Consider the following 55294-nt stretch of genomic DNA (forward strand, 5'->3'; position numbering starts at 1 on the left):
GTGAAGGTGCACCAGATCGACGGCCAGCGCATCAGCGTTTTTTATACGTGAAGGAGCGGTCCATGACCACCGATGAAATGGCCGGCGCGCTGGTGCAGGCCGGCCTGAAGGCGACGCCGCCACGGCTGCTGATCTTGCAGCTGTTTCATGAGTCGCATGAAAAGCATCTGACGGCGGAAGACGTGTTCCGGCGCCTGATGACGGGCGAGAAAAACGCCAGCGTGGCCACCATCTACCGCGCGCTGATGCAGTTTGCCGATGCGGGTTTGCTCGAGCGCAGCCACTTCGACAATGGCGCGGCGATCTTTGAACTGGGCAGCGGCGAGCGCCACGGCCACCTGGTCTGCAAGGGCTGCGGCAAGGTGACGGAATTCGTCGACGCCGCCATCGAACAGCAGCAGCGGGTGGTGGCGGCCGAACACGGCTTCGTGCTGTACCGCCAGTCGCCGCTGCTGTATGGCCTGTGCGGCGGCTGCGCCAGCAGCCATGCGGCGCTGGCGGTGCAGCCGGCCGATGTCATACCCTAAAACTTCGTGCGCAAGGTCAGCATGATATTGCGCGGTTCGCCGTAGAAGCCTGTTTCGAACAGGCCCAGGCCCGTCAGGTATTGTTTGTCCAGCAGGTTGTTCACATTCAGGCTGGCCGTGACGTGCTTGCCGATCTCGTAGCGCGCCATCAGGTTGACCAGCGCGTAGCTGCCCTGCGCGATGCGCACATAGTCTGCGGCCGCCGGGTTCCACAGCTTGCCGTAGTAGCTGCTTTGCCAGTTCACACCGCCGCCCACCGTGATTTTTTCCAGGCCGGCCGGCAAGCGCCAGCTGCCCTGCACGCGCAGCAGATGGGCCGGCTGCGTGGTTTGCAGCATGGTGGAAAACACGTCCTCGCCGTCCTTGTCGCGGCTGTGCGTGTAGGTGTAGCCGGCGCTCAGTTTCACGTCCTTTGCCACTTCCCCCGTCACTTCCATTTCCAGGCCGCGGCTGGTGATGCCGTCGATCGCCTCGTACGCTTCCTCGCCGTTGACGGCGCCCACGTAATTGGCCACATTGCCCTGGCGGATCTGGAACAGCGCGGCGCTGGCGTTGACCCTGCCCTGCAGGTATTCGGCTTTGACACCGGCTTCAAAGCCCTTGCCGCGCACGGGCGCCAGGAAGTTGCGGTTGATATCGCGGTTGCTCTGCGGCGCAAAGATGCTGGTGTAACTGCCGAATACGGAGTACGTCCGGTCGAGGTCATATACCACGCCCGCATACGGCGTGACGACATTGTTTTCCTCGATGCGCGCGACGATGGGGGCGGTGGCTGCGTCGATAAAGGTGCGCTGCTGGTCCTGCCGGTAGCGGCTGACGCGCGCGCCAACAATCACCGACAGGGCGTCGGCGGGACGCAGGCGCGCGGCGCCATACAGGCCGCTCTGGCGCGTGCTGTCGTTGTCGTTGCCCAGGCGCGTAAAGGCCGGCTGCGCATACTGGCCGCGCCAGTCAAAGTAGCTGCCCGCGACGGGCGGGTAGACCGATTCATGGACGGGGCCGTGCTGTTTCGCCGTCGAGGACGAATAGCCGAACATCGCCTCATGCTGGCGGCCAAAGGCCGTGAACGGGCCATTGAGGTCGAGGTTGACGGTGCCCTGGCGGCGCTTGCCCGCATACTGTCCCATGAAGAAATAGGCGCCTTCGCCGGTGACGGGGTCGGGATTGCCGCCGCTGGCCGACCCGAGCACGCTGTCATGCTCGCTGCGCAGCATATTGGCGCTGAACTTGAGCTTCCACTCGCTGGCAAAAGTGTGTTCCAGCGCGCTGAACAAGGTGGTATTTTTCATGTCGCGCCGGCTCCAGCCGGTGGCCGGATTCCACGAGGTGGGGAAGTCGGTGCGCGTGCCGTTTGCCAGCAGCACCGGAAAGCCGGTCCAGGTCGAGCCGCGCGGCTTGTAGTCCTGGTGGGTGAAACCGGCCGTGAGCAAGGTGAGGGGCGTGAGGTCCGCTTCGATGACGCCGTAGGCGACCGATTTCCGCTGCTGGTAGCGGTCCAGGTAGGAATGCTTGTGCTGGTACGCGCCGACCAGGCGCGCGCGCACCGTGCGGCTTTCGTTCAGCGCGCCCGATACATCGGCTTCGGCGCGGTAGTTGTCCCACGAGCCGGCGCCCACCGTGGCCGAACCGGTGAAGTCGGCGGTGGGGCGCTTGCGCACCATGTTGACGGTGGCCGACGGGTCGCCCGCGCCGCTCATCAGGCCGGTGGCGCCTTTCAGCACTTCGATGCGGTCGTAGATCGCCATGTCGCTGTTGGTGGTGCCCCAGTCGTACACGCCGTCGTAGATGGCCGACACGCCGTCGTACTGGAAATTGGTGACGGCAAAGCCGCGCGCCCAGAAGCTCCATCGGTCGCTGTCGTAGTTCTGCACATTGACGCCGTTGACGTTTTTCATGACGTCGGACACCGCATTGCTGTTCTGGTCATCCATCTGCTGGCGCGTGACGATGGTCAGCGACTGCGGCGTTTCGCGCTGCGTCAGGGCCAGGCCGGTGGCGCCGCTGGCCGGGCCACCGGAGTAGCTGCCGGTGCCGCCGGTGACGGCGCTGCGTTCCTGCGCCGCCACCACCGTCACGCCGCTCATCACGGCCATGCCACGGCTGTCGGCGCCGGCTGCCGGCGTGCCGGCCGGGATCTTTTGCAGCAGATAGCCGCCATTGGGCTGCGCCACCGCCTGCAGGCCGCTGCCGGCGAGCAGAATACGGAAACCGTCCTGCAGGCTGTGACTGCCCTGCAAACCGGCGCTGCGCAAGCCCTGCGTGGCCTCTCCGGAGAACGACAATAAAATCGCGCTGTCGCTGCCGAAGCGCGTCAGCACGTCGCCCAGCGCCCCGGCGGGAATGCTGTAGCTGCGCAGCTGCTGCGCCTGGGCTTGCGCGTGGGCGGGAAGAACCAGCGCCATGCCGATCTGCGACAGGGCGCAGGCGAGGACGGTGCGGACCAGGAGTGAGCGTGGGGCGTGACGAGATGCTGGAAACATGTAAAACCTTTCGTGGATGCGCAAGATGGAGACTGCCTGTACTCCAGGTCACGCGAACACGCTTGAACAGCTCACTTTATCGAAAATATTTTTCAGCGCGCCGCCAGTTGGACCTTGGCCACCTGCCGTCCCCAGAAGCGGGTGACGGTATCGCGCCGCAATTGCAGGCTGGCGCAGACGGCGTCGAGGATGGCGTCCAGGTCGGCCAGCGGGTAGGAACCGGACACGCGCAGGCCGGCCACCGCCGGCGTACAGGTCAGCGGATGCTCGCTGTAGCGCGACAGCTCGGCCAGGAAGGCGTCGAGGCGCATGTCGCGCGCCACCAGCATGCCGTTGAGCCAGGCGCCGCCATACGGCGTTAGCGCCACGCGGTGCTGGCTCGCCGGCGTGAAGTGGGCCGCTTCACCGGGGCGCAGCACCAGGCGCTGGCCGCCGGCTTCGTCCAGCACGGCCACCGCGCCTTCGAGCACGCCGGCGCTGGCGTACCGGTCGTGCACACGCACCGTAAAGCGCGTGCCCAGCGCCTGCAGAGCGCCATATGGTGTGCTGACAAAAAAGGGGCGCCGGGCCGCATCCCTGGCGGTGGCGATAAAGATTTCGCCGGCCAGCAGCGTGATGCGGCGTTGCGCGCCGCTGTAATCGATATTCACGGCGCTGGCGGTATTGAGCGTGAGCTCGGTGCCGTCGGCCAGCGCGATCGTGCGGCGCTGGCCGATGCCGGTACGGTAGTCAGCGACCCAGCCGCGCCAGGCCGTGCCGCGCTCGATCATGCAGAAGCCGGCGCCACCGGCCAGCAGCAAACATAGCGAGGCCAGGGCCTGGCGGCGCGCCGCGCGCGGCTGGGCGCATGCGCGCAGCAGGGCCGCGCGCATGGCGGGGTCGACGCCGGCGTGCTGCGTTTGCAGCTGCCGCCAGGCCTGCGCCGCAGTGGCCGCGCGCAGCAGATGGCGCTTGACGGTGGCCAGCGAGACGCCGAGCTGGCGCGCGATATCTTCCTGTGGCAGTTCATCGAGCTGGCGCAATAAAAAGGCGCGCTTGACGGCGGGCGGCAGGGCGTCGAGCGCGCGGTCCAGGTCCAGCAGGGTCGCCAGCAGCAGTGTCTGTTCCTCGGGCGAGGGCGCATGCAGGGGAGGCAGTTGGGCCAGCAGGTCCAGGTAAGCGCGTTCCAGCTTTTCGCGGCGGTAGTGGTTGAACAGCACGCGCTGGGCGACGGTGGCGAGAAACGCGCGCGGTTCGCGCGCGGCCACCGCATCGTCGCGGTCCAGCAGGCGCACAAAGGTATCGTGGGCCACGTCCGCCGCGCCGGCCGGGCTGCCCATCTTCTTGCGCAGCCAGCCCTGCAGCCAGCCGTGGTGGTCGGCATACAGTGCCGCGATTTCCTGGCGTTCCAGCGGCTCTGCCAGCGGCATCGCGTTCCCCTTGCAAGACCGATTTAGTTAATAGGAATCATTCTCAACTATTGTAGCAAGCGGGGGAGGGGGTGTAAATGTGGGGTGTGGTTTTTTGGCGCTTCGATCGCGCTGTTTGAACCCTGGAAGCAAGGATTGGGGTCGGACCCTGCAGGGACTCGGCGTCCCCGTCCGACCCCGGCATTTCAAGGGCCTGGGTGCGGGGATACGAATCAATAGTTCATGGGCTCACCGCGAAAACATCTGATCGCCGAATCGACCATGCCCTCGGCGCTGCCCTGCAGGTTGTACTGCTTGCGCAGGTACTGCGCGTCGCTCCATTGCTTGGCCACATCGGACAGGTGTTTCAAGGCCTGCGTGCTGCCCAGCGCTTCACCGTGCGGTTCCATCTTGCGCAGGGTGGTCATGATGTCTTCGCGCAGCGACATGGTCTCGTAGGTCTTCGGGTGCGTGATGGCGCCGTCCAGGCCGAAGCGGCAGGCCTGGAAGCGGTTGTAGTTGTACACCAGGTAATCGTCTTCCACCGGCGGCGTTTCTTTGCGTTCCAGCAGGTAGCGGCACAGCGCCTGCAGGTAGGCAGCCAGCGCGGCCGCGCGTTCCACCGTCAAAGGCGTGTCGCACACGCGCAGTTCGATGGTGCCGAATTCCGGCTTGGGGCGGATGTCCCAGTAAAAATCCTTCATGCTTTTGATGATGCCGGTGTTTTCCATCTTGGCGAAATACTCGTTCGAGAACTGGTCCCAGCTCAAGGTGAACGGCGCGCGTCCGCTCATCGGAAACGCGAACACGGAATTCAGACGGGCCGAATCGAACAGCGTGTCGCGTCCCTGCACATAGGGCGAAGACGCCGACAGGGCAATGAAGTGGGGGATATAGCGGTTCAGCGAGTGCAGCAAAAACATGGCGTCGTCGCCCGAGGCGCAGCCGATATGCACGTGCTGGCCGAAGATGGTGAACTGCTTGGCCAGGTAGCCGTACAGTTCCGAGATCTCCTGGAAGCGCGCCTTGGAAAAGATCTTTTGCGACGACCATTGCTGGAACGGGTGGGTGCCGCCGCCGGCGATGCCGATATTGAGCTTGTCGCCGGCCGTGATCAGGGTGTCGCGGATTTCCTGCAGCTGCGCCAGCAGCGGTTCATGGTGGGTGTGCACGCTCGAATTAATCTCGATCATGCTTTCGGTGATTTCGGGCGTCACATTGCCGGGAAACGGTTTTTTTCCCAGCAAATGCAGCAGGTCGGGGCTGGCCGCCGTCAGGTCGTAATCCGACAGGTTGACCAGTTGCAGTTCGAGTTCGACGCCGAAGGTCAGCGCGGCCGATTGGCCAAAGGGTTCCAGCGGCATTTAGCGCTCCTTGATTTCATGGGTTTCTTTTGCCAGCATCAGCACGCGCTGCACCAGCACGGGGCCGAGCAGTTCGAGCATCAGCGTGATGGCGGCCAGCGCATTCAATTCGTCGCCGAAGTTCACGCCCAGCTGGCGTGCGTGTTCCAGCAGCAGGATGATGAAGACGGAGACGGGTGTCAGCGCCACGCCGGTCAGGATGCCCTTGCGCCACGAGATGCCGCTGACATGCGAGAACGCCGCCACGCCCACCACCTTGGTCAGCAGGCGGCCTGCGATCACGGCGCCGGCCAGCGCCGCGCCGGCCGTCACGCTGGACCATTCCAGGGTCGAGGCGGCGTACACAAACAGCAGCACGGTCAGCAGTTCGCCCAGCGCGCCGAAATTGCGCTGCGCCTGGCTGAAGGCCACGCGGCGGTGGCGCGCCACCAGGCCGAAGGTGAGGGTGGCCAGCAGCGGCGACAGGCTGGTGGTGTAGGTCAGCGCGACCAGCAGCATCACGGACAAGGCAAACGCCACGGTGGCGTCCTGCGCCATATTGCCCAGGCGGCGCAGCATGGCCGGCACCACGATGCCGAACACGGTGCCGGCGGCCACCGAGGCGGCCAGCACGGCGGCGCTGCTGCTGGTCGCCTCGATCAGGTCGGTCGAGCTGTGGAACATCCAGAAGCCGACGATGATATTGAAGGTGAACACGGCCAGCACGCAGTTGAGCGCCGTCAGGTGCACCAGGCGCTCCGTCACCTGGCCCGAGCTGCGTTCTTCATTGATGACGCGCATGATGGTGGCCGGCGAGGTCGACATCGACAGGGACGCCAGCAGCAGCGCCGTCATGCGCGAGGTGTCGAATTCGAGCGCGATGAAATACACAATGGCGAAGGTGCCCAGCGCTTCGACCAGGCCGGCCACGGCGATCCAGGGATTGTTCTTCAGCCAGCGCAAATTGATGCGGTAGCCGACCTCGAACAGGATCAGGCCAAAGGCCACGTCGGCCAGCACCAGCATCGGGCCGGCGTCCGTCTGTGGCAGGATGCCGACCTGCGCCTGGGCCAGGATAAAGCCGATCACGCCATAAAAGCTGATGCGCGGCAGGCCGGTCCAGCGGTGGCCGAATTCGCCGATGACCCAGGCCACCGTGATGGCGAACGGCCAGGACAGGTCGGCGGCGATAGCGAGAAGACTTTGCATGCTGATTCCTTTGTAGTAGCGCCGTCACCGGCCGGCAGCGTCAAGGCTGGCGCGGCAAAAACATGGTGCAGCGGTAGTGCATGTGTTGCGCAGACGTTAATGCGTACTTCCTGATGCGCCGATTCTACCGGAGCAGGAAGCGCGCGCGATGTTCGCAATCGAACGGTGAGGCGGCCATGGCGGCCGCGCACGGGGTGCTGCATGGGGGCGGAAACAGGTCCGCCCGGTGATGTCGTGCAGCAGTGTACGGCATGGCGGCCCGCTACCGCCATGGACTTTTTGTTATACGGCCTTGGTGACTTGTTTATTTGCTGAGCAAACGCATGCCCCGTTCCAGGCCGTCGATCGACAGCGGGAACATGCGGTCGTTCATCAGCTGGCGCATCACGCCGATCGACTGGCGGTACTGCCACAGGCCTTCCTGCTCCGGATTGAGCCAGATGAATTTCGGGAACGCGGCCGTGAATCGCGCCAGCCAGGTGGAACCCGCTTCCTCGTTGTTGTACTCGACCGAGCCGCCCGGGTGCAGGATTTCATAAGGGCTCATGGTGGCGTCGCCGACGAAAATGAGCTTGGTGTCGGCCGGATATTTGCGCAGCACGTCCCAGGTGGGGAAACGCTCGGCGTTGCGGCGCCGGTTGTTCTTCCACAGATAATCGTAGACGCAGTTATGGAAGTAGTAGAACTCCATGTTCTTGAATTCCGTCTTCGCCGCCGAGAACAGTTCCTCGGTGCGCTCGATATGGTCGTCCATGCTGCCGCCCACGTCGAACAGCATCAGCACCTTGATGCGGTTCTTGCGCTCGGCCCGCATGCGGATGTCGAGGTAGCCGGCGTTGTTGGCGGTGGCGGCGATGGTGGCGTCCAGCGCCAGTTCGTCCTGCGCGCCCTCGCGCGCGAACTTGCGCAGGCGCCGCAATGCCACCTTCAGGTTGCGCGTGCCCAGTTCGCGCTCGCCGTCGTAATCCTTGTAGCTGCGCGCCTCCCACACTTTCACCGCCGTGCGGTTGCCGCCCTTGCCGCCGATGCGGATGCCTTCCGGGTTGGTGCCGCCATTGCCGAACGGCGAAGTGCCGCCCGTGCCTATCCATTTGCTGCCGCCTTCATGGCGCTCCTTCTGCTCCTTCAGCAGTTCATTGAGGCGATCCATCAGCTTGTCGTAGCCGAATTTTTCCAGCTGGGCCTTCTGCTCATCCGTCAGCTCGCGCTGCATGCGTTTGAGCAGCCAGTCGAGCGGAATCGCCGCATTCGTCTCGAAGGCCGCGTTGATGCCCTTGAAGTACTGCGCAAAGGCGCGGTCGAACTTGTCGAAATGGGCTTCGTCCTTGACCAGGGTCAGGCGCGCCAGATAATAAAAATCATCCATCGACGCGTCGATCACGTTCTTTTGCAGCGCCTCGAGCAGCGTCAGGAATTCCTTGATCGAGACCGGGATCTTCGCATCCTTGAGGGTGAAAAAGAAGTCGATCAGCACGGCGCCTCTCCCGCGCGGGGCAGGGCCACGATGGGCCGCTGCGCCAGCTTGTAGCGCAGGTGCGCCGCGATTTCCGGCCATTCGCCGCGCGTGATGCTGTACATGACGGTGTCGCGCACGGTGCCGTCGCGGCGCAGCGCATGATGGCGCAGCACGCCGTCCTTTTTCGCGCCCAGGCGTTCGATGGCGGCCTGCGACGCATGGTTGAAGTTGTCGGTGCGCAGGCCCACCAGCGCGCAATCGAGCGTGTCGAAGGCGTGCGTGAGCAGCAGCAGTTTGCAGCTGGTATTGACGTGGCTGCGCTGGCAGCGTTTGGCATACCAGGTGTAGCCGATTTCCGCCCGGCCCACCTCGGGCAGCACGTCGTGGTAGCTGGTGCTGCCCAGTACCTCGCCGCTGGCGATATCGACCACGGCAAAGGCGAAGCGCGAGGGGCGCATTTCGATGGCCTTGAAGATGTACTGCTCGACCTGGTCCGGCTCCGGTACCGAGGTGACGCGCAACTGCCACAGCTGGCCGTCGGCGGCTGCCGCGCGCAAGCCTTCGGCGTGGTGCGGCGCCAGCGGTTCGAGCCGGATGCCGTTCAATTCAAGGCTGACGGGAGCGATATCTTTCACGGCCACTCCTTAGCGGTTGGTGCGCGACATGAACATCAGGCGCTCGAACAGGTTCACGTCCTGCTCGTTTTTCAGCAGCGCGCCATGCAGCGGCGGCACCACGGTTTTCTGGTCGCCACTGCGCAGCGCCTCGGCCGGGATATCTTCGGCCAGCAGCAGCTTGAGCCAGTCGAGGAATTCCGAGGTCGACGGCTTTTTCTTCAGGCCCGGCACGTCGCGCACGGCGTAAAAGGTCTGCAGCGCCTGCGCCAGCAATTCCTGTTTCAGGTTCGGGTAGTGGACGGCGACGATCTGCTCCATCGTGTCCTTGTCCGGGAATTTGATGTAGTGGAAGAAGCAGCGGCGCAAGAAGGCGTCCGGCAGTTCCTTCTCGTTGTTCGAGGTGATGATGACCAGCGGACGGTGGCGCGCGGTGACCATTTCGCGCGTTTCATAGACATAGAATTCCATGCGGTCCAGTTCGCGCAGCAGGTCGTTGGGGAACTCGATATCGGCCTTGTCGATCTCGTCGATCAGCAGCACCACCGGCTCCGGCGCCGTGAAGGCCTGCCACAGCACGCCCTTGACGATGTAGTTCTGGATATCGCGCACGCGCTCGTCGCCCAGCTGCGAGTCGCGCAGGCGCGACACGGCGTCGTATTCGTACAGTCCCTGCTGGGCCTTGGTGGTCGATTTGATATGCCACTGCATCAAGGGCATGTTCAGCGCGGCCGCCACTTCCTCGGCCAGCATGGTCTTGCCGGTGCCAGGCTCGCCCTTGATCAGCAGCGGGCGCTGCAGGGTCAATGCCGCATTCACGGCCAGTTTCAGGTCGGCGGTGGCGACGTAGTTATCGGAGCCTTCGAAGCGGTGGCCTTGCTGTGGGTGCGGTGCTTGCATGAGCGGTTCTGCCGGACGGTTGAAAGGATTCGAGTATAAACAGAACTGTGGCGGACTGCCACGCCGGCGGCCTGTACCCAGGCTGCACACGCGCTGTTTATGTAGGTGGACTTGCAAGATTATCTTGGTTAGAATCGGCAACTACCAGCCGTCAATACATAAAATCAAAAAAAACCAGCCTTCGCGTTTCTCCGATTACCTTTGTTCACTTTGTGCCAATATGAAAAAAATAATTGCACTCCTCTTGCTTGCAGGCATAGCCAATGCCGTCACAGCAGCTGACATCGCAGGAAACGCCAAGGCCGGGACAGCCAAGGTGGAAATGTGTATCGGATGCCACGGCATCCCTGGCTACAAAGCCACTTTTCCTGAAGTCTTCCAGGTGCCGATGATAGGCGGGCAACCCGCCAAATATATCGAAAACGCGCTGAAAGCGTATCAGAAGGGCGACCGCAAGCACCCCACCATGAAGGGCATCGCCGCCAGCCTGTCGGACCAGGATATCGCCGACGTGGCGGCCTATTATTCGCAACAAGCCAAGCCCAACTGAGGACCAGCCAGATGAAAAGACTACTCGCCGCCCTGTTGTGCTCGGTAATATCCTGCGCGGCTGTCGCCGCCGGCAATATCAATACGGGCAAGGCCCTGGCCGAAAAATACAGCTGCGCCACCTGCCACGGCAAGGACTACGCCTCGCCGATCGACCCTTCCTATCCCAAGCTGGCCGGCCAGCACCGCGACTACCTGGAACATGCGCTGACCGCCTACAAGCGCGGCGACGCTCCCAATGGGCGCAACAACGCCATCATGACGGGCCAGGTCAAGCCGCTGAGCAACCAGGATATCAAGGACCTGGCCGCCTACTTCCACAGCCTGCCGAAAAGCCTGGTGCTGCGCCGCTAAGGTTTTATCCCCACTCTGCGCGCCAGCTTGTGCAGATTGCTGGCGTCCAGCCCCAGCTGGCGCGCGCTGGCGGCCCAGTTGCCCTGATGCTGGCGCAAGGCCTGGCGGATTGCCTGGCGCTGGCTCGCTTCCACGATCTGCTGCATGGTGGCCGGCTGGCCGTCTGACGGCTGCGGCGGTGGTGCTTCATCTGCGCCGCCAGGCATCTCCACGCCGTCCAGGTCCAGCATGTCCGGCTCCAGGGTCACGATCTGCCTGCGGTCCGCGCCGCGTATCACCGCTTTCAGCGCGGCGCGGCTGATCACATGTTCCAGCTCCCTGACATTGCCGGGCCAGCGGTAGTGGCGCAGCGTGTCTTCGGCGGCGTTCGACAGCCGCAGGCTGCGCAGGCCCAGGCGCGCGCGGTTCAGTTCCAGGAAGCGCCCGGCCAAGAGCAGCACGTCGTGGCCCCGTTCGCGCAGCGGCGGAATCGGCACCGGATACACCGACAGCCGGTGATACAGGTCGGCGCGAAACGTGCCGTCGCGCACATGGTCGCGCAGGCTGCGGTTGGTGGCGGCGATCACGCGCACGTTCACGCGCCGCGGCTGGTCGGCGCCCAGGCGCTGGATCTCGCCGTTCTGCAGGGTGCGCAGCAGCTTGGCCTGTATCGACAGCGGCAATTCCCCCACTTCATCGAGGAACAAAGTACCGCCTTCGGCCGCCTCGAAACGGCCCGGCCGGTCGCTGACGGCGCCTGAAAACGCGCCACGCGCATGGCCGAACAATTCGCTTTCGGCCAGCGACTCGGGCAGTGCCGCGCAATTGACGTGCACCAGCGGTTTGCCGGCCCGGCGCGACAGCCGGTGCAGCCGGTGCGCGCACAATTCCTTGCCCACGCCCGTCTCGCCCAGCAGCAGCACCGGCAGTTCCGAGTCGGCCACCACTTCCAGTTCATGCAGCAGCTGGATAATGGCCTCGCTCTGGCCCAGGAAATCGCTGTCTTCGCGCGTTGCTCCGGTGCTGGCCTGGGCGGCGGCGCCGGACACGCGCAGGGCGCGGATTTCCGCTTCCAGCCGCGTCACGCGCACGGCGGCCTCGATGGCGCAGGCCAGTTCGCCCAGCTCGCGCTGCGCCTGGCCGTCAAAGGCGCCCACCTGCAGCGCATCGAGGGTCACCACGCCCCAGCGCTCGCTTTCCAGGTGCAGCGCCATGCCCATGCAGTCGTGCACCGGCAGCGGCACACCTGGCCGGTCGGCGATCAGGCCGTCGTAAGGGTCGGGCATGGCGCTGTCGTGATGAAAGCAGGTCACGCCGCGCCGGCGCAAGATGGTCGCCAGGCGCGGATGGTCCTTGACCAGGAAGCGGCGCCCCAGGGTGTCGCTGACCAGGCCGTCCATGGCCACCGGCCGCAAATGCTCGCCGTCCAGTTTCAAGAGGGCCACCGCGCCGCAGCCGAAGTGGGCGCGCAGGCTGACGACCAGGCGCTGCAGGCGCACGGCCACCGGCAGGTCGGCCACCAGGTCGGTCAGCAACAGCAAATGGGTCGTGGTAATGGTCATGATCACCACGCAGGGTACATCCGACCGTTTACCGGCACGGTCATTGCGACCCTGTGTTTTTCAATTCCTTGATTTGAAACGGGTTTTTCCTGGCATGCGAGTTGCGTTATTACAACTGCCAACTCGGCATACAAGACCAAGGATCGTTTCATGAAACCGACTCTCCCCCTTTGCGCCATCGCCGCCGCCCTGTGCCTGCTGTCGCTCGATGCACCGGCGCTGGCCGCCGCAGCCGCCCCCATCGCCAAGGCCGCCGCCAGCGCGCCCGTCACGCGCCGCCATGAACTGCAAACCAATATCGTCGACGGCAAGATGGTGTTTGTCGATGCCAAGGGCCAGGTCAACCCCGTGTTGACGGCCAATACGGGCGACACCATCGAGCTGGTACTGAAAAGCGGCGAGGGCGCCGAGCATGACCTGGTGATCCCCGAACTCAATGTCGCCTCCGCCAAGTTCAGCACCGGCAGCGGCAAGATCACCGTGCGCTTCAAGGTGACCAAAGCTGGCAGCTTTACCTATTACTGCTCGATTCCCGGCCATCGCCAGATCGGCATGGAAGGCAAATTGCAGGTCAGCGGCCCGACCCTGGCCGACGCTGGTGCCGCTGCCGCGCCGGCCACCAGCACCGGCGGCGACGCCAGTTCGGCCGCGCTGGCGCTGTACACGCCGGCGCCGTCGCCGATGCGCGGACCGGACCCCGCGGCCGTCAGCGTGGCGGCCAATCCGGCGCAGGTGCCGGCGGCCATCGGTGCGCGCGCGCCGCAGCTGCTCAAGTACCGCATGGAGACGGTGGAATTGCCCGGCAAGCTCGATGACGGCACCACGTTTACTTATTGGACCTTCAACCGGCAGGTGCCCGGCCCCATGCTGCGCGCCCGCGTCGGCGACACGGTGGAGCTGACCCTGTTCAACGCCAACGACAGCAAGATGATCCACTCGATTGACCTGCACGCGGTGACGGGCGGCCATGGCGGCGGCCAGCACACGCAAGTTGCGCCGGGCCAGGAAAAAAACATCACATTCAAGGCGCTCAATCCGGGCCTGTATGTGTACCACTGCGCGACGCCCTTGGTGCCGCAGCATATCGCGGCCGGCATGTACGGCATGATCCTGGTGGAACCGGAAGGCGGCCTGTCGAAAGTCGACCGCGAGTACTACGTGATGCAGGGCGAGATGTACACGGGCCGCCCGCACGGCGCGCCCGTGCACCAGGAAGCGAACCTGGAAAAAATGGCCAACGAGCTGCCCGATTACTACGTCTTCAATGGCGAAGTGGGCGCGCTCAGCAAGACCCACAAGCTGCAGGCGAAAGTCGGCGAGACCGTGCGCATCTACTTTGGCGTCGGCGGCCCGAACAAGATTTCATCGTTCCACATCATCGGCGAGATCTTCGACAAGGTCTACAGCGAAGGCTCGATCAGCAGTCCGAAACACGACGTGCAGACCACGCTGGTGGCGCCGGGCGGGGCGACCATCGTCGAGTTGAAAGTCCAGCACCCGGGCAGCTACCTGCTGGTCGACCATGCCCTGTCGCGCGCCGGCAAGGGCGCGGTCGGCGTGCTGGAGGTCACCGGCGAACCCGTTCCCGGTGTATTCCACGCCGGCGCCCATCAATAACCTACACTTTCAAGGAGCAATCATGGATTTCATCGACCAGTCCCTGGGCCAGCTGGCCCGCCGCATTCCGGGCGCAACGCGCCTGTTCGACGCCCACCATCTCGATTTTTGCTGCGGCGGCAACAAGACCCTGCGCGCGGCGGCGGCTGCCGCCGGTGTCGACACGCAGCCCATTGTCGACGAACTGCAAGTGCTGCTGGAACGCGGCGACGCGTCCGGCGAAGGCGAATGGCAGGATGCCTCTGCCGCTGAACTGGTGGCGCATGTGCTGGCGCGCTACCACGCCGTGCACCGCGAGCAGCTGCCTGAGCTGATACGGCTGGCGCGCAAGGTCGAGCAGGTGCATGGCGACCGGGCCGACTGTCCGCATGGCCTGGCCGATCAATTGTCAAGCATGGCGCAGGAGCTGGAAAGCCATATGCGCAAGGAAGAAAACGTGCTGTTCCCGATGATCGCCGGTGGCCATGGGGCGATGGCGGGCGGGCCGATCAGCGTGATGCGCATGGAGCACGACGACCATGGCGTGGCCCTGCGCGCGATCGAGCAGCTGACGAACGGCATCGTGGCGCCAGCCGGCGCCTGCACCACCTGGCGCGCGCTGTACACGGGATTGCGGACCTTCCGCGAAGACCTGATGGCGCATATCCACACTGAAAACAATATCCTGTTCGAGCGCTTTGCGCCGGCCATGGTGCATTGACGAAGAAAGACGATGATGGGGCAATATAAAAAACTCTGGTTCACCTTGATCGGCGTGCTGATCGTGACCTTTTCGCTGCTGGGATACTATGGCGCCGAAGTGTACCGGCAGGCGCCGCCGATTCCTGCGCAGGTCACCGCGCCGGGCGGCAAGCTGCTGTTCGACCGCGAAGGCATCCTCGACGGCCAGACGGCCTGGCAATCGGTGGGCGGCATGCAGCTCGGCTCCATCTGGGGCCACGGCGCCTACCAGGCGCCCGACTGGACGGCCGACTGGCTGCACCGCGAACTGATGGCCTGGCTGGAACTGGCCGCGCAGGACCGGCACGGCAAGGCCTACGCGGCGCTGGATGGCCCGGCGCAGGCGGCGCTGCGCGAAGCGCTCAGGCTCGAATACCGCGGCAATGGCGTCGATGCGGCGCAGGAGCTGCATCTGTCGGCGCGCCGGGTCGAGGCGATCCGCGTCACCGCCAGCTACTATGACCAGCTGTTCTCGGACGCGCCCGCGCTGCGCACCAGCCGCGAACACTACGCCATGAAGGAAAACACCCTGCCCAGCGCCGAACGGCGCCAGCAGATGACGCAGTTCTTTTTCTGGACCGCGTGGGCCGCCGCCACCGAGCGCCCCGGCCTTGACGTCACCTATACCAACAACTGGCCGCACGAACCGCTGATCGGCAACCACCCCAGCGGCGAGAACGTGGTGTGGTCGGTCGCCAGCGTGGTGGTGCTGCTGGCCGGCGTCGGCTTCCTGGTATGGGGCTGGGCCTTCTTGCGCGACCATGACGAGCCCTTGCCGGCGCCCGGAGCGCGCGACCCCTTGACGACGTTTGCCCTGACGGCTTCGCAGCGGGGACTGGGCAAATACCTGTTCCTGGTGGTGGCGTTGTTCATCTTCCAGGTATTCATCGGCGGCTTCACGGCCCACTATACGGTGGAGGGACAAACCTTTTATGGCATCGACGTTTCGCGCTGGTTCCCGTACGCGCTGACACGCACCTGGCATATCCAGGCTGCGCTGTTCTGGATCGCCACCGGCTTCCTGGCCGCCGGCCTGTTCCTGGCGCCGCTGATCAATGGCGGCAAGGATCCGGCTTGGCAGCGGCTTGGGGTCGATGTGCTGTTCTGGGCGCTGGTGGTCGTCGTCGTCGGTTCGTTCATTGGCAACTACCTGGCGATCGCGCAGGTGATGCCGCCCGAATGGAATTTCTGGCTGGGCCACCAGGGGTATGAATACGTGGACCTGGGCCGTTTGTGGCAGATCGGCAAATACGTCGGCATCCTGCTGTGGCTGGCCCTGATGCTGCGCGGCGTGGTGCCGGCGCTGCTGGTCAAGGGCGGTGACAAGAACCTGCTGGCGCTGCTGACCGCTTCGGTGGGCGCGATCGGCCTGTTTTATGGCGCCGGCCTGTTCTACGGCGAGCGCACGCATTTGTCGGTGATGGAGTACTGGCGCTGGTGGGTGGTGCACCTGTGGGTCGAGGGTTTCTTCGAAGTGTTCGCCACCACGGCGCTGGCCTTTATCTTTTCCACCCTGGGCCTGGTGTCGGTGCGCATGGCCACGGCGGCCAGCCTGGCCTCGGCCTCGCTGTTCATGCTCGGTGGCATACCGGGTACCTTCCACCACCTGTACTTTGCCGGCACCACCACGCCGGTGATGGCCATCGGCGCCAGCTTCAGTGCGCTCGAAGTGGTGCCGCTGATCGTGCTCGGTCACGAAGCGTGGGAAAACTGGCGCCTCAAGGATCGTGCAGCCTGGATGGAAAACCTGCGCTGGCCATTGATGTGCTTTGTCGCGGTGGCCTTCTGGAACATGCTGGGCGCGGGCGTGTTCGGCTTCATGATCAATCCGCCGATGGCGCTGTACTACATCCAGGGCCTGAACACCACTCCGGTGCACGCCCATGCGGCGCTGTTCGGCGTGTACGGTTTCCTGGCGCTGGGCTTTACCCTGCTGGTGCTGCGCTATCTGCGGCCTGACTATCGCTACAGCAAGGGGCTGATGAGGACGGCCTTCTGGGGCCTGAACGCGGGCCTGGTGCTGATGATCTTTACCAGCCTGCTGCCGATCGGCATCATCCAGTTCCACGCCAGCGTGACCGAAGGCCTGTGGTATGCACGCAGCGAGGCATTCATGCAGCAGCCCTTGCTGCAGAATCTGCGCTGGGTGCGTACGTTTGGCGACGTGGTGTTTATCGTCGGCGCGGTGGCCATGGCGCTGCAGGTGGTGCTGGGGTTGCTGGGCAAGGCGAAGGCGCCCGCGCTGCCGCAGGCGGTAAGGCCAGCTTGACTAGTTATCCATCTGCCGAAGCCACGCTAGCCGTGGCTTTTCTCCTGCAGGGCCAGGAAGACCAGGCCGGCGACCAGAGGAATGTTTTTCGTCAGCGGCCCGAAAGGGTGGATCAAAAATTCCGGCAGGAAGACGGCGATCACCAGCGTATAGCCCGCCACCTGCGCGCACTGCGTCCACCAGAGCCAGGCCCTGGCATGGACCAGCGAGGCGATGCCCATGGCCAGGTCGGCCAGGCAGGAGGCGGCAAACACCTGTTCCGTATGCAGCGTGATGCCGCTGCGGCGCAGCCAAGCGAGCGATTCGGCATGCGGATACAGATACCAGGACACAAACGCCGTCCATAGCCAGATAAAGGCCATGCCGAGGCGCATGGCCCAGTACAGCCGCTGCAGGTGCGCCGGCGTCATGGCGCGGGCTTGGCCACCATCAGCCAGTAGACCAGCATCAGCGCGGCAAATGCCGGCACGCCGAGCCAGAACCAGCAGCGCGCATAGGTCCAGTACAGGCGCGGCAGAGGCGTGCCCGCGTCGTCCGCCAGGCGGGCCAGGTCGCGCATGCGGATCTGCAGCCACACCACGGGCAGCCAGCAGGCGCCGGCCAGCGTATACAGCAGCATCGAGGCGAAGACCCAGCCGGACAGGATGGGATAGCCGGCCAGGTGCGCCAGCGCCAGTCCGGACAGCGGCTGGATGATGACGGCCGGCGTGGTGAACAGCCAGTCGGCCAGCACGGTCTTTTCGGCCGACAGGCGGATCGCCCGCACCTCGCCGCCCCGGTCGTTGATCCACTTGAAGAAAGCGATGCCGATGCCGGTGCCAAACAGGATCGTGGCGCTGAGGATGTGCAGCCATTTGACGAACAGGTACCAGCTCATGCCGGCACCTCGGTCACGTCGTAGCCTTGCAGCGCGGCCAGGTAATTTTCCACCGTGAGCAGGCCGACGCAGGGCATGGCACCGCGCGGCAGCGGCGCATCATCGCTGCCGGCGCCGGCCAGGCGGTTCGCCAGCGCGATCGCCGCGCCGCACGGGATATGCGGGCCGTGGTTTTGCGCCGCCAGCAATTGCCATGTCAGTATCAACGGCAGGCCATCGAGGCCCGTGCCTTGCAGCGTCACGAACATCGCGCCCTTGTCGCTGACCAGCGGCTCCACCCGGTGGCTGATGGCGTGCAGCGGCCTGACCAGCGGCAGCAGGCTGCGCAACAGGCCCAGGCGCACCAGTTGCGCGGCGGCCCAGACAAGCAGATGGCCGGGCGCACCGGCAAAACCGGCGTGAAACGTGACGGTGTCCAGGCCCGGATAGCGTTGCGGGAACAGCGCCAGGTCGGGCACGTCGCAGCTGCCCAGCAAGCGCCGTCCCACGGGCGCGGCAAAGCGGTGGCGGTGCAGGTCGAGCCAGCCGTGCGTGGTCTGCTGGCTGCCGCCAACCAGGCGCTGGAACGGTTTGCCGCAGTACGAGAAGATGCCGGTCATGGTGGCGATGCCCGGTGCGCGGGCGCCCGAGGCGATGCCGTGGCGGATCGATGTGAGCTGGCGAAAGCGTGGCAGGTAGCGGTCGACCACGGCCGAGGACAGGGCCGGCAGCGAGCTGGCGCCGCTGGTGACGAAGACGCCGCGCTGGCGCGCCAGGTCGTCGAGGCTGGCGATGCCGGCGACAAAATCGCGGCCGTCCGCCAGGTCGATATAGTTGGCGCCGGCCTCGATCGCGGCACGGGCGACGCGGTAATCCTGGCCCTGGAACGGGCCGGCGGTATGGATCAGCGTATCGACGCCCAGTGCGGCCAGGCGCCGCGCCAGATCAGGCACAGCGGCATCGAGCGCCAGCGCCTGCTGCTGCGGCAAGCCCAGTTGCGCCGTCAATGCCGTGGCACGGGCCACGTCGCGCCCGGCCACCAGCAGATGGATAGCCTGGTTGCCGGCCAGCGCCGCGCAAATGCGCGTGCCGAAAAAACCGTAACCGCCGAGTACCAGTATGGTGTGATGGGCCAAGATATCCTTCAGTGGATGAGTTTCTTGGCAACATGATACTACCTGGTCAGCGGCGCCGCACGCAGTCGATATACGCGTCCGTATCGGGCGGCAGGCCGGAACGCTGCGAGGCCCAGATCATCTGGCCCAGGCATTCCATCACTTCGTGCTGGGCCGCGTGGGCCGAATCGAGGCGCTGGGCCAGCTGCTGCACGGCCGTGCGGATGCCGCGCGGCTGGTCGACCTGCACCTGTTCCGTGATCGACAAATGCATGGACAGGTGCAGAAACGGATTGGCCTGGCCGCCTTCGACCGAATAGTCGCGCGCCAGCGCCGCTTCGACGTCACTCAATTCGTTTTCATATTCGGGATGCTCGAGGATCCAGTCGATCGCGATCGCTTCCATCGGCGACAGGATTTCACGGGCGCGGTGCTTGCGCAGGGTGTCGCAAAAGAAGCGGCGCACATCGTCGGAAGAGGGATTGAACATCGTTTTGGCTTGAGGCTGAAAAGGGCAGGCGATATTGTACCGCGTACCTGGAATGCCTACTTGCGCCCCTCCTTCATGCCCGGTCGATGCGGCCCGCGTAGCAACCGCGCCTGGCGTTATGCACGTGGAGATAGCGCACAGCCGGATCGTCAAACAGCCGTGCTATCACGGCTTCGATGGCCATTCCCTCCACCACATCGGCGTCGAGCATCATGCCCTGGTCATCATAGGCGCGCAGCGACAGCAGGCGGATGCGCAGCGAGTCCGGCACCTGGTCGATGGCATCGTAGGCCTGCGTCGCCCCTTCGCGGATAAAAATCGCGTGCGAGGCGCGGTAGGGCGTGTCGGCGCTCTGGCAGACGTGATTGAGCAGCAGTACCGTCTGCCCCGGCTCGGCATCCTCCATGGTGATACGGTCGGGAAAGCCAGGCTTTGCATCGACCAGATACCGTATGACACCCAGTTGTTTCAGTTCGGCCTCGGGCAGGCCATACAAGTGTTGAAATGGCAGCGGCGACAGGCCGGAGATGCGGAAATGCATGCTGGACTCCTGTGGGGAAAGCCGCATCAGACCACTTTCCCGGCATGCCGGCCATCCGCTTCTTGCTATGCAATCCGGAAGCCGGCCACGATGCGCGCCGCGTCGCGCGCCGGCGGCAGGCCAAACTCCCGCGCATATTCGCGGCTGAACTGGGTCGCGCTTTCATAGCCCACATCGAACGCGGCGGCCGTGACGCTCTTGCCGGCGGCCGTCAGCAGGGTGCGCGCGCGCAGCAGCCGGATGCGTTTCTGGTACTGCAAGGGGCTCATGGCGGTGACGGCCTTGAAGTGGCGGTGGAAGGCCGACACGCTCATCATGGCCTGTTCGGCCAGTGTTTCCACCGGCAGCGGCTGGTCGAAGTCGCGCCGGATCACGGTAATCGCGCGGCTCACGCGGGCCATCGCCGTGTCGGGCGTGGCGATCTCGCGCAGCATGGCGCCATGCGGCCCTTGCAGCACCCGGTACAGGATTTCGCGCTCATAGGCCGGTGCCAGCGCGGCGATATCCAAGGGCTTGTCCATCAGGCGCAGCATGCGCACCCAGGCGTCCATCAGTTCTTCGGTCACCGCCGCCACCGAAAATCCGGCCACCGCGCGTTCCGTCCGGGCAGGTTCAGGCAAGTTTTCGGCCAGATCAGCCAGCAGGCCGGCAATGATGGCGGGATCGAGCGTCAGCGCCACGGCCAGGTAGGGTTCACCCGTGGCGGCCGGCCAGATGGTGCCGATGGCCGGCAAATCGACCGACATCACGAAATAATTCGCGGGGCAGTAGTGCAGCACTCTTTCACCGACCGTCATCGACTTGCTGCCTTGCAGGATCAGGTTGACCATCGGTTGATACACGGCCGCCAGCTCATGTTCGGGGATGGCGCCCTGCACCATGGCCACGCGCGGGATGCCGGTTTCCGTCAGCCGGTTCTGCGCCCTGGCGGCCAGGGTCCTGAGTTCGTTCAATTGCGTATCCATGGCGCCATCTAATCGCAAACCGGACAAATGCACAAGCAGAGAAACCAGCGAAAAGCAGGATCGGGCAGGTTTGCGGCAGGAACCGGTACGCAAGGCGGGGCCGTGCCGCCTACGATGGTGGCTCTTGTCCACACATCAGGAGTTCAGCATGAGTATTATCGTTATCACCGGCGGCAGCCGCGGCATCGGCGCCAGCACCGCACTGCAGTGCGCCAGCAAGGGCATGGGCGTGGTCATCACCTATAACAACCATGCGGCCGGCGCCGACGCCGTGGTGCGGCAGATTGTCGCGGCGGGCGGCAAGGCCGTGGCGCTGGCGCTGGACGTCAGCGATATCGCGTCGTTCGCCGGCTTTCGCGACCAGCTGGCTACCGCACTGCACGCGACCTGGGGCCGCGGCAGCTTCGATGGTCTGGTCAACAATGCCGGTTATGGCAACTTCAACGCCATCGAAGCCGTCACCGAAGCCGAATTCGACGGCCTGCTGAACGTGCATTTGAAAGGACCGTTCTTCCTGACCCAGGCCTTGCTGCCGCTGCTGGCCGACGGCGGCCAGATCGTCAACATGACCAGCGCCACCACGCGCGTGGCCACGCCCGGCGCGGCGCCGTATGCGGCCTTCAAGGGTGGCCTGGAAGTGCTGACGCGGTATATGGCGAAGGAATTCGGTGCGCGCGGCATCCGCGCCAACGCCATTTCGCCGGGCGCGATCCGCACCGACATGACCAGTGGGGCGTTTGACCAGAGCCCGGAATTTGTCACCATGCTGGCCGGCCAGACGGCGCTGGGCCGGATCGGCGCGGCCGACGACGTGGGCAAGGTGATCGCCAGCCTGTTATTGGAGGACAATGGCTGGGTCAATGCCCAGACCATCGAAGTCGGTGGCGGTTACAACATCTAGAAAAGGAGCTGGCCCATGCTCGACCATGTCTTTATCAGCGTTGCGGATTTCGACCGCTCCATCGCGTTCTACAGTGCCGTGTTCGATCCGCTCGGCATCACCAGCCGGGTCGACTACGACGGCAAGGATGGCCCGCCCGGCCATCCCGACCTGAAAGGTTTCGGCGCCAACGGCCGCATCTTTTTCTGGCTGCGGCAGGGATTGGCCGATGCGCGCGCGGCCCATGTCGGCTTCGTGGCCAAAAGCTGCGCCGAGGTCGATGCGGCCTACGCGGCGGCGATGAAAGCGGGCGCCACCGACAATGGCGCACCGGGCGCGCGCCTGTATTACGACCCGCGCTACTATGCCGCCAGCTTCTTTGATCCCGATGGCTACAGCATTGAAATCGTCTATAAAAGCTGGCAGCATCCGCAATAGCCTGCGCATTTTCGCCCCTCCCCGGCAGCGGTTTACACGCTGCCGACCCCGCTTTGTTAACGTCCTGTTACTCCCAAATTAATACTTCAAAGTAAGTGTTATCCACGATCCTGGCGGCCCGGCAAGGGCAAATAACGGTGATAAAATCGCTGTTCTTGATATTTGCTATGGACATCGCCGTGTATTTGTTGTGATTTTGGCCCCGCGCGAGGGCCGAAACAGCAGCGGCGCCGTGTTTTCCTTGTCCGCACCATCGCCACCCGATCGCTGCCGCCACCTGCGGCGCGGCGGCAGCATGCTTGCTTCATCACCATCGATATCTGACTATCCGGCCGCTGTTGACGCTGGAGGGATAGCTGTTTTCCGATGGTCTTGCGCTTGCCGCCTGGTGGCCTGGAAGAGCCAACCCATTCATAACGGAGTAACCCATGCGTAAATCGCTATTAGTTTTGATGTCGTGCCTGATCCTGGCGGCATGTGACAAGACGCCGCCGGCGTCGACGGACAAGCCGCTCGACGTGCTGCTGGTGGGCGCCGGCACCATGAGCGCCACCCTGGGCAGCATGCTCAAGGAACTCGATCCGTCGCTGACGATGGAAATGGTCGAACGCATGGATTCCGTGTCGGCCGAAAGCTCGGACGCGATGAACAATGCGGGCACCGGCCACTCGGCATTCGCCGAACTGAACTACACCCCGGAAGCGGCTGACGGCAGCATCGAAACCAAGAAAGCCGTTGCCATCAACGAGCAGTTCGAAGTGTCGAAGCAGTTCTGGGCCTACCAGGTCGCCAGCAAGCACCTGGGCGCGCCGCAGACCTTCATCAACAATGTGCCGCACATGAGCTTTGTGTGGGGCGACGACAATATCGCGTTCCTGAAGAAGCGCTATGCCGCGCTGCAGAAGGAAAACCTGTTCAAGGGCATGCTGTTCTCGGAAGATTTCAACCAGATCGAACAGTGGGCGCCACTGGTCATGCAAGGCCGTGACAAGAACCAGAAAGTGGCGGCGACCCGCATGGACATCGGTACCGACGTCAATTTCGGCAACCTGACGCGTGGCCTGGTGAAATACCTGACCGACAGCCATGGCATGACCCTGCACCTGCGTCACCAGGTGGAAGACATCAAGCGCGGCGCCGATGGCGTGTGGAACGTCACCGTCAAGAACCTGGCCGATGGCACTGAAAAGAATGTGCGCGCCAAGTTCGTGTTTATCGGCGCCGGCGGCGGTTCGCTGCCATTGCTGGAAAAATCGGGTATTCCTGAAGCCAAGGGCTTCGGCGGCGTGCCGGTCGGCGGCCAATGGCTGGTGACCACCAATCCGGCCCTGGTCGAAGCCCATGCGGCCAAGGTCTACGGCAAAGCCTCGGTCGGTTCGCCGCCGATGTCGGTGCCGCACCTGGACACCCGCATTATCGATGGCAAGAAAGCGCTGCTGTTTGGCCCGTTCGCCACCTTCTCGACCAAGTTCCTGAAAAACGGTTCGTGGATCGACCTGCCGGCGTCTATCGGCACCGGCAACATCAAGCCGATGTTCCAGGCCGGCTACGACAATATCCCGCTGACCAAATACCTGGTGCAGCAAGTGATGAACTCGCCGGAAGACCGCCTGGCCACCTTGCGCGAATACCTGCCAAACGCCAAGATGGAAGACTGGACCCTGCAGAACGCCGGCCAGCGCGTGCAGATCGTCAAGGATGATCCTGTAAAAGGTGGCTTGCTGCAGTTCGGCACCGAAGTCGTCGGCGCCGCCGATGGCAGCATCGTGGCCCTGCTGGGTGCCTCGCCAGGCGCCTCGACCGCGCCGCCGATCATGATCAAGGTGCTGCAAACCGCCTTCAAGGACCGCCTGGCCACGCCGCAATGGCAAGCCAAGATGCTGGAAATGGTGCCGTCGTATGGCCAGAAATTGAATGGCGACCCGGCGCTGGCAAACAAGATCCGCCACTACAGCAGCGACATCCTGGGCCTGAAGGCGTTTACGCTGGACGTTCCCGCCGCAGCACCGGCACCAGCGGTCGCCGCAGCAAACTAAGTCAGAAACTGGCCGGCGCAGTTTGGCCGGCAATAAAAAAGGGGCAGCCTTCACAGGCTGCCCCTTTTTGCGTGGAGTGATGTCCGGGCTACGTTTTGCCCGGCAGTATCAATTCCGGCGTGTAGTTGTCACGATTACCATCCTCGCCGGCCTTGGCCGGTGCCCCGGCCTCTTGCGCACGGGGCGCATGGGGCTGGCGCAAATAGCGCGAGGTATGGCGGTGCGGCTGCTGCGTGTTGCCATGCACGGGCCAGGTCAGGAAACGGGACAGCTCCTGCAAGGCGCGCTGGTAGACATCACGCTTGAATTCAATCACGACATCGAGCGGAACCCAGTACTCATGCCAGCGCCAGGCGTCGAACTCGGGATGGTCGGTCAGGCGCAGATTGACGTCGTTATCGCGCGCGCACATTCTCAGCAGAAACCAAATCTGCTTCTGGCCACGGTAATGGCCACGAATCTCGCGCTTGATGAAGTGATCCGGCACTTCATAGCGCAGCCAGTCGCGGGTGCGGCCGACAATTTTGACGTGTTCCTGTCTGAGTCCGATTTCCTCTTCAAGTTCGCGAAACATGGCTTGTTCCGGTGTTTCGCCATATTTGATACCGCCTTGCGGAAACTGCCATGAGTGCTCGCGCACCCGCTTGCCCCACCACACCTCGTTCTGGGCGTTTAGCAGGATGATGCCGACGTTGGGCCGAAACCCTTCACGGTCGAGCATAAAACACCTCAAACTTTCTGCGACAGCGCGTCTTTTTTTACATAAATGCCCACAACTCCGCGTGCCAGTGGTCTTTTCGGGGTGCGAAAAGGGCTGGAATCGCACCAATTGAGCGCATTTGTATAAAGTATGGACGCATCAGCCAGCTAATCCTTTAAAATTAGGTTGATTATAACCCTCTCTTTTTAAAAAGAATTCACCGTTATGCGCGCCTCCCGTTTTTTTATCTCGACACTCAAAGATGCCCCTTCTGACGCGGAAATCGTCAGCCACCAATTGATGATGCGTGCAGGCATGATCAAACGCCTCGGTTCCGGCATCTATACCTACATGCCGATGGGCCTGCGCGTGATCCGCAAAGTGGAAGCCATCGTGCGCGAGGAGATGAACCAGGCCGCCGCCATCGAGCTGCTGATGCCGCTCGTGCAGCCGGCCGAACTGTGGCAGGAGACGGGCCGCTGGGACAAGATGGGCGCCGAACTGATGCGCGTGAAAGACCGCCATGGCCGCGAATACGCGATCCAGCCGACCTCGGAAGAAGTCATCACCGACGTGGTGCGCACGGAAATCAAGTCCTATCGCCAGCTGCCACTCAATTTTTATCATATCCAGACCAAGTTCCGCGACGAGCGCCGTCCGCGCTTCGGCCTGATGCGCGGCCGCGAATTCACCATGAAGGACGCCTACTCGTTCGACCGCGACCTGGCCGGCATGCAGGCCTCGTACAAGGTCATGTTCGACGCCTATACGCGCATCTTCACGCGCTTCGGCCTGAAGTTCCGCGCGGTGGCGGCCGACAACGGCGCCATCGGCGGCTCCGGTTCGCATGAATTCCACGTGATCGCCCATACCGGCGAAGACGCCCTGGTGTATTGCCCGACCTCCGATTATGCGGCCAATATGGAAGCGGCCGAAGCGCTGCCGTTGACGGGCGAGCGCCCGGCCGCCACCCAGGCACTGACGAAAACGGCGACCCCGGGCACCGTCAAGTGCGAAACCGTGGCCGCCTTGCTGGGCCTGGACCTGGCGCAAACCGTGAAAACCATCGCCCTGACGGCCGAAACGGAAAAAGACGGCAAGGTCACGAAACAGCATTTCGTGCTGCTGCTGCGCGGCGACCATGAGCTGAACGAGATCAAGGTTGGCAAGGTCGCCGGCCTGGCCGGGCACCGCTTCACGACGGAAGAAGAGCTGCTGGAAGTGTATGGCTCGATCCCTGGCTACCTGGGCCCGATCGGCACCAAACTGCCGGTGACCGTGGTGGCCGACCGCACCGTCGCCCAGATGAGCGATTTTGTCTGCGGCGCGAATGAAGCCGATTTCCACTACACGGGCGCCAACTGGGGCCGCGACCTGCCGGAACCCGCCATCGTGGCCGACCTGCGCAACGTGGTCGCCGGCGACGCCTCGCCGGACGGCAAGGGCGTGCTGGCGATCGAGCGCGGCATCGAAGTCGGTCACGTGTTCCAGCTGGGCACGGCCTACTCGGAAAGCATGAAAGCCACCTTCCTCGACGAAAACGGCAAGCCTGCGCCGCTGCAGATGGGCTGCTATGGCATCGGCATCACGCGTATCCTGGGCGCCGCCATCGAACAGAACTTCGATGACAAGGGCATTATCTGGCCGGCCTCGATCGCGCCATTCGAAGTGGTGCTGTGCCCGATGGGCATGGACCGCAGTGAACTGGTCAAGGAACAGACGGAGCAGCTCTACGCGGCCCTGCAAGGCGCTGGCGTCGACGTCATCCTCGATGACCGTGGACAGCGCCCTGGCGCCATGTTCGCCGACTGGGAGCTGATCGGCGTGCCGCACCGCATCGTGATCGGCGAGCGTGGCCTGAAAGAAGGCAAGCTGGAATACCAGGGCCGCCGCGATGCGGAAGCCACCGGCGTGGCACCAAGCGACATCGTCGCCTTTATCCAGGCCAAAATGGCGCAGTGATCCGCGTGCCTGTACTGAAAACGGCCGGCGCGCTCGCGCTGGCCGCCTGCCTGGCCTGCGCCCCGCTTGCGCAGGCCGGCAACCAGAAGGAAGAGGCGCTGGCCGACTCGGTCCGCCTGGCGCTGTCGCACGCGATCCGCGACGAGCGTCCGCCGCAACCCACGTTTTCCAATCCCGAACAGTTACAGCGCTACCGGCAATGGCTGGCGCAGATGTCGCAGCGCCTGCAGCGCAAACTGCCGGACGCCCAGCTGCGCACGGAATTTTTGGAAACCGTCTGGTACGAGTCGCGCCGCGCGGGCCTGGAGCCGGCGCTGGTGCTGGGCCTGATCCAGGTGGAGTCAGCCTACCGCAAGTACGCGGTGTCCCTGGCCGGCGCGCGCGGCTACATGCAGGTCATGCCCTTCTGGACCGGCGTGATCGGCGACCATGACCGCAGCAAGCTGTTTCACATGCAGACCAATCTGCGCTACGGCTGCGCGATTTTGCGCATGTACCTGGACATGGAAAAGGGCGATTTGTATCTGGCGCTGGGGCGGTATAACGGCAGCCGCGGGCGGCCCGAGTATCCGAATGCGGTGCGGGCGGCGTGGGTGCAGTGGGAGCTCAGATAGGCTGTCTGACGTATTGGAAGACGCAAAGCTTAAAAATGGCGGGCCGGAGACGCGAGCCCGAGAAAATGCCGATGGCGGCGTTGCAGCTCCTCGCCGTACATGCGTACTGTCTTCGTCGCTGCGCCTTGCCCTCGACATTTTTCAGGCCCGCTTGGCCCGATGCACCTGTGCGGGCGCCTGGGCTGTTGACCTTTTGCTGGTGTGCTTGTGAAGCAGGGGCGCTAACTTGACGGCATCAGGGTCTGACCCCAAAAAAATACCCCGCTCGCAGTAAAGCGGCGGGGCACTCGCTCGGCGAAAGCGCCGGCGGGTAGCTGATTATTTCAAATGATCGGAGATGAGCTTCGTCATTTCAAACATGGAGACTTGGGCCTTGCCGCCAAAAACGGCTTTCAGTTTGTCGTCGGCATTGATCATGCGGCGGTTGGCCGGATCTTGCAGGTCGAGTTTTTTGATGTAATCCCAGACCTTCTTGGTCACTTCAGTGCGCGGCAAAGGTGCTGCGCCAACGACGGCTGCCAGTTCGGTGGACGGCGTCATTTCTTTCATGAAGGCTGCGTTTGGCTTGCGTGGTGTTGCCGGTGCTGCCGCTTTCTTCGCCGCTGCCGGTTTCGCAGCCGGCTTGGCTGCGGGTTTTGCCGCTGGTGCGGCTTTGGCTGCGGGTGCTGCTTTCTTGGCGGCTGCAGGTTTGGCTGCTGCTGCCTTGGCTGGCGCTGCTACTGGGGTTTTTTTGGCTGTTGCCATCTTCGAGCCTCCTTAACAAACACATGGGAAATTGCGCAATTAATCGCACGGCTAATATTGGTGGGGATTTACACAGTATGCAAGCGATTTTCACGTTTTCACGAGGAAAAAGCAGCGAAATCCTCCCTCTGTCGCCCGGGCGCAGCGTGGAAGGGCGTGGAAGGGTGTTTTTGCCTGAAAACGGCATGGTTGCTGGCTATGCGGGGAGGGCACAATGCCGGGCTGAGGAAAATGCTGCCCGGCATTATTTAACATACTGTTTTGCTGCTTTTGGCGGTCGCAAAACACCTTCCGGACCGTCGGTCCGGAAGGCTCGATACCTTACTTCAGGCCGGGCATCATGCCTTTCATACTGCGCATCATCTTCATCATGCCGCCGCCCGACAGTTTTTTCATCATCGTCTGCATCTGCTCGAACTGGTTCAGCATGCGATTGACTTCCTGCACCTGCACGCCGGCGCCGGCCGCGATGCGGCGCTTGCGGGTGGCCTTGATCAGTTCAGGCTTGGCGCGCTCCTGCGGCGTCATCGAGTCGATGATGCCGCACATGCGGCGCACCTGCTTGTCCGCCTGGTCCATGTTCTTGCCGCCGGCGGCCTGCTGGAACTGGGCTGGCAGCTTGTCCATCAGGTTGGCCATGCCGCCCATTTTCTTCATTTGACCCAGTTGCGCCTTGAAGTCGTTCATGTCGAACTTGCCGCCGACCTTCATCTTCTGCGCCAGGTCGGCCGCCGCCTTGCTGTCGACGCCCTTGCGCGCTTCTTCGACCAGCGCCAGGATGTCGCCCATGCCCAGGATGCGGTTGGCCATGCGGGTCGGGTCGAACGCTTCCAGGCCGTCCAGTTTTTCCGAGACGCCGGCAAACTTGATCGGCTTGCCCGTGATATGGCGCACCGACAGGGCCGCACCGCCGCGCGCATCGCCATCGAGCTTGGTCAGCACGATACCGGTCAGCGGCAGCGCGTCGTTGAAGGCCTTGGCCGTGTTGATGGCGTCCTGGCCCAGCATGGCGTCAACCACGAACAGGGTTTCGATCGGTTTCACGGCCGCATGGACAGCGGCGATTTCGCGCATCATCTCTTCGTCGATACCGAGACGGCCGGCCGTATCGATGATCAGCACATCGTGATAGTGCTTTTTCGCCCAGTCCAGCGCGGCCAGGGCGATATCGACCGGCTTGTCGGTGGCGGTGGACGGGAAGAAGTCGGCGCCGACCTGGCTGGTCACCGATTGCAGCTGGGCGATCGCGGCAGGCCGGTACACGTCGGCCGAGACGGTCAGCACTTTCTTCTTCTTTTCTTCCTTCAGGTATTTCGCCAGCTTGCCGACGGTGGTGGTTTTACCCACACCCTGCAGACCGGCCATCAGGATGATGGCGGGCGGCTGCTGCGCAAAGCTGATCTGCGACGCTTCGGGGCCGAGGTCGGCGCCCATGATGGCGGCCAGCTCGCGCTGCACCACGCCGACCAGGGCCTGGCCCGGCGACAGCGAGGAAATGACTTCCTCGCCCATGGATTTTTCCTTGACGCGGGCGATGAATTCGCGCACGGCGGGCAGCGCGACGTCGGCCTCGAGCAGCGCCAGGCGCACTTCGCGCAGCATTTCGGCGGTATTGGCTTCGGTCAGGCGCGCCTCGCCGCGCATGGTCTTGACGACTTTGGCAAGCCGTTGGGTAAGATTATCTAGCATGATCAACCTGCAGTGGAAAGCTTGGGAGTGGGCGGCGCGTGGCCGGACGATGGCCGCCATTTTACTCTATCGCGCCGTTGGGACGGTCGCGCATCGGCAGCGATAGCTTGGCATTTATGGCAATGCCATGATTGCATGCAGGGCTATTTCAAGGTTAAAATGAGAATAATTCTTATTTACATGGATAGTATGGCGGCCGCCGATTTTGCCCAGCAACAGGAACTGCACGCGCTCTACAGCAGCCATCACGGCTGGCTGCAGGGCTGGCTGCGCCATAAGCTGGGCAATGCGGGCGAGGCGGCCGACCTGGCGCAGGATACCTTTGTCAGCGTATTGACCAGCGGCGCGGCGCCGCAGATCCGCGAGGCGCGGCCGTTCCTGGCCACCATCGCGCGCCGCCTGGTGGCGCACCGCTACCGGCGCCAGGTGCTGGAAGACGCCTACCTGGCGGCGCTGGCCTGTTTGCCGCCGGCCGTGGCGCCCGCGCCCGAAGAGCGGCTGCTGGCGCTGGAAGCCCTGCAGGAAATCGATGCGGCCCTCGACGGCTTGCCGCTGCCGGTGCGCACTGCGTTCCTGCTGGCCCAGCTCGAAGGCCTGAGCTACGCCGAGATCGCCGAACGCCTCAATGTATCGGCCAGCTCGGTGAAACAGTATCTGACGCGCGCCAACCGGCACGTGTTTTTTGCGCTGCCGTCGTGAGCGGGGCAAAGGTGCCAGCTATCAGCGAAGCCGTGGCGCAGCAGGCGGCCGACTGGCTGACCGTGCTGATGTCGGACGAGGCGGGCGAGAAGGAACGCCGCGACTGGATGCGCTGGCGCGAGATGGATCCTGAGCATGCCCGGGCCTGGGCCCATATCGAAGCGTTTTCGCAGCGCTTTGGCAGCGTGCACAAGGGCGCCGCCGTGCAGGCGCTGGCTGGCGCGGCCAGGCGCCCGGCCAGCGGCAAGCGCCGCCAGTTGCTGGCCTGGCTGGGCGTGGCCGGCGGCGCCGGCCTGCTGGCCGCGCAGGGCGGCGCCCGCGATGGCGCGCGCACCCTGCTTGCCGACTATCGCACGACCACCGGCGAGCGGCGCGACATTGCGCTGGCCGACGGTGGCATGGTCAGCCTGAATACGGCGTCGGCCGTCAACCTGCGCTTCGATGGCCGGCAGCGACGGATCGAACTGCTGGCCGGCGAAATCATGATCGTCAGCGGCCATGGCGCCGGCAGCGATCGGGTTGGCAACGATGCGCCGCTGGTGGTGGCCACCCGCGAAGGCCTGGTGCGCGCGCTCGGTACCCGCTTTTCCGTGCGCCAGCTCGATGGCGAGAGCCGCGTGGCCGTGTTTGAAAGCGCGGTCGAGATCCGGCCGCTCGATGGCGCTGGCGCCCCCTTGCTGCTGCCCGCCGGGCGCAGCGCGACGTTTACGCGCCAGCACGCCGCTGCGCCGCAAGCCGTCGAGGCCTATGCGGACGCCTGGTCGCGCGGGCAGATGATCGTCGACGACGTGACCCTGGGCGAATTCCTGGCCGACCTGTCGCGCTACCGCCCCGGCCTGATCCACTGCGCGCCGGAAGTGGTCCGGCTGCGCCTGTCGGGCGTGTTTCCGCTGTTCGATACGGAGCGCATCCTCAACATGCTGCCCAATTCGCTGCCGGTGCAGGTGCGCAGCCGCACGCGCTACTGGGTTTCGGTCGAGCCGGCGCCATAGCGGCGTCCCCCTCAAAAAAATATTTTGCGGCAGGACTGCCCGTTTCGGATTCTCGCGGCACCTGTCTTTGAGGGATGCAGTTTTCATCAAAATTACAGGCTTGCCGACAGGACGATCCGGGACGGCCGCCGCCATTATCCATTTGACGGAGAGACGCAGTGATGCAACAGAAACAAACAATCCATGGAGTACCACAGCCATGAAGCCGGTCCACATGCTGTTGTTGTCGCGCGTGCTGGCCGCCATCTTCGGCGGCTATGCCTTGACTTCCGGCGTGGCGGTGCTGCTGTCGGCCATGCTGCCCTTGTCGCGCGTGGAAGCCGTGCAGACGGCCACCCTGAGCGCCTTTGCCGTGTATACCTGCGCCGTGATCTGGGTGTTTTCGGTGCAGGACCTGCGGCGCGCCTGGCTCGGCATGCTGCTGCCGGCGATACTGTGCGCCGGCATCGGCATGCTGCTGTCGCGGGGTGCCGCATGAGTACCAGGCTGGAAAAAGCCGTCAAGTCGCCGCAGTCGGGCGGCTTGCGCCAGGCCATGGCCTGGCTGCATACCTGGAGCGGCCTGTGGATTTCGTGGCTGCTGTTCGCCATCTTCCTGACCGGCACCCTGTCGGTGTTCGAGGAACCGATCGGCCACTGGATGCAGCCAGAGCACGCTTTGGAAGAAGCGGCGCACGCCAGCGAGCCGCCGCCGGCCAAGGTGACCGACCGCGCGCAGCGCCTGGCGCTGGCGCTCGACTTCATGGCCAAGAGCCATCCGAAGGCCGACATGTGGGAAATCTGGCCGGTGCAGCGCCCCGGGCAGGGCCTGTCGGCCTACTGGTTCCAGCCGCAGGGCGGCTATGGTTCGGCCGATCTCGATCCGTTGACGGGCAAGGAGATCCAGCATGGTCACGCGGGCGTGCAGCGCGCCACTCAGGGCGGCCACCATTTCGTCGATTTTCACTACGAGCTGCACGCTGGCCGCATCGGCGTGTGGATCGTCGGCATCACCACCATGATCATGCTGGTGGCGCTGGTCAGCGGCGTGATCACGCACAAGCGCATTTTCAAGGACTTCTTTACCTTCCGCCCGGCCAAGGGCCAGCGTTCCTGGCTCGACGCGCACAATGCGGTGGCGGTGCTGACCCTGCCGTTCCAGTTCATGATCGCCTATACGGGCCTGGTGTTTTATGCCGACGACTATGTGCCGGCGCCGGTGGTGGCGCAGTACGGCGCGGATCATGCCAAGAAATCGTTCCTGGCCGACTGGAACGATGTCGGCAAACCGGCGCGCACCGGCCAGCCGCTGGCCATACCAGACCTGGAGCAGTTCGCGCTGCGCGCCGAGCAGGCCATCGGCCAGGAAATCCGCGCCGTGGTGCTGGACAATCCGAACGACGCCTCCATGCGCGTGTGCATGTATGGCTGGAACGAGGACAGCGAACTGCTCGAGCGCATCAGCGCCAATACGGGCCGCGCCTGTTATGCGCTGGCGACCGGCCTGGAAACCGCCGTGCGCCAGCCTGGTGGTTCGGACACGGGTGGTGCGGCGCTGACGCGCAATGTCATGTCCAACCTGCATATGGTGGGTTTTGGCGGCATCCCGATGCGCTGGCTGTATTTCCTGTGCGGCCTGGCCGGCACCGCCATGATGGGCACCGGCGCGGTCCTGTTCCTGGTCAAGCGGCGCCAGAAGTCGCTCGGCGAATTCGGCGCCGCCACGCCGCGCGTGTACCGCCTGGTGGCCTGCCTGAATATCGCCGCGATCGCCGGCCTGGCGATCGCCTGCATCGGCTTCCTGTGGGCGAATCGCCTGATCCCGGTCGGGCTGGAACAGCGCGCCGGCTGGGAAGTAAAAGCCTTTTTCGGCGTCTGGCTATTGACCCTGCTGCACGCCTGCCTGCGCCAGGAAAAACGCGCCTGGATCGAACAACTAGGCGTGCTGGCCGCTTTATGCCTGCTGCTGCCGGTACTCAATGTGCTGAGCACGGGCGACAATCTGGCGGCGCAGCTCGCGCGCGGCGACCTGGAAAGCGCCGGCGTGGAACTGTGCGCCATCGCCTTTGGCCTGCTTGCGGCCTGGGGCGCCTGGAAAGTCGCCACGCGCAAGGAAAAACCCGCTGCCACCGCCAGGAAAAACCTGCCGGCCAGTGCCAACACATCAACCACCATGGAGAACAACGCATGATCAATACCATCCTGTGCGCACTGGGCCTGTCGTATGCGGGCATGGCCAGCCTGTCGCTGGCGATGGACCGCCACCACGGCCAGGTGTTCGGCCGCGACGCGGCGCCTTCGGTGCGGCGCGCGCTGCAACTGGCCGGCAGCCTGCTGCTGGCGCTGGCCATCTGGCCTTGCGTGGCCGGCTGGAGCGCGTCGGTCGGCGTGGTCGCCTGGCTGGGCTTTTTATCGGCCGGCGCGCTGGGCGTGGCCCTGCTGCTGCCCTATGCCCCCACAGTGCTGTTTCGTAGTTCCCTGCTGGCAGCCGTCGCCGCGCTGGCAGGTCTGGTAACCCTGCTGCAGTAATCTTCTTCAAGGACAGACCGATGCACGTTTCACCCAAGGCGACACCGTTTCATACTTCCCGCCGCGCGGCCATTCTTGGCGCCGTGGCCCTGCTGGCGCTGCTTGGCGCCGGCGCCCTGTGGGCCACGCGTGGCCCGGCCACCATCTTCGAGACCACCCCCGTCAAGCGCGGCAGCATCGAGGCCAGCGTGACGGCCATCGGCACCCTGCAGCCGCAGACCTATGTCGACGTGGGCGCCCAGGTATCGGGCCAGATCACGCGCCTGCACGTGCAACCGGGCACGGTGGTGGAAAAAGGCCAGCTGCTGGCCGAGATCGACCCCAGCGTGCAGCAGGCCACCGTGGACGCGGGCCGCGCCGCGCTGGCCGGCCTGCGCGCGCAACTGGCGGATCAACAGGCGCAGCACCGCCTGGCCGGCCGGCAGCATGTGCGCCAGACGCAGATGGCCAAGTTCGATTCCACCCCGCTGGCCGAGCTGGAGCTGGCCGAAGCCACCTTGGCCTCGGCCGCCGCCAAGATCGACCACCTGAAGGCGCAGATAGACCAGACCCAGGCCAGCCTGAAGGCCGATGAGGCGCGCCTGGGCTATACCCGCATCTACGCGCCGATGGCCGGTAGCGTGGTGGGCCTGGACGCGAAAGAAGGGCAGACCCTGAACGCGACCTACCAGACGCCGAATATCCTGCGCATCGCGGACCTCTCCGCCATGACCGTATGGACCGAAGTGTCGGAGGCCGACGTGCGCCGCGTGCGCGCCGAGATGCCGGTGTATTTCACCACGCTCGGCGGCGACCAGCGGCGCTGGAGCGGCAAGGTGCGGCAGGTGCTGCCGGCGCCGCCGGTGCCGGGCGGCACCAGCGCCGGCACGGCCCTGGCGCCGTCGACCAGCAAGGTGATCCTGTATACCGTGCTGTTCGACGTCGACAACGCCGACGGCGAACTGATGCCGCAGATGACGGCGCAGGTGGTGTTCGTCACGGCGGCGGCCAATAATGTGCTGGCCGTGCCGCTGCCGGCCCTGAAACCGTCCAGCGCCGAAGGAGCGAAGAGCGGGGAGTTTACGGCGCGCGTGATGGGGGCGGACGGCAAGGTCGGCGAGCGCGAAGTGACGGTGGGCGTGCGCAACCGCCTCAGCGCCGAAGTGCTGAAAGGCCTGAAGGAAGGCGAACTGCTGGTGACGGGCGAGCAGCCGGCCGGCAATGGCCCGAGCAGGTTCCAGTTATGAGCGGGGTTGACAACACTGCGCCTTTGATCGAGCTGCACGGCATCCGCAAGCGCTATGGCGGCCATGACGGCGCGCCGGCCGTCGAGGTGCTGCGCGGCGTCACCTTGTCCATCGGCGCCGGCGAATTCGTCGCCATCGTCGGCGCGTCCGGCTCCGGCAAGTCGACCCTGATGCACTTGCTCGGTTGTCTGGACCGCCCCAGCGACGGCACGTACCACTTTGCCGGCCAGGACGTGGCCAGTTTGAATCCCGACGAACTGGCCTGGCTGCGGCGCGAAGCGTTCGGCTTCGTGTTCCAGGGTTATCACCTGATCGCCACCGAATCGGCGCGCGAAAACGTCGAAGTGCCGGCCCTGTATGCGGGCATGCCGGCCGCCGCCCGCCACGCACGTTCCGCCGCGCTGCTGCAACGCCTGGGACTGGGCGAGCGGTTTGACCATCGCCCGAATCAATTGTCCGGCGGGCAGCAGCAGCGCGTGTCGATCGCGCGCGCGCTGATGAACGGCGGGCGCATTATCCTGGCCGATGAACCGACCGGCGCCCTGGATACCACCAGCGGCGCCGAAGTGATGGCTCTGCTGGGCGAGCTGGCCGACGCCGGCCACACCATCATCCTGATTACCCATGACCGCAAGGTGGCGGCCCAGGCGCGCCGCGTGATCGAGATCCGCGACGGCGAGCTTATCGAAGACTCGGGCGCGGTGGCCATTCCCGCCACGGCCGCCGCGCTGCCGCCGCTCGACATGTCGCGCGCCGCGCATGACACGGGGGCTTCGTTGGGCACCGAACTGCTGGACGCCGCGCGCGCCGCCTGGCGCGTCCTGTGGATCAACCGCTTCCGCACCGGGCTGACCCTGCTCGGCATCGTGATCGGTGTCGCCTCCGTGATCGTCATGCTGGCCATAGGCCTTGGCACGCGCCAGCAGGTGATGGCGCAGCTGGGCGCGTTCGGCTCCAACCTGCTGTACATGGCCTCGCGCGGCGAAAGCTCGCGCATCCCGGGGCGCAGCATCACCCTGGGCGACCTGGAAGCGTTGAAAGACGTGCCGGGCATTTCGCACGTGCTGCCGAATGTCACCGGCAACAAGGTGATTCGCCATGGCAATATCGACGTGCAGACCTATGTGCGCGGCACCGGGCCGGCGCTGCCGCAGATCCAGACCTGGCCGGTGGCCAGGGGCGGCTTCTTTACCGAGCAGGACGAGCGCGAGATGGCGACAGTCGCCGTGCTGGGCGCGCGCCTGGCTGAAAAGCTGATGCCGGACGTGCCCAATCCGGTCGGGCAGACCATCCTGATCGGCAACGTGCCGTTCCAGGTGATCGGCGTGATGAGTTCCAAGGGCGCGCTGACGGGCGAAAAAGACGAGGACGACGTGCTGCTGCTGCCGTTTTCCACGGCCGGCATCCGCGTCTTCGGCCAGCGCGAGCCGACGTATACCGTGCTGGCGGCGGCGGACGTGAAACGCGTGACGGAAGTCGAGGCGGCGGTCGACGCCGTGCTGTTCGAACGCCACCGCATCCGCGACTACGGCATCAGCAACGCGGCCGCCTCGATCGCGGCGGAAGCGAAAACGCAGGACAACATGACCATGATGCTCAGCCTGATCGCGGCCGTCTCGCTGGTGGTGGGCGGCATCGGCGTGATGAACGTGATGCTGATGACGGTGCGCGAGCGCACGCGCGAAATCGGCATCCGCATGGCCACCGGCGCGCGCCGGCGCGACATCCTGCGCCAGTTCCTGACCGAGGCGGTGCTGGTGTCGGTGGTGGGCGGCGTGGCCGGCATCGTGGTCGGCATCGCCTTCGCGGGGCTGCTGCTGGTGTGGGAAGTGCCGGTGATCTTTTCCCTCAGCGCCATCGGCGGCGCCTTTGCCTGCGCGGTGGTGACGGGTCTGGTGTTCGGCTTTATGCCGGCGCGCAAGGCGTCGGGGCTCGATCCGGTGGTGGCGCTGGCGGGGCAGTAACGGCGCCGTCGCGATGCTCTACAGCATTGCGCGGTAGCGCCCCGGCGTCTGCCCCAGCACCTTGCGGAAAGCGACACCCATGTGCGACTGATGGGTAAATCCGCAATCGGCGGCGATGATGGCCAGCGGCGCCTTGTCACGCCGCATGCTGGCGCGCGCTGCCTGCACGCGCGTCTCGACGATGTAGGCGTGCGGGGTCATCCCTGTCATCCTGGTAAATTCTCTTAAAAAAGCCAGCGGTGTCCGGTCCACGGACGCCGCCAGTTGCACGATGGTCAGTGCTTGATCGAACTCGCTTGCGATCCGGTCCAGCACGCGCCCGTATTTTGCGCGCAGTTGCTGATCAAGCGTGGTCGTTTTTTTGCGCTCCACATTGACGAGTGCCAGCATTGCCTGTTCCACCGCAAGCTCATCACGTTCCGAAGCGAGCAGCAATCGCCGCAGATGACGGGCACGGCGCAGCGCCGCGGCATGGCCTGTCCATTGGTGGCGCCGATTTGCGGCCTTATCGAACTCATGGACATCCAATTCGGCAGTGGATGCCCAGCGCACGATCAGGTACTCGCCACCCGTTTCCGATTCCGAAAAAACATCGACGCCTGGCGGTGTATGGGCCAATGTGCCTGGCCAGGTATCAAAATCGGCCCTGCGGTCAGTGCCGATGGCATGCACGCCTTGTTGTCGTTGCAGTGCGATTCCCAGCGAGTATTCACCAAGAGCGTTGCGGACGCTGTAGGCCTTTCCCGGCAACAGCTCCACCTGCATGTCAGAAGATTGAAATTTCATGATAGACCCGGTTTGCCGTGATTCGGTATTGTCTGTGCCAGTTGTTCACACATCAAGATGGCGTTCCCCTTCCACTCAGGCATACCATGAATACATTAACACATCAGCAAGACCAGGTTTTACGGATCATTGGACTGATAGGCGGCATGAGCTGGGAATCGAGCGCCGCCTATTACAAGCTGATCAATCAGGAAGTGCGCAAGCGGCTGGGACCACTACGCTCTGCCAGAGTGCTGATGCACAGCATGGACTTTGGTCCGGTCCAGCAGGCGCAGCAAGACGGACGCTGGGACGATGCGGCAGCTGCATTGGAAGACGCCGCGCGCAGCCTGCATCGGGGCGGGGCTGACTGCATCGTGCTGTGTACCAATACCATGCACAAGGTCGCAGATCGCATTGCTGCCGCAGTACCGATCCCCTTCCTGCATATTGCGGATCCGGTTGGCGAGGCTGCAAGGCAAAGCAATGCATCGGTGCTTGGCCTGCTCGGTACGCGCTACACGATGGAGCAAGCCTTTCTCCGCGAGCGCCTGGAACGTCAATATGGCGTAAAGGTGCTCGTGCCGGACGAGACAGAGCGTGCCGAGGTACACCAGATTATCTATGAAGAATTGTGCGCCGGGGTCATTCGGGACAGCTCACGCAAGACCTGTCAAAGCATCATCCATTCCCTGGCGCGCCGGGGTGCGGATGCCGTGATTCTGGGATGCACGGAGATCACGCTGTTGATCGGCCAGGATGACAGCCAACTTCCGCTGCTGGACACGACAGCGCTGCATGCCCGGGCAGCGGTCAATTTCGCCCTCGGCGAGTTTTAGTTCTGCGTGGGGCCATGGGGCCAGGTCCGCCAGCCCGGTGCTGGCATGGTGATTTTTTTAAACATTTTTGTGATATCGATTTTGTTGTAAAAACGCGTGCGTTCAACCTGTCATCGCCGCCAGCCATTGCGCTAGCATTCTGCTTCCAGCTACAATGAGAATAATTCCTATTTGCATTGGTGCCCCATGCCGGCTGCCGGCTCTCCCCTATCGTACGAGTACGACGAGCACGACCACTCCTCCTCCCTGCAAACCGCCCGCGCGCTGTACCAGCAGCACCATGGCTGGCTGCAGGGCTGGTTGCGCTGCAAGCTGGGGAATGTGGCGGATGCGGCCGACCTGGCGCAGGACACTTTCACCCGCATCCTGGCCGGGCGCGATCTCGGCGCCATCGCCCAGCCGCGCGCCTATCTGACGACGGTGGCGCGCGGCATATTGATCAACTGGTACCAGCGCCAGGCGCTGGAACGGGCCTACTTGGACGCCATCGCGCTGCTGCCCGAAGCGACGGCGCCGTCGTGCGAAGAGCAGCATCTGATCCTGGAAACGCTGCATCAGGTCGACGCCATGCTCGACGCCTTGCCGTCCCTGGTGCGGCGCGCCTTTCTGCTGTCGCAGCTCGATGGCCTGACCTATGACGCCATCGCCCTGCGCTTGAACGTGTCGCTGGCCACCGTCAAGCGCTATATGAAACAGGCTTTCCTGGCGTGTCTGCAGCTGGCCGATGACTAGCGTGGGAGCCACTGCAGCTATCGATCCGCAGGTGCTGGAACAGGCGGCCGACTGGCTGATGCAGCTGCATGCGGGCGACGCCAGCGTCCAGCAGCGGCGCGATTGCGAGCGCTGGCGCCTGAGCAGTCCTGAGCATGCGCGCGCCTGGAGCCGGGCGGAAAAGCTGCTGGGCAAACTGGGTGGCTTGCCGCCGGAACTGGCGATGCCGGCGCTGGACCGGGCCCGTTCGCCGGCGCGCCGCGCGGCCATGCTGAAACTGGCGGCGTTGCTGGCCACCGTGCCCGGCGCCTGGCTGCTGCCTGATCATTCAAACTGGCGCGGTGATTACCATACCGCCACCGGCGAGCGGCGCGAGATCGTGCTGGCCGATGGCAGCCATGTCAGTCTCAATACCGGCACCACGCTGGACGTGCGCTTCGATGCCGGCGAGCGATTGCTGCTGCTGCGCGGTGGTGAAATCGCCGTGCGCACGGCGCCCGATGCGCAAGGCCGTCCCTTTGTCGTGCAGACCGCGCAAGGCCGGCTGGAAGCGCTGGGCACGGTGTTTTCCGTGCGCCAGGACGAGGGGCGCACGCAGCTGGCGGTGCGGGAAAGCCGCGTGCGCGTCACGCCACTGGCCGGTGACGCCGCGCGCATCGTCGACGCGGGCCAGCAGGTGGTCTTCACGCAGAGCGCCATCGGCCAGCCGCAGATGCTGGACGCGGCTGCGCTGGCCTGGCGGCGCGGCATGCTGCTGGCCGATGATGTGCGCCTGGCCGACTTCGCGCAGGAGCTGGCGCGTTACCGCCCGGGCGTGATCCATTGCGAGCCGCAGGTGGCCAATGTGCGCATCTCGGGCGCGTTTCCGATTGCGGACACCGATGCGGCGCTGGTGATGCTGGTGTCGACGTATCCCGTGCTGGCGCGCACGCGTCTGGGCGGCTATTGGGTGACCCTGGCGCCGCCTGAAAAATAATTCTAAAACGCTGACACTTTTTTCGCGCCTGGCTGGCAAGGGGAATGACACCCTCGCCCATAAAGGAATACGCCATGCCCGCAACACCACGTCACTCCCTGGTTTGTCTCGCCGTCCACCTTGCGCTGTTGAGCCTGGCGCCATCGTCCAGCGCCGCCTCGCTTGACGCACCCGCCGCGCACAGCGTGCAATTGCCGGCCGGCCCGCTGGGCCGCAACCTGTCCGCCTTGGCCGTCGAGGCATCGCGCTGTCGTTCGATCCCGCCCTCACGGCCGGCTTGAGCAGCCCTGCGCTGAACGGCAGCTACACGGCGCGCGCAGCCTTGACTTTGCTGCTGGCCGGCAGCGGCCTGGAAATCGTTGGCCGCAGCGATGGCAGTTATACCTTGCAAAAGACGGCGCCCACGGCGGCCACTACCACTACCGCAGCGGCCAGCGAGGAACAGATGCTGGCCGTGATCCGCGTGCGCGCGCGCCGCGCCGTCGATGGCAGTACGGAAGGTACGGGCTCGTACACCAGCCGCGTCACCAGCATCGCCTCGAAGACCGACCAGTCGTTTCGCGAGATTCCGCAGTCCGTCTCGGTGGTGACGCACCAGCTGCTCGACGACCAGAATGTCGGCGACATCCGCGAAGCGATGGCGCTGATGCCGGGCGTGGTGGTGGCCAATAACGCGGGCGACTTTTATTCGCGCGGCTTCCTGATCACCGGCATGCAGGTCGATGGCGGCGCGCCGCTGGCGCTGGGCGCCTATACCTACAGCCCGCAGCAGGACATGGCCTTTTATGACCGCGTCGAGATGATGCGCGGCGCATCGGGCCTGCTGGGCGGGATGGGCGACCCGGGCGGCATCATCAATATCGTGCGCAAGAAGCCGCTGGCCCAGCGCCAGGTATCGGCCCTGCTGTCGTCCGGTTCGTGGAACACGGTGCGCACGGAACTCGACGCCAGCGCGCCCTTGACGGACGATGGCCGCATCCGCGGCCGCGCCGTGCTCAGTTACCAGAAGGGCGATTCCTTCCTCGACCATTACAGCATCGAAAAGCCGGCCATCTACGGCGTGCTGGAGGCGGACCTGGGCAAGGATAGCCTGCTGACCGTGGGCGCCATCTACGGCAAGTCGCACCAGAATGGCGACGTGGCGGGCATCCAGCGCTATGCGGACGGGCGCAGCCTGGGCTTGCGGCGCGGCGCCAACAATACGCCGGACTGGGCCTACACCGACGATGAAAACAAGGAGGTGTTTGCGCAGTTCGAACATCAGTTCGCCAACCGCTGGAAGGCCAAGCTCAATGTCACGCATGTGGAAAACGCACTGGCGCGCAACTGGGCCTTCCTGGGCGGCGCCGTCGACCCCGCGACGGGCGCCAATCCGTTCTGGCGCGGCGGCCATATCGATGCGGGCAACAAGCAGGACCTGGTCGACCTGAACCTGAGCGGCCCGTTCAAGCTGCTGGGCCGCAGCCATGAACTGCTGCTGGGCGTGGACTGGCAGCGCGTGCGCAGCCACTGGCAAAGCGGCGCGTTTGCCGGCAATGGCACCGTCTCGACCAGCGTGTTCGATCCGCAGCCGTGGAATCCCGCGTTGAACGCCAATCCCGACACCTTGTATGAACCGTGGGGCCAGGTGCAGAAGGGCGCGTATGGCGTGCTGCGCCTGCATCCGACCGACCGTCTGCACGTGATCGCCGGCGCGCGCGCCAGCCGCTATGATTTCGACCAGACGGTCTGGGATATCGATCCGGCCGGCCAGCGCAGCGTGTATTCGCGCACCGCGTTCGGCGAGCCGACGAAGGTGACGCCGTATGGCGGCATCATTTATGACATCGACGCGCGCTGGTCGGCCTATGCCAGCTACTCTGCCATCTACAAGCCGCAGGCGCTGAGCATGATGGGGCCGCCGCCGGGCACTTCGCTCGCGCCCGTGAAAGGCGCCAGCTACGAGGGCGGCGTGAAGGGCGAGTTGCTCGATGGACGCCTGAACGCCACCCTCAGCGTCTTCAATGTGGAACGCACGGGCACGGCCGTGCTGGACACCCGCTATCCGGAAAGCACCAGCTTGTGGAATACCAATTGCTGCTACCTGCCGCAAGGCAAAGTGACCAGCCGCGGCATGGACCTGGAAGTGGGCGGCGAAGTGCTGCCGGGCTGGCAACTGAGCGCCGGCTACACCTACAACCACACGAAGGATGACAGCACGCGCGACACCTACAGCAGCATCACGCCGAAACACCTGCTGAAGGTGGCCACCTCATACGTGCTGCCTGGCGCCCTGGCGCAATGGAAGGTCGGCGGCGTGGCCAGCGTGCAGAGCCGGCAGTATGTGAGCGGCTCGGTGCTCGATGCGGCCGGCCAGTACCAGTCGTTCGACTTTACCCAGGGCGGCCATCTGTTGCTCAACGCCATGGCCGAATACCGCATCGATCCGCGCTGGACGCTGACCCTGAACGTCAACAACGTGCTCGACAAGACCTATTACAAAACCTTGGGCAGCACCTTCCTGGGCAATTACTATGGCACGCCGCGCAATGCCAGCCTGGCCTTGCGCACAAAGTTTTGACCTTGCCATAAAAAACTGTTGCTCCTGCTCTAACACACGGTACTATCTCTGCATAATAAAAAAGCAGTGTTTCCTTGCTTGCAAGCCAGGCATCCCCATCACCGTGAGACAGGAGAAGCAGATGCGTCAATACAATATCTTGAAAACCACCATCGCCACCGCCGTCATGCTGACGTTCAGCATGGGCGCGGCCCAGGCCCAGGAGGTCGTTCGTTTGGGCAATCTGAAATTCGCCCACTACGGCGCCGTGTCGTATATCAAGGAAATCGCGCCCAAGTGCGGCATCAAGGTCGAAGAGCATATCTTCGCCAAGGGCCTGGACGTGATGCAGGCGATTATCGCCGGCGAACTGGACGTGGGCGCGACAGCCTCCGAGGCGGCCATTTCCGGCCGCGCCGGTGGTGCGCCCATCTATGTGGTGGCGGGCTTTGCCAAGGGCGGCGCGCGCCTGGTGGGCGGTGTCGGGCAAAAGATTGCCAGCGTCAAGGACCTGAAAGGCAAGCGCGTGGGCGTCACGCGCGGCGGCATCCAGGAAGTGCTGCTGCTGGCGGAACTGTCGCAGGCGGGCCTGACGTATTCGGAAACCAAGGGCAAGGACGTGCAGCTGGTGTTTCTCGCGTATGCCGACCTGAACCAGGCGCTGATGGGCAAGAATATCGACGCCATGATGCAGTCGGAACCACAATCGTCGCAGGCGATCAACAAGGGCTTCGGCACCGAAGTGATCAAACCGTACGACACGCCGATCGGCGAGCCGGTGCGCACCATGGTGATGACGGAAAAATTTTACAAGGAACGCCGTCCGGTGGCGGAGAAATTCATGCGCTGCTTTGTCGAGGCCACCAAGACCTTTATCGACAACAAGCCGACAGCGGAAAAATACGTGCGCGAAGTGGTGTTCCGCAACCAGATCACCAAGGATGACTTTGACGACGCGATCAGCAATTCGCCATATTCCTACGACATCACGCCCGAACATATCCAGACCACCACCGACGTGATGGTGAAAACCGGCGTGGGCCGCATGAGCAAGCCACCGGTGGCCAAGGACTGGGTCAAGACCGACTTGCTCGATCAGGCCAAGAAAAGCCTGAACGTCAAATAACAGGCAGTCAAAAAAACCGCCGCACTTTGTCTGGTGCGGCGGCACTTGTTTAACGCTTGGCCACCGCCGCCAAAATCACCTCGGCCACCTGTTTCGGTTGCGACAGCATCGGCACATGGCTGGTTTGCAGCACGGTGGTGGTGGCGTTGATTTTCTTCGCGAACGCCTGTTCCAGTTCCGGCGCGATCATACGGTCCTTGCCGGCCACGATGTAATAGCTGGGCTTGTTTTTCCAGGCGGCCACGGTGGTCTTGTCGGCAAACGCCTTGCCGTGGATCGGGCCCTGGGTGGCGGCCATCAAGCGCGTCTGCGCGGCGGGCAGGTCCTGGGCGAAATTGACGCGCACCGATTCGGCCGGCAAGTACAGGAAGCCGGCGGCGTCCGCTGTCAGGGTGGCGATGCCCGGCGGCGTCGGATAGTCCTTGCCCAGCTCGCCCGATGCCTCACCTTCGGACGGCGCAAAGGCCGCCACATAGACCAGCGCCTTGACCTTGTCGCTGGTGCCCGCCTCCGTGATGACGGTGCCGCCCCAGGAATGGCCCACCAGGATCACGCGGCCGGTCTGCGCGTCGATCACGCGCTGGGCGGCTGCCACATCGTCGGCCAGGGACGTCAGCGGATTTTGCACGGACACCACTTTCAAGCCCTTGGCCTGCAGCAAGGGGATCACCTTGTCCCAGCTGGAACCGTCGGCAAACGCGCCATGCACCAGCACCACGGTGGTGTCGGCATTTTGCTGTGCTGGTGCGGCCGCATGGGCGGGAGCGAAGGCGGCGCCGGAGGCGATGGCGGCGGCGAGCAGGGAAGCTTTGAAAGGGATGGGCGACATGGCAGGACTCCTTGATTTGTAGCTTGCTATTATTTAGCGCGCTAAGTAATTAACAAAAAAAATGACCGGTAAGATCAACCTTGCCGTGTTGCCTGCATGTTGCGCCAAGCTGCGCGGCCAGTCGATGCAAGAAGAATAGCGAACTAATCATTAGTGTGCAATATATTTTTGAAGGAAAGTTGACATGGCTTGCGCCCTCAGCCGCCCAGCCTGGCGTTCAGCTTGCGCAAGCCTTCCATCATGACCTCGAATTCCGGCGCGATCACGCTGCAGTTGTCGGCAATCGCCTGGTCGATGGCGCTGCTGGCCTGGCGCAGCTGGCGGCCGGCCGGCGTCAGGGTCAGCACGCGGTTGCGCTCGTCGCGCGGATCGCGTGCGCGCAGCAGATAGCCCTCCGCCTCGAGGCGCTTGACCAGCGGCGTGATCGAGCCGGAATCCTGCTGCAGGCGCTCGGCCAGGTCCTTGATGCCCAGGCCTTCCTGGTCCCACAGCACCAGCATGACCAGGTATTGCGGATAGGTCAGATTGATGGCGGTGAGCATCGGCTTGTAGAGCTGGGTCATTTTCAGCGAGGTGGCGTACAGCTGGAAACACAATTTATCGTCGAGGCTGGAGGAGGGCATGGCAAGGCAGTCAGAAAGCGGTGATGGCGCCAGCCTAACGATAATCGCCTCTTTAAGCAATGTCCGGCGCTGCAGGAAAGATTGCCGAAATCTTGAGGGCGGGGCACCCGGTCAAGCCTCAGGCGCGATATCATGGCAGGCTCTTTCGCATTGCGCGCGCTAGCGCTGCCGGCAGCCGTGCGTGCCGCTGCGCGATTCGCGCTGGCCGGCTATGGTGTAAACTTAAAACATGCAGACTTATTTCTTTTTCCTTGCCGCCGTGGCGTATGCGGTGTGCGCGCTTCTTCCCTCGTCGCAGGGCAGGCTGATCGCCGCGCTGACCGGCCTGGCCTGGCTGTCGCACGGCGCCACCCTGTGGTTCGACCTGATGGCGCCGGGCACCTTGCGCTTCGGTTTTTCCGCCATGCTGTCGGCCGCGTTGTGGGTATCGGTGGGCGCCTACTGGATAGAGAACCGCAATTTCAGCCTGGACGGCCTGCGCCGCATGGTCATGCCCTGCGCCGTGCTGGCGATCGGCCTGGCCTGGGCTTTTCCCGGCAACCAGGTGGTGCTGGAAGGCAAATCGGCCGTATTCGGCTGGCATATCACGGTGGCCGTGCTGGCCTACAGCACCTTGACGATCGCCGCTTTTCACGCCGTGCTGATGGCGCTGCAGGAATCGCGCCTGCACACGCGCAGCGAGCGGCGCGGCTTCTTGTCAAGCGCGCTGGACCAGCTGCCGGCCCTGCTGACGATGGAAAAGCTGCTGTTCCGCATGATCGGCCTGGGCTTCATCTTGCTGAGCCTGACCGTGCTGTCGGGCATCGTGTTTTCCGAACAATTATTTGGCAAGGCCCTGACCTGGGATCACAAGTCGGTATTTACCATGCTGTCGTGGCTGCTGTTTGCCGTGCTGCTGGCCGGACGGCGCTTTCGCGGCTGGCGCGGCAAGACGGCGCTGACATTTACCCTGGCCGGTTTTGCCACCTTGCTGCTGGCCTATGTCGGCAGCCGTTTTGTACTGGAAGTGGTTTTGCACCGAGGATATTTATGACCCGTATTTTGTTTTGGCTGGCGCTGGTGTTCCTGGTGGTGTTCGCGATCCGCAGCAAGATTCGCAGCTTGCAGCAGCGCGCCCAGCAGCAACAGCGGCAGCAGCCCAATCCCTTTACGCCGCCTGGCCGGGTGGCCGAACTGCCCGACGCCGAGCTGATGCTGTGCTGCGCCCACTGCGGCGTCTATTATCCGGCCTCCGAAAACGTGCAGGCCAAGGGCCACGACTACTGCAGCCACGCGCACGCCACCCTGTAAGCTCCTCCCTCATTGCTCATCCGTATCGTGACGCCATCGGCCACCGGCCAGGCGTAGCATGGCCGTGGCAGGCATCATTGCCGTGCCCGATCAGAATCCTTGTTGAAAGGATAATTATGCCCAGCTCGCGTACCGGGGCCGCCGGCGGCCATCTCGCGCCCATCGCTAAAGATTCCATACCGCAACTGAGCGGCAGCTCGGCCGCCATGCAGGCGCTGAGGGCGCAGATCGTGCGCATCGCCGCCTCCGGCGCGCCGGTGGCGATCCGCGGCGAGTCGGGCAGCGGCAAGGAGCTGGTGGCGCGCGCCATCCACGCCCAGGGCGCGCGCGCCGATGGCCCTTTCGTGGCCGTCAATTGCGGCGCCATCCCCGAGGGCCTGATGGAAGCCGAACTGTTCGGCTGCCGTCCGGGCGCCTATACGGGCGCGCTGCACGAACGGCAGGGCCTGTTCCAGGCGGCCGACGGCGGCAGCCTGCTGCTCGACGAGGTCGATGATGTGCCTTTGGCGATGCAGGTCAAGCTGTTGCGTGCGCTGCAGGAGCGCCGCGTGCGCAAACTGGGCGGCAGCACCGACGAAGCCGTCGACGTGCGCATCCTGTGCGCCAGCCAGCACGGACTGGCGCGCGGCGTGGCGGCCGGCACCTTTCGCCAGGATCTGTATTACCGCCTGAACGTGATCGAACTGGCCGTGCCGCCCTTGCGCGAGCGGCTGGGCGACTTGCCGGCCTTGTGCGATGCCATCCTGGCCCGCCTGGCGCCACGGCAAGACATGCACCTGGCGCCGGCGGTCCTGGCGGCGCTGGCGCGCCATGCTTTTCCCGGCAATGTGCGCGAACTGGAAAACCTGCTGGAGCGGGCGCTGGCCTTTGCCGATGGCGGCATGATCACGGTCGATGGGCTGGGCTTGCCTGTGGCGGTACCGGCGGCGGTGACGGCGCTGAACGCCGGCTTGCCCGGCCGGCAATTGCCGCTGCCCGGCATGGGGCATGGCGGCGCGCCTATCGTGCCGCTGCAGCTGTTCCTGCTGCAAACCGAGCGCGAGATGATCTTGCAGGCCCTGGCGCAAACGCGCTACCACCGCGCGCGCGCGGCGCGGCAACTGGGCATCAGCGTGCGCCAGCTGCGCTACCGCATGCAAAAATTGCAACTGCGCGAGCCGCCGGGCTGAACCGAAACAGGCGGCGCCGGGACCGAAGCGGCGCGGTAGATTATAATGCCGGTCCCGGTTTCGCCAGCCGCGGCCGGCGACTGTTCCAGTAGTTGCATTGCTGTAAATAATTGCTGGCATAGCAAGGTCAAACCAGACTGAAATTGATCTGGATTCATCTCGGGAATGGGGCGCGCAGCGGTCTGCAGCGGCCTGCGTTAGTGCTTACTATGCGGGTGCCGGGCCTGTTATCCATGCCCTGAAAAGTCAATTGAATTCGTGCATGAAATCGGAAAAATTAAGCAGGACACAGGCGGGAAAAGTATTGCGCCTGCCATCGATGGGTACTACAATTAGTGCATAAATTAGATGTAGTTACTAAATGTAGTGCCATCACAGATGTTTTCAGCATTAGTGTCAAGCCAGCGCCAACACCATTGCGTGCTCACCTGGCAATCTGACACTGGCGGTTTATCACCCTCAGAGACATGTTTCGCGCCATCCATGGCCGTGAGGGCAGGCTATTTTCATTTGTATCATCTGATGCCTTGAATATGTAGTTTTTAACAATAAATACCGGAAGAAGCCCGGACCATCGGGCGTTCTATTCAACAACACACACGGCAGCAAAACTGCAGGCTGACTTTAGCTGACAACGGGAGCTTCAATGCAATCACCTCAAGATATTTCCATCCATCCAACGCCAGTACCGCCAGCGCCAGGCGCGGCGCACAGCGTGGCAAGCACCGGCGCGGCCATGGGCGACTATCGCATCATCCGCCGCAACGGTGCGGTGGTGGCATTTGAGCCTTCGAAAATCGCGATCGCCATGACCAAGGCGTTCCTGGCCGTGAACGGCGGCCAGGGCGCCGCTTCCGCCCGCGTGCGCGAACTGGTGGAACAATTGACGGCCGGCGTGGTCGCCGCGCTGGTGCGCCGCCAGCCGGGCGGCGGCACCTTCCATATCGAAGACGTGCAAGACCAGGTGGAACTGTCGCTGATGCGTTCGGGCGAACACGACGTGGCGCGTGCCTACGTGCTGTACCGCGCCAAGCACATGGAGGAGCGCCGCCTGCAGAAGGAAGCCCTGGGTGGTTCCGCGCAAGTGGCCGCACCGCAACTGAACGTGCTCGACAACGGCGTGCGCCGCCCGCTCGACATGCAGCAAGTGCGCGACCTGATCAACGCCGCCTGCGCCGGCCTGGAAAAACACGTCGATGCCGACGCCATCCTGGCTGAAACCGTGAAAAACCTGTACGACGGCGTGCCGGTCGAAGAGCTGCACAAGTCGGCCATCCTGGCAGCGCGCGCGCTGATGGAAAAAGACCCGGCCTACTCGCAAGTGACGGCCCGCATCCTGCTGCACACGGTGCGCAAGGAAGTGTTCGGCAAGGAAGTGCCGCAAGCGGCCGCCGCCGCCGAATACCTGACCTATTTCCCGGCGTATATCGCCAAGGGCATCTCCGCTGAACTGCTGAACCCGGTGCTGGCCACCTTCGACCTGGAACGCCTGGCCAAAGCCATCGTTGCCGACCGCGACCTGCAATTCGGCTATATCGGCCTGCAAACCCTGTATGACCGCTACTTCCTGCATATCCAGGACGTGCGCATCGAAATGCCGCAGGCGTTCTACATGCGCGTGGCGATGGGCCTGGCCCTGAACGAGTCGGACCGCGAAGCGCGCGCCATCGAGTTCTACAGCCTGCTGTCCTCGTTCGACTTCATGAGCTCGACGCCGACCCTGTTCAACTCGGGCACCCTGCGCTCGCAGCTGTCGTCGTGCTACCTGAGCACCGTCTCCGATGACCTGGAAGGCATCTATGACGCCATCAAGGACAACGCGCTGCTGGCCAAATATGCAGGCGGCCTGGGCAACGACTGGACGCCAGTGCGCGCCCTGGGCGCCCATATCAAGGGCACCAACGGCAAGTCGCAAGGCGTGGTGCCGTTCCTGAAAGTGGTGAACGACACGGCCGTGGCCGTGAACCAGGGCGGCAAGCGCAAGGGCGCCGTCTGCGCCTACCTGGAAACCTGGCACATGGACATCGAGGAATTCCTCGACCTGCGCAAGAACACCGGCGACGACCGCCGCCGCACCCACGACATGAACACGGCGAACTGGATTCCCGACATGTTCATGAAGCGCGTGATGGAAAAAGGCGAGTGGACCCTGTTCTCGCCATCGGAAACGCCAGATTTGCACGACAAGGTCGGCAAGGCGTTTGAAGCCGCCTACCTGGGCTACGAAGCGAAAGCGGCCGCCGGCGAAATCCGTTCGTTCAAGAAAATCGCCGCACTCGACCTGTGGCGCAAGATGCTGTCGATGCTGTTTGAAACCGGCCACCCATGGATCACCTTCAAGGATCCATGCAATATCCGCAGCCCGCAGTCGCATGTCGGCGTGGTCCACAGCTCGAACCTGTGCACGGAAATCACCCTGAACACCAGCAGCGATGAAATTGCCGTCTGCAACCTCGGTTCCGTCAACATGCCGGCGCACATGAAAGAAGGCAAGCTCGACCACGTCAAGCTGGCCAAGACCGTGCGCACCGCCATGCGCATGCTGGACAACGTGATCGACATCAACTACTACGCCGTCGACAAGGCCCGCAATTCGAACATGCGCCACCGTCCGGTCGGCATGGGCATCATGGGTTTCCAGGATTGCCTGCACATGATGCGCGTGCCGTTCGCCTCGGACGCCGCCGTGTCGTTTGCCGACACCTCGATGGAAGCGGTGTGCTACTACGCCTACCTGGCGTCGACCGAACTGGCAGAAGAGCGCGGCCGCTACGAGTCGTACGCAGGTTCCCTGTGGGACCGCGGCATCCTGCCACAGGATTCCGTGAAACTGCTGGCCGAAGAGCGCGGCGGCTACCTGGAAGTGGACAGCTCGTCGGCGATGGACTGGACCCCGGTGCGCGAACGCATCGCCAAGTTCGGCATGCGCAACTCGAACTGCGTGGCGATCGCACCGACCGCCACCATTTCGAACATCATCGGCGTGTCGGCCTGTATCGAGCCGACGTTCCAGAACCTGTACGTGAAATCGAACCTGTCGGGCGAATTCACCGAAATCAATGGCTACCTGGTGCGTGACCTGAAGGCGCGCGACCTGTGGGATGAAGTCATGATCTCGGACCTGAAATACTTCGACGGCTCCCTGGTAAAAATCGACCGCATTCCGCAAGACCTGCGCGACATCTACGCCACCGCCTTCGAAGTGTCGCCAAGCTGGCTGGTGGAAGCCGCGTCGCGCCGCCAGAAGTGGATCGACCAGGCCCAGTCGCTGAACATCTACATGGCTGGCGCCTCGGGCAAGAAACTGGACGAAACGTATAAACTGGCATGGCTGCGTGGCCTGAAAACCACCTACTACCTGCGCACCATCGCCGCCACCCACATGGAGAAATCGACCTCCAAGACCGGCGCCCTGAACGCCGTGGCAGTCGATGGCGGCATGTCGGCCAGCGCCCAGAGCGCCCAGGCAGCGAGTGTCGCGGCGGCGGCCGTCGCCGTGGCGCCAGTGGCGATTGCCGCAGCAGCGGACGATGCCGATGGCGAAGCGTGCTACCTGCGCCCGGGTGACGACGGCTTCGAAGAGTGCGAAGCCTGCCAATAATAGTTTAGTGGTCAGCCCGGCAGCGCCGGGCTGATGTGAATATCTGCATTGAGAGAGAAATAATTATGTCCTTATCCTGGGATGATGAAACCACGCCGGCAGCCGTGCCGCGTCCGGCGCAGCAGGCGCCACTGGGCAATACCGAATTGAACGTGCCGGCCGGCGCCGAGCCGTCCGAAGCGAACGCCGAGCAGGTGGCGCGCCGCGTCAATGCCGACGACAAGCGCATCATCAACGGCAAGACCGACGTCAACCAGCTGGTGCCGTTCAAGTACAAATGGGCATGGGACAAATACCTGGCCGGCTGCGCCAACCACTGGATGCCGCAGGAAGTCAACATGCAGCGCGATATCGAGCTGTGGAAAAACCCGAACGGCCTGACGGAAGACGAACGCCGCCTGGTGAAACGCAACCTGGGCTTTTTTGTGACCGCCGATTCGCTGGCCGCCAACAATATCGTGCTGGGCACCTATCGCCACATCACGGCCCCCGAGTGCCGCCAGTACCTGCTGCGCCAGGCGTTCGAGGAAGCGATCCACACCCACGCCTACCAGTACATCGTGGAGTCGCTGGGCCTGGACGAAGCCGAGATCTTCAACGCCTACAACGAAGTCAAGTCGATCCGCGACAAGGATGAATTCCTGATCCCGTTCATCGACATGCTGACCGACCCGACGTTCACCACCGGCACGACGGAAAACGACCAGAAGCTGTTGAAATCCCTGATCGTGTTCGCCTGCCTGATGGAAGGCCTGTTCTTCTACGTGGGCTTCACGCAAATTTTGGCGCTGGGCCGCCAGAACAAGATGATGGGCGCGGCCGAGCAGTACCAGTACATCCTGCGCGACGAATCGATGCACTGCAACTTCGGCATCGACCTGATCAACACCATCAAGATGGAAAACCCGCAGCTGTGGACGGCCGAATTCCGCGAAGAGATCAAGGTCCTGTTCCTGAAAGCGGTCGACCTGGAATACGCGTATGCCGAAGACACCATGCCACGCGGCGTGCTGGGCCTGAACGCCCCGATGTTCAAGGGCTACCTGCGCTTTATCGCCAACCGCCGCGCCCAGCAGATCGGCCTCGAGCCACTGTTCGCGCAAGAGGAAAATCCATTCCCGTGGATGAGCGAAATGATCGACATGAAGAAGGAACGTAACTTCTTCGAAACGCGCGTGACGGAATACCAAACTGGTGGTGCGCTGAACTGGGAATAAGCCGCTTTATCCGTGTATTCAAAAAATGCGCCGTGACGGCGCATTTTTTTATCCGGGCAGGATTGCCGCCGGCACGCGCTTGCCGCGTTGCGCCGTCACCGAACTGCCGACCGACGCCGCGATAATCAAAGCGATCGCCAGCCACTGGATGGCGTCCAGGTACTCTCCCAGCAGGGTCAAAGCCAGCAGGGCCGCCACGGCCGGCTCCATGCTGGCCATGATGCCGAAAGCCTGCGACGACAGGCGTTTCAGGGCCACCATCTCGAGCGAGATCGGGATCGCGCTGGAAATCAGCGCCACGCCCAGCCCCGTGGCCAGTATCGCCGGCGACAGCAGCGCGCTGCCGGCGTGCGCCACGCCCACCGGCACCACCACCAGCGCCGCCACGAACAGGCCCAGCGAGACCGAATGGCCCGCATGCAGATGGCTGGCGCGCTTGCCGAAGATGATGTAGGTGGCCCAGAACACGGCGGCGGCCAGCGCGAACAGCACGCCGGCCGGGTCCAGCGTGGACACGTCATGACCGAGCGGCAGCAGCAGCGCCAGGCCGGCGGCGGCCAGCAGCACCCAGATGAAATCGAGCGGGCGTCGTGAAGAAAACAGGGCGACGGCCAGCGGCCCGGAAAATTCGATCGCCACGGCGAGGCCGAAGGGGATGGTGCGCAGCGACATGTAGAAGCACAGATTCATCGCACCCAGCGCGGCGCCGTACAGGGCCACCGTGCGCGCTTCCTGGCCGCTCAAGGTCCAGCGCCAGGGACGCCAGAACAACAGCAGCAGCAAGGCGGAAAAGCCGACCCGCACGGCCGTCGTGCCCTGTGCGCCGACCACGGGAAACAGGCTGTGCTTGGCCCAGGAGGTGCCGATGCCGAGCGCCGTGACGGCGCCCAGGATAGCGAGGATGGGAATAAGCGGAGCGTGTCGCGGCATGGTCAGGTCAAGGCTAACAAGAAAAGGATGCATTCTATTGTGTTTGCTCCGGCATGGGGAGTCGGCTGTCCGGAAAGCCGGCAGGACGCTGCGTGATGCGACGTTGAAGGACCTCTGTGGCAGCAAAATATCGCTGCAAAAAAACGCGCGGCGTGATGCTCAAATCGCGCGCAATTGCGCGCGGCGACTGGCGCTGAAAACGCCATGCGCGGCTCCGTGTTTGCGCATGCGAAGACCATGCGCGGCGAGTGCCCATATCGGCATGAGCGCATGTAAATTGGTCGTTTGCCGCTCGTTTGTACGTTAGCGCGCCTATCCCTGCAAAAAAGCCCGTGAAAACGTATCGTGCCGGTTGCGCATCGACAAGGTTTTCGTGTACTTTAGGACGATTGCAAATGCGAGTGGTAGTATGCGGGGTTTTTTGACCAGCGCGACGCCAGAAAAAGCTCGCAAAACAGGGATACAGATTTACACGGATATGCACAAAACCACACCGTTTTCGTCTGCCGCCGTGCCCGATTTTTTTCAGGCATGGCGGTTTTTTATTTGACGATACGGTCGGGTGGCGAGCGCGATGCGAGGAGCGGAAAAAACGCACGGCATCGAAAACGAAACAACCGAATTCAGACTTTGCCACCAGCTGCGAGATAAAGCAGGGTGGCACCGACGATGGCTGAAGTGCTGCAAACGTGAGGAGTTGCAGCAGTTCAGCTGGTGCCGAATTCATTAGCGCAAACGACCGTTTGTGCCGATGAATAATTCGCCTGGCCTATCCTTGTGGTGGGTTGGACGGGTTTAAATCTTGTAGCTTAAATTTCTCATCTCAGATGAAGGAGAGACAAATGGCAACAGCCGCTAAGAAATCAGAAGTAAAGAAACCAGCCGCCAAAGCTGCTCCTGCCGCGAAGACGCCGGCAGCCGCAGCCAAGCCGGTTGCCGCCAAACCAGCAGCCAAGGCCGCAGCAAAACCAGCAGCAAAACCTGCGGCCAAACCAGCAGCGAAAGCAGCCGCCAAGCCGGCAGCTAAAGTGGCAGCCAAGCCAGTAGCCAAGGCAGCAGCAAAACCTGCAGCCAAAGCAGCAGCCAAGCCAGCAGCGAAACCTGCGGCAAAAGCAGCGGCCAAGGCCGTGGCAAAACCTGCAGCCAAAGCAGTAGCCAAGCCAGCAGCGAAACCTGTGGCCAAAGCAGCGGCCAAGGCCGTGGCAAAACCTGCAGCCAAAGCAGTAGCCAAGCCAGCAGCGAAACCTGCGGCAAAAGCAGCGGCCAAGGCCGTGGCAAAACCTGCAGCAAAAGC

53 protein-coding genes and 1 pseudogene (2 of these 54 running past the window's edge) are annotated in these 55294 nt (G+C 63.8%); 30 read left to right on the forward strand and 24 right to left on the reverse strand.

Features of this window, described 5'->3' with window-relative positions:
- Nucleotides 1–51, forward strand: the 3' portion of a protein-coding gene (locus tag Q8L25_RS08240) for an ABC transporter ATP-binding protein (RefSeq protein ID WP_308924397.1). The gene continues 708 nt to the left of window position 1, outside the view; 51 of the gene's 759 nt are visible here — the last part of the coding sequence; its start codon lies off the left edge, out of view; the stop codon is at nt 49–51.
- An 11-nt stretch (nt 52–62) separates the two neighbouring features.
- Complete coding sequence (locus Q8L25_RS08245) at nt 63–527, forward strand: Fur family transcriptional regulator (protein WP_308924398.1); 465 nt, start codon at nt 63–65, stop codon at nt 525–527.
- Here Q8L25_RS08245 and Q8L25_RS08250 read toward each other — a convergent pair.
- From Q8L25_RS08250 to Q8L25_RS08285, 8 genes and pseudogenes are all read right to left on the reverse strand, one after another.
- Nucleotides 524–3007, reverse strand: a complete 2484-nt coding sequence (locus Q8L25_RS08250) for a TonB-dependent siderophore receptor (RefSeq protein WP_308924399.1) — start codon at nt 3005–3007, stop codon at nt 524–526. The genes Q8L25_RS08245 and Q8L25_RS08250 overlap by 4 nt on opposite strands.
- Before the next feature lie 92 nt (nt 3008–3099).
- Nucleotides 3100–3879: a FecR domain-containing protein gene (locus tag Q8L25_RS08255; RefSeq protein ID WP_308925687.1), complete on the reverse strand. Its 780-nt coding sequence runs from the start codon at nt 3877–3879 to the stop codon at nt 3100–3102.
- Between the two features lie 60 nt (nt 3880–3939).
- Nucleotides 3940–4416, reverse strand: a pseudogene (locus Q8L25_RS08260) (sigma-70 family RNA polymerase sigma factor); the annotation flags it as partial.
- A gap of 212 nt (nt 4417–4628) precedes the next feature.
- Nucleotides 4629–5759, reverse strand: coding sequence for a YbdK family carboxylate-amine ligase (locus tag Q8L25_RS08265; protein WP_308924400.1), 1131 nt, complete (start codon nt 5757–5759; stop codon nt 4629–4631).
- Nucleotides 5760–6947 carry a cation:proton antiporter gene (locus tag Q8L25_RS08270; RefSeq protein WP_308924401.1) on the reverse strand — a complete coding sequence of 396 codons (1188 nt, stop codon included), beginning with the start codon at nt 6945–6947 and terminating at the stop codon, nt 5760–5762.
- 304 nt (nt 6948–7251) lie between these two features.
- Nucleotides 7252–8421: a hypothetical protein gene (locus tag Q8L25_RS08275; protein WP_308924402.1), complete on the reverse strand. Its 1170-nt coding sequence runs from the start codon at nt 8419–8421 to the stop codon at nt 7252–7254.
- The gene (locus tag Q8L25_RS08280) at nt 8415–9038 is read right to left on the reverse strand and encodes a GNAT family protein (RefSeq protein ID WP_308924403.1); all 624 of its coding nucleotides are present in this window, start codon (nt 9036–9038) and stop codon (nt 8415–8417) included. Before Q8L25_RS08280 ends, Q8L25_RS08275 begins: the two co-directional genes overlap by 7 nt.
- 9 nt (nt 9039–9047) lie before the next feature.
- Nucleotides 9048–9917, reverse strand: coding sequence for a MoxR family ATPase (locus Q8L25_RS08285; RefSeq protein ID WP_308924404.1), 870 nt, complete (start codon nt 9915–9917; stop codon nt 9048–9050).
- 220 nt (nt 9918–10137) lie between these two features.
- Between Q8L25_RS08285 and Q8L25_RS08290 the strand changes: the two genes are divergently transcribed.
- Both Q8L25_RS08290 and Q8L25_RS08295 read left to right on the forward strand, forming a co-directional pair.
- Complete coding sequence (locus Q8L25_RS08290) at nt 10138–10467, forward strand: cytochrome c (protein ID WP_308924405.1); 330 nt, start codon at nt 10138–10140, stop codon at nt 10465–10467.
- Nucleotides 10468–10478: 11 nt separating this feature from the next.
- Complete coding sequence (locus Q8L25_RS08295) at nt 10479–10820, forward strand: cytochrome c (protein ID WP_308924406.1); 342 nt, start codon at nt 10479–10481, stop codon at nt 10818–10820.
- Here Q8L25_RS08295 and norR read toward each other — a convergent pair.
- Nucleotides 10817–12361, reverse strand: a complete 1545-nt coding sequence (gene norR, locus Q8L25_RS08300) for a nitric oxide reductase transcriptional regulator NorR (protein WP_308924407.1) — start codon at nt 12359–12361, stop codon at nt 10817–10819. The two genes, Q8L25_RS08295 and norR, sit on opposite strands and share 4 nt — an antisense overlap.
- 150 nt (nt 12362–12511) lie before the next feature.
- Here norR and nirK point away from each other — a divergent pair, with 150 nt between their 5' ends.
- Genes nirK through Q8L25_RS08315 form a run of 3 tightly spaced genes read left to right on the forward strand, consistent with a single transcriptional unit; the run spans nt 12512 to nt 16967 of the window.
- Nucleotides 12512–13978, forward strand: a complete 1467-nt coding sequence (nirK, locus tag Q8L25_RS08305) for a copper-containing nitrite reductase (protein ID WP_308924408.1) — start codon at nt 12512–12514, stop codon at nt 13976–13978.
- Between the two features lie 22 nt (nt 13979–14000).
- Nucleotides 14001–14678 carry an iron-sulfur cluster repair protein YtfE gene (gene ytfE, locus Q8L25_RS08310; RefSeq protein WP_308924409.1) on the forward strand — a complete coding sequence of 226 codons (678 nt, stop codon included), beginning with the start codon at nt 14001–14003 and terminating at the stop codon, nt 14676–14678.
- A gap of 15 nt (nt 14679–14693) precedes the next feature.
- Nucleotides 14694–16967, forward strand: a complete 2274-nt coding sequence (locus Q8L25_RS08315) for a nitric-oxide reductase large subunit (protein ID WP_308925688.1) — start codon at nt 14694–14696, stop codon at nt 16965–16967.
- A gap of 26 nt (nt 16968–16993) precedes the next feature.
- On the opposite strand, the gene Q8L25_RS08320 is transcribed toward Q8L25_RS08315, so the two are convergent.
- The 6 genes from Q8L25_RS08320 to Q8L25_RS08345 form a co-directional block, all read right to left on the reverse strand.
- Nucleotides 16994–17377, reverse strand: a complete 384-nt coding sequence (locus Q8L25_RS08320; RefSeq protein ID WP_308924410.1) for a DoxX-like family protein — start codon at nt 17375–17377, stop codon at nt 16994–16996.
- Entirely contained in the window at nt 17374–17844 is a 471-nt protein-coding gene (locus Q8L25_RS08325; protein ID WP_308924411.1) for a DUF2269 domain-containing protein, read from the reverse strand. Before Q8L25_RS08325 ends, Q8L25_RS08320 begins: the two co-directional genes overlap by 4 nt.
- On the reverse strand, nt 17841–18959 hold the full coding sequence (locus tag Q8L25_RS08330) for a saccharopine dehydrogenase NADP-binding domain-containing protein (RefSeq protein WP_308924412.1): 1119 nt from the start codon (nt 18957–18959) through the stop codon (nt 17841–17843). Before Q8L25_RS08330 ends, Q8L25_RS08325 begins: the two co-directional genes overlap by 4 nt.
- A gap of 46 nt (nt 18960–19005) precedes the next feature.
- A complete protein-coding gene (locus tag Q8L25_RS08335) occupies nt 19006–19428 on the reverse strand; it encodes a DUF1841 family protein (RefSeq protein WP_065309705.1) in 423 nt (140 codons plus the stop codon).
- 73 nt (nt 19429–19501) lie between these two features.
- A complete protein-coding gene (locus Q8L25_RS08340) occupies nt 19502–19969 on the reverse strand; it encodes a DUF1203 domain-containing protein (RefSeq protein WP_308924413.1) in 468 nt (155 codons plus the stop codon).
- 65 nt (nt 19970–20034) lie between these two features.
- Complete coding sequence (locus tag Q8L25_RS08345) at nt 20035–20934, reverse strand: AraC family transcriptional regulator (RefSeq protein ID WP_308924414.1); 900 nt, start codon at nt 20932–20934, stop codon at nt 20035–20037.
- 148 nt (nt 20935–21082) lie between these two features.
- Between Q8L25_RS08345 and Q8L25_RS08350 the strand changes: the two genes are divergently transcribed.
- From Q8L25_RS08350 to mqo, 3 genes are all read left to right on the forward strand, one after another.
- Nucleotides 21083–21835, forward strand: a complete 753-nt coding sequence (locus Q8L25_RS08350; RefSeq protein WP_308924415.1) for an SDR family oxidoreductase — start codon at nt 21083–21085, stop codon at nt 21833–21835.
- 15 nt (nt 21836–21850) lie between these two features.
- Nucleotides 21851–22252, forward strand: coding sequence for a VOC family protein (locus Q8L25_RS08355; RefSeq protein ID WP_308924416.1), 402 nt, complete (start codon nt 21851–21853; stop codon nt 22250–22252).
- A 428-nt stretch (nt 22253–22680) separates the two neighbouring features.
- Complete coding sequence (mqo, locus tag Q8L25_RS08360) at nt 22681–24288, forward strand: malate dehydrogenase (quinone) (RefSeq protein ID WP_308924417.1); 1608 nt, start codon at nt 22681–22683, stop codon at nt 24286–24288.
- 88 nt (nt 24289–24376) lie between these two features.
- Here mqo and Q8L25_RS08365 read toward each other — a convergent pair whose 3' ends face one another.
- On the reverse strand, nt 24377–25009 hold the full coding sequence (locus tag Q8L25_RS08365) for an RNA pyrophosphohydrolase (RefSeq protein ID WP_308924418.1): 633 nt from the start codon (nt 25007–25009) through the stop codon (nt 24377–24379).
- A 204-nt stretch (nt 25010–25213) separates the two neighbouring features.
- Here Q8L25_RS08365 and Q8L25_RS08370 point away from each other — a divergent pair, with 204 nt between their 5' ends.
- Nucleotides 25214–26950 (forward strand): proline--tRNA ligase, encoded by a 1737-nt coding sequence (locus tag Q8L25_RS08370; RefSeq protein WP_308924419.1) that lies wholly within the window; start codon nt 25214–25216, stop codon nt 26948–26950.
- A 14-nt stretch (nt 26951–26964) separates the two neighbouring features.
- On the forward strand, nt 26965–27564 hold the full coding sequence (locus Q8L25_RS08375) for a lytic transglycosylase domain-containing protein (protein ID WP_308925689.1): 600 nt from the start codon (nt 26965–26967) through the stop codon (nt 27562–27564).
- A gap of 318 nt (nt 27565–27882) precedes the next feature.
- Here Q8L25_RS08375 and Q8L25_RS08380 read toward each other — a convergent pair whose 3' ends face one another.
- Both Q8L25_RS08380 and ffh read right to left on the reverse strand, forming a co-directional pair.
- Nucleotides 27883–28308: an SWIB/MDM2 domain-containing protein gene (locus tag Q8L25_RS08380; RefSeq protein ID WP_308924420.1), complete on the reverse strand. Its 426-nt coding sequence runs from the start codon at nt 28306–28308 to the stop codon at nt 27883–27885.
- A 321-nt stretch (nt 28309–28629) separates the two neighbouring features.
- Nucleotides 28630–29997, reverse strand: a complete 1368-nt coding sequence (gene ffh, locus Q8L25_RS08385; protein WP_308924421.1) for a signal recognition particle protein — start codon at nt 29995–29997, stop codon at nt 28630–28632.
- Nucleotides 29998–30186: 189 nt separating this feature from the next.
- On the opposite strand from ffh, the gene Q8L25_RS08390 reads away from it, so the two are divergent.
- The 7 genes from Q8L25_RS08390 (at nt 30187) to Q8L25_RS08420 (ending at nt 37385) form a co-directional block, all read left to right on the forward strand.
- Nucleotides 30187–30696: a sigma-70 family RNA polymerase sigma factor gene (locus Q8L25_RS08390; RefSeq protein ID WP_308925690.1), complete on the forward strand. Its 510-nt coding sequence runs from the start codon at nt 30187–30189 to the stop codon at nt 30694–30696.
- An 11-nt stretch (nt 30697–30707) separates the two neighbouring features.
- Entirely contained in the window at nt 30708–31688 is a 981-nt protein-coding gene (locus Q8L25_RS08395) for a FecR domain-containing protein (protein WP_308924422.1), read from the forward strand.
- 199 nt (nt 31689–31887) lie between these two features.
- Nucleotides 31888–32166: a DUF3649 domain-containing protein gene (locus Q8L25_RS08400; protein WP_308924423.1), complete on the forward strand. Its 279-nt coding sequence runs from the start codon at nt 31888–31890 to the stop codon at nt 32164–32166.
- Nucleotides 32163–33857, forward strand: a complete 1695-nt coding sequence (locus tag Q8L25_RS08405; RefSeq protein ID WP_308924424.1) for a PepSY-associated TM helix domain-containing protein — start codon at nt 32163–32165, stop codon at nt 33855–33857. The genes Q8L25_RS08400 and Q8L25_RS08405 overlap by 4 nt, the downstream gene beginning before the upstream one ends.
- Nucleotides 33854–34195, forward strand: a complete 342-nt coding sequence (locus Q8L25_RS08410) for a DUF3325 domain-containing protein (protein WP_308924425.1) — start codon at nt 33854–33856, stop codon at nt 34193–34195. Before Q8L25_RS08405 ends, Q8L25_RS08410 begins: the two co-directional genes overlap by 4 nt.
- 20 nt (nt 34196–34215) lie before the next feature.
- Nucleotides 34216–35421, forward strand: coding sequence for an efflux RND transporter periplasmic adaptor subunit (locus tag Q8L25_RS08415; protein WP_308924426.1), 1206 nt, complete (start codon nt 34216–34218; stop codon nt 35419–35421).
- Nucleotides 35418–37385, forward strand: a complete 1968-nt coding sequence (locus tag Q8L25_RS08420) for a MacB family efflux pump subunit (RefSeq protein WP_308924427.1) — start codon at nt 35418–35420, stop codon at nt 37383–37385. Before Q8L25_RS08415 ends, Q8L25_RS08420 begins: the two co-directional genes overlap by 4 nt.
- 18 nt (nt 37386–37403) lie before the next feature.
- On the opposite strand, the gene Q8L25_RS08425 is transcribed toward Q8L25_RS08420, so the two are convergent.
- The gene (locus tag Q8L25_RS08425; protein ID WP_308924428.1) at nt 37404–38171 is read right to left on the reverse strand and encodes an AraC family transcriptional regulator; all 768 of its coding nucleotides are present in this window, start codon (nt 38169–38171) and stop codon (nt 37404–37406) included.
- 86 nt (nt 38172–38257) lie between these two features.
- Here Q8L25_RS08425 and Q8L25_RS08430 point away from each other — a divergent pair, with 86 nt between their 5' ends.
- The 6 genes from Q8L25_RS08430 (at nt 38258) to Q8L25_RS08455 (ending at nt 44341) form a co-directional block, all read left to right on the forward strand.
- Nucleotides 38258–38989 (forward strand): aspartate/glutamate racemase family protein, encoded by a 732-nt coding sequence (locus Q8L25_RS08430; RefSeq protein WP_308924429.1) that lies wholly within the window; start codon nt 38258–38260, stop codon nt 38987–38989.
- 186 nt (nt 38990–39175) lie between these two features.
- Nucleotides 39176–39721, forward strand: a complete 546-nt coding sequence (locus Q8L25_RS08435) for a sigma-70 family RNA polymerase sigma factor (protein WP_308924430.1) — start codon at nt 39176–39178, stop codon at nt 39719–39721.
- Entirely contained in the window at nt 39714–40676 is a 963-nt protein-coding gene (locus tag Q8L25_RS08440) for a FecR domain-containing protein (RefSeq protein WP_308924431.1), read from the forward strand. The genes Q8L25_RS08435 and Q8L25_RS08440 overlap by 8 nt, the downstream gene beginning before the upstream one ends.
- A gap of 74 nt (nt 40677–40750) precedes the next feature.
- Complete coding sequence (locus tag Q8L25_RS08445; RefSeq protein ID WP_308924432.1) at nt 40751–40957, forward strand: hypothetical protein; 207 nt, start codon at nt 40751–40753, stop codon at nt 40955–40957.
- Nucleotides 40954–43236, forward strand: coding sequence for a TonB-dependent siderophore receptor (locus Q8L25_RS08450; RefSeq protein ID WP_308924433.1), 2283 nt, complete (start codon nt 40954–40956; stop codon nt 43234–43236). Before Q8L25_RS08445 ends, Q8L25_RS08450 begins: the two co-directional genes overlap by 4 nt.
- A gap of 166 nt (nt 43237–43402) precedes the next feature.
- On the forward strand, nt 43403–44341 hold the full coding sequence (locus Q8L25_RS08455; protein ID WP_308925691.1) for an ABC transporter substrate-binding protein: 939 nt from the start codon (nt 43403–43405) through the stop codon (nt 44339–44341).
- Nucleotides 44342–44390: 49 nt separating this feature from the next.
- On the opposite strand, the gene Q8L25_RS08460 is transcribed toward Q8L25_RS08455, so the two are convergent.
- Nucleotides 44391–45170, reverse strand: a complete 780-nt coding sequence (locus Q8L25_RS08460) for an alpha/beta hydrolase (RefSeq protein ID WP_308924434.1) — start codon at nt 45168–45170, stop codon at nt 44391–44393.
- A 197-nt stretch (nt 45171–45367) separates the two neighbouring features.
- Complete coding sequence (locus Q8L25_RS08465; protein WP_308924435.1) at nt 45368–45793, reverse strand: MarR family transcriptional regulator; 426 nt, start codon at nt 45791–45793, stop codon at nt 45368–45370.
- Between the two features lie 229 nt (nt 45794–46022).
- Between Q8L25_RS08465 and Q8L25_RS08470 the strand changes: the two genes are divergently transcribed.
- The 5 genes from Q8L25_RS08470 to Q8L25_RS08490 all read left to right on the forward strand — a co-directional run bounded on the left by Q8L25_RS08470 (nt 46023) and on the right by Q8L25_RS08490 (nt 53070).
- Nucleotides 46023–46826: a cytochrome c biogenesis protein CcsA gene (locus tag Q8L25_RS08470; RefSeq protein WP_308924436.1), complete on the forward strand. Its 804-nt coding sequence runs from the start codon at nt 46023–46025 to the stop codon at nt 46824–46826.
- A complete protein-coding gene (locus tag Q8L25_RS08475) occupies nt 46823–47083 on the forward strand; it encodes a PP0621 family protein (protein WP_308924437.1) in 261 nt (86 codons plus the stop codon). The genes Q8L25_RS08470 and Q8L25_RS08475 overlap by 4 nt, the downstream gene beginning before the upstream one ends.
- Nucleotides 47084–47199: 116 nt before the next feature.
- The gene (locus tag Q8L25_RS08480; RefSeq protein WP_308924438.1) at nt 47200–48252 is read left to right on the forward strand and encodes a sigma-54 dependent transcriptional regulator; all 1053 of its coding nucleotides are present in this window, start codon (nt 47200–47202) and stop codon (nt 48250–48252) included.
- Between the two features lie 646 nt (nt 48253–48898).
- Nucleotides 48899–51853 (forward strand): ribonucleoside-diphosphate reductase subunit alpha, encoded by a 2955-nt coding sequence (locus Q8L25_RS08485; RefSeq protein WP_308924439.1) that lies wholly within the window; start codon nt 48899–48901, stop codon nt 51851–51853.
- 65 nt (nt 51854–51918) lie between these two features.
- Nucleotides 51919–53070, forward strand: coding sequence for a ribonucleotide-diphosphate reductase subunit beta (locus Q8L25_RS08490; RefSeq protein ID WP_308924440.1), 1152 nt, complete (start codon nt 51919–51921; stop codon nt 53068–53070).
- A gap of 48 nt (nt 53071–53118) precedes the next feature.
- On the opposite strand, the gene Q8L25_RS08495 is transcribed toward Q8L25_RS08490, so the two are convergent.
- From Q8L25_RS08495 to Q8L25_RS08505, 3 genes are all read right to left on the reverse strand, one after another.
- Nucleotides 53119–54000, reverse strand: a complete 882-nt coding sequence (locus Q8L25_RS08495; protein WP_308924441.1) for an EamA family transporter — start codon at nt 53998–54000, stop codon at nt 53119–53121.
- Nucleotides 54001–54034: 34 nt separating this feature from the next.
- Entirely contained in the window at nt 54035–54727 is a 693-nt protein-coding gene (locus Q8L25_RS08500; protein ID WP_308924442.1) for a hypothetical protein, read from the reverse strand.
- Nucleotides 54728–54823: 96 nt separating this feature from the next.
- On the reverse strand, nt 54824–55294 hold the 3' portion of the coding sequence (locus tag Q8L25_RS08505; protein ID WP_308924443.1) for a hypothetical protein. The gene runs 453 nt beyond the window's last position; the window shows 471 of its 924 coding nt (coding positions 454–924); its start codon lies off the right edge, out of view; it ends in the stop codon at nt 54824–54826.

Origin of the sequence: Janthinobacterium sp. J1-1 (assembly GCF_030944405.1) — a bacterium.
GTDB lineage: Bacteria > Pseudomonadota > Gammaproteobacteria > Burkholderiales > Burkholderiaceae_D > Janthinobacterium.

Excerpts from the sequence above, each read along its gene's own strand:
- Q8L25_RS08345 (WP_308924414.1), bottom strand. The coding sequence starts at position 20,934 with ATGGATACGCAATTGAACGAACTCAGGACCCTGGCCGCCAGGGCGCAG.
- Q8L25_RS08400 (WP_308924423.1), top strand. The coding sequence starts at position 31,888 with ATGAAGCCGGTCCACATGCTGTTGTTGTCGCGCGTGCTGGCCGCCATC.
- Q8L25_RS08245 (WP_308924398.1), top strand. The coding sequence starts at position 63 with ATGACCACCGATGAAATGGCCGGCGCGCTGGTGCAGGCCGGCCTGAAG.
- ffh (WP_308924421.1), bottom strand. The coding sequence starts at position 29,997 with ATGCTAGATAATCTTACCCAACGGCTTGCCAAAGTCGTCAAGACCATG.
- Q8L25_RS08265 (WP_308924400.1), bottom strand. The coding sequence starts at position 5,759 with ATGCCGCTGGAACCCTTTGGCCAATCGGCCGCGCTGACCTTCGGCGTC.
- Q8L25_RS08340 (WP_308924413.1), bottom strand. The coding sequence starts at position 19,969 with ATGCATTTCCGCATCTCCGGCCTGTCGCCGCTGCCATTTCAACACTTG.
- Q8L25_RS08335 (WP_065309705.1), bottom strand. The coding sequence starts at position 19,428 with ATGTTCAATCCCTCTTCCGACGATGTGCGCCGCTTCTTTTGCGACACC.
- Q8L25_RS08495 (WP_308924441.1), bottom strand. The coding sequence starts at position 54,000 with ATGCCGCGACACGCTCCGCTTATTCCCATCCTCGCTATCCTGGGCGCC.
- ytfE (WP_308924409.1), top strand. The coding sequence starts at position 14,001 with ATGGATTTCATCGACCAGTCCCTGGGCCAGCTGGCCCGCCGCATTCCG.
- Q8L25_RS08315 (WP_308925688.1), top strand. The coding sequence starts at position 14,694 with ATGGGGCAATATAAAAAACTCTGGTTCACCTTGATCGGCGTGCTGATC.
- Q8L25_RS08355 (WP_308924416.1), top strand. The coding sequence starts at position 21,851 with ATGCTCGACCATGTCTTTATCAGCGTTGCGGATTTCGACCGCTCCATC.
- Q8L25_RS08255 (WP_308925687.1), bottom strand. The coding sequence starts at position 3,879 with ATGCGCGCGGCCCTGCTGCGCGCATGCGCCCAGCCGCGCGCGGCGCGC.
- norR (WP_308924407.1), bottom strand. The coding sequence starts at position 12,361 with ATGACCATTACCACGACCCATTTGCTGTTGCTGACCGACCTGGTGGCC.
- Q8L25_RS08480 (WP_308924438.1), top strand. The coding sequence starts at position 47,200 with ATGCCCAGCTCGCGTACCGGGGCCGCCGGCGGCCATCTCGCGCCCATC.
- Q8L25_RS08370 (WP_308924419.1), top strand. The coding sequence starts at position 25,214 with ATGCGCGCCTCCCGTTTTTTTATCTCGACACTCAAAGATGCCCCTTCT.
- Q8L25_RS08435 (WP_308924430.1), top strand. The coding sequence starts at position 39,176 with ATGCCGGCTGCCGGCTCTCCCCTATCGTACGAGTACGACGAGCACGAC.
- Q8L25_RS08405 (WP_308924424.1), top strand. The coding sequence starts at position 32,163 with ATGAGTACCAGGCTGGAAAAAGCCGTCAAGTCGCCGCAGTCGGGCGGC.
- Q8L25_RS08440 (WP_308924431.1), top strand. The coding sequence starts at position 39,714 with ATGACTAGCGTGGGAGCCACTGCAGCTATCGATCCGCAGGTGCTGGAA.
- nirK (WP_308924408.1), top strand. The coding sequence starts at position 12,512 with ATGAAACCGACTCTCCCCCTTTGCGCCATCGCCGCCGCCCTGTGCCTG.
- Q8L25_RS08295 (WP_308924406.1), top strand. The coding sequence starts at position 10,479 with ATGAAAAGACTACTCGCCGCCCTGTTGTGCTCGGTAATATCCTGCGCG.
- Q8L25_RS08290 (WP_308924405.1), top strand. The coding sequence starts at position 10,138 with ATGAAAAAAATAATTGCACTCCTCTTGCTTGCAGGCATAGCCAATGCC.
- Q8L25_RS08455 (WP_308925691.1), top strand. The coding sequence starts at position 43,403 with ATGCTGACGTTCAGCATGGGCGCGGCCCAGGCCCAGGAGGTCGTTCGT.
- Q8L25_RS08465 (WP_308924435.1), bottom strand. The coding sequence starts at position 45,793 with ATGCCCTCCTCCAGCCTCGACGATAAATTGTGTTTCCAGCTGTACGCC.
- Q8L25_RS08390 (WP_308925690.1), top strand. The coding sequence starts at position 30,187 with ATGGCGGCCGCCGATTTTGCCCAGCAACAGGAACTGCACGCGCTCTAC.
- Q8L25_RS08445 (WP_308924432.1), top strand. The coding sequence starts at position 40,751 with ATGCCCGCAACACCACGTCACTCCCTGGTTTGTCTCGCCGTCCACCTT.
- Q8L25_RS08470 (WP_308924436.1), top strand. The coding sequence starts at position 46,023 with ATGCAGACTTATTTCTTTTTCCTTGCCGCCGTGGCGTATGCGGTGTGC.
- Q8L25_RS08425 (WP_308924428.1), bottom strand. The coding sequence starts at position 38,171 with ATGAAATTTCAATCTTCTGACATGCAGGTGGAGCTGTTGCCGGGAAAG.
- Q8L25_RS08420 (WP_308924427.1), top strand. The coding sequence starts at position 35,418 with ATGAGCGGGGTTGACAACACTGCGCCTTTGATCGAGCTGCACGGCATC.
- Q8L25_RS08365 (WP_308924418.1), bottom strand. The coding sequence starts at position 25,009 with ATGCTCGACCGTGAAGGGTTTCGGCCCAACGTCGGCATCATCCTGCTA.
- Q8L25_RS08415 (WP_308924426.1), top strand. The coding sequence starts at position 34,216 with ATGCACGTTTCACCCAAGGCGACACCGTTTCATACTTCCCGCCGCGCG.
- Q8L25_RS08485 (WP_308924439.1), top strand. The coding sequence starts at position 48,899 with ATGCAATCACCTCAAGATATTTCCATCCATCCAACGCCAGTACCGCCA.
- Q8L25_RS08325 (WP_308924411.1), bottom strand. The coding sequence starts at position 17,844 with ATGAGCTGGTACCTGTTCGTCAAATGGCTGCACATCCTCAGCGCCACG.
- Q8L25_RS08350 (WP_308924415.1), top strand. The coding sequence starts at position 21,083 with ATGAGTATTATCGTTATCACCGGCGGCAGCCGCGGCATCGGCGCCAGC.
- Q8L25_RS08460 (WP_308924434.1), bottom strand. The coding sequence starts at position 45,170 with ATGTCGCCCATCCCTTTCAAAGCTTCCCTGCTCGCCGCCGCCATCGCC.
- Q8L25_RS08490 (WP_308924440.1), top strand. The coding sequence starts at position 51,919 with ATGTCCTTATCCTGGGATGATGAAACCACGCCGGCAGCCGTGCCGCGT.
- Q8L25_RS08475 (WP_308924437.1), top strand. The coding sequence starts at position 46,823 with ATGACCCGTATTTTGTTTTGGCTGGCGCTGGTGTTCCTGGTGGTGTTC.
- Q8L25_RS08500 (WP_308924442.1), bottom strand. The coding sequence starts at position 54,727 with ATGAATTCGGCACCAGCTGAACTGCTGCAACTCCTCACGTTTGCAGCA.
- Q8L25_RS08410 (WP_308924425.1), top strand. The coding sequence starts at position 33,854 with ATGATCAATACCATCCTGTGCGCACTGGGCCTGTCGTATGCGGGCATG.
- Q8L25_RS08320 (WP_308924410.1), bottom strand. The coding sequence starts at position 17,377 with ATGACGCCGGCGCACCTGCAGCGGCTGTACTGGGCCATGCGCCTCGGC.
- Q8L25_RS08285 (WP_308924404.1), bottom strand. The coding sequence starts at position 9,917 with ATGCAAGCACCGCACCCACAGCAAGGCCACCGCTTCGAAGGCTCCGAT.
- Q8L25_RS08430 (WP_308924429.1), top strand. The coding sequence starts at position 38,258 with ATGAATACATTAACACATCAGCAAGACCAGGTTTTACGGATCATTGGA.
- mqo (WP_308924417.1), top strand. The coding sequence starts at position 22,681 with ATGCGTAAATCGCTATTAGTTTTGATGTCGTGCCTGATCCTGGCGGCA.
- Q8L25_RS08380 (WP_308924420.1), bottom strand. The coding sequence starts at position 28,308 with ATGGCAACAGCCAAAAAAACCCCAGTAGCAGCGCCAGCCAAGGCAGCA.
- Q8L25_RS08250 (WP_308924399.1), bottom strand. The coding sequence starts at position 3,007 with ATGTTTCCAGCATCTCGTCACGCCCCACGCTCACTCCTGGTCCGCACC.
- Q8L25_RS08270 (WP_308924401.1), bottom strand. The coding sequence starts at position 6,947 with ATGCAAAGTCTTCTCGCTATCGCCGCCGACCTGTCCTGGCCGTTCGCC.